Annotated in this window: 49 protein-coding genes and 1 riboswitch (1 of these 50 cut by a window edge); of the genes, 21 read left to right on the top strand and 28 right to left on the bottom strand. The window is 66.9% G+C overall.

All coding sequences use genetic code 11. The features are described 5' to 3' along the window. Positions 1-5 precede the first annotated feature (5 nt). The gene (gene azu, locus AC5P6X_RS05525) at positions 6-455 is read right to left on the bottom strand and encodes an azurin (protein WP_088436996.1); all 450 of its coding nucleotides are present in this window, start codon (positions 453-455) and stop codon (positions 6-8) included. Positions 456-578: 123 nt separating this feature from the next. On the opposite strand from azu, the gene AC5P6X_RS05520 reads away from it, so the two are divergent. Continuing rightward, a complete protein-coding gene (locus AC5P6X_RS05520; protein WP_005410909.1) occupies positions 579-1,181 on the top strand; it encodes an HAD-IA family hydrolase in 603 nt (200 codons plus the stop codon). Between the two features lie 53 nt (positions 1,182-1,234). Here the strand turns inward: AC5P6X_RS05520 and AC5P6X_RS05515 are convergent, their stop codons facing one another. Beyond that, the gene (locus AC5P6X_RS05515) at positions 1,235-2,461 is read right to left on the bottom strand and encodes an acetylornithine transaminase (protein WP_005414378.1); all 1,227 of its coding nucleotides are present in this window, start codon (positions 2,459-2,461) and stop codon (positions 1,235-1,237) included. A 63-nt stretch (positions 2,462-2,524) separates the two neighbouring features. Here AC5P6X_RS05515 and AC5P6X_RS05510 point away from each other — a divergent pair, with 63 nt between their 5' ends. Next, a complete protein-coding gene (locus AC5P6X_RS05510; RefSeq protein WP_005410911.1) occupies positions 2,525-3,397 on the top strand; it encodes an ion transporter in 873 nt (290 codons plus the stop codon). A gap of 55 nt (positions 3,398-3,452) precedes the next feature. Here AC5P6X_RS05510 and AC5P6X_RS05505 read toward each other — a convergent pair whose 3' ends face one another. Together AC5P6X_RS05505 and AC5P6X_RS05500 are read right to left on the bottom strand one after the other, a co-directional pair. Next, entirely contained in the window at positions 3,453-4,445 is a 993-nt protein-coding gene (locus tag AC5P6X_RS05505) for a YiiG family protein (RefSeq protein ID WP_049450508.1), read from the bottom strand. Positions 4,446-4,538: 93 nt separating this feature from the next. After that, the gene (locus AC5P6X_RS05500; RefSeq protein ID WP_049450509.1) at positions 4,539-5,357 is read right to left on the bottom strand and encodes an SDR family oxidoreductase; all 819 of its coding nucleotides are present in this window, start codon (positions 5,355-5,357) and stop codon (positions 4,539-4,541) included. A gap of 108 nt (positions 5,358-5,465) precedes the next feature. Here AC5P6X_RS05500 and AC5P6X_RS05495 point away from each other — a divergent pair, with 108 nt between their 5' ends. Continuing rightward, positions 5,466-6,149, top strand: a complete 684-nt coding sequence (locus AC5P6X_RS05495) for a hypothetical protein (RefSeq protein ID WP_005414380.1) — start codon at positions 5,466-5,468, stop codon at positions 6,147-6,149. Between the two features lie 51 nt (positions 6,150-6,200). Here AC5P6X_RS05495 and AC5P6X_RS05490 read toward each other — a convergent pair whose 3' ends face one another. Together AC5P6X_RS05490 and AC5P6X_RS05485 are read right to left on the bottom strand one after the other, a co-directional pair. Next, positions 6,201-6,689 carry a DUF2867 domain-containing protein gene (locus AC5P6X_RS05490; protein ID WP_217279012.1) on the bottom strand — a complete coding sequence of 163 codons (489 nt, stop codon included), beginning with the start codon at positions 6,687-6,689 and terminating at the stop codon, positions 6,201-6,203. A 14-nt stretch (positions 6,690-6,703) separates the two neighbouring features. Next, positions 6,704-7,366 carry a serine/threonine-protein kinase gene (locus AC5P6X_RS05485; RefSeq protein ID WP_088436997.1) on the bottom strand — a complete coding sequence of 221 codons (663 nt, stop codon included), beginning with the start codon at positions 7,364-7,366 and terminating at the stop codon, positions 6,704-6,706. Positions 7,367-7,451: 85 nt separating this feature from the next. Here AC5P6X_RS05485 and AC5P6X_RS05480 point away from each other — a divergent pair, with 85 nt between their 5' ends. Then, positions 7,452-9,449, top strand: coding sequence for a bifunctional DedA family/phosphatase PAP2 family protein (locus AC5P6X_RS05480; RefSeq protein ID WP_012481181.1), 1,998 nt, complete (start codon positions 7,452-7,454; stop codon positions 9,447-9,449). Between the two features lie 122 nt (positions 9,450-9,571). Here AC5P6X_RS05480 and AC5P6X_RS05475 read toward each other — a convergent pair whose 3' ends face one another. From AC5P6X_RS05475 to AC5P6X_RS05465, 3 genes are all read right to left on the bottom strand, one after another. Next, the gene (locus AC5P6X_RS05475; RefSeq protein ID WP_049450514.1) at positions 9,572-10,150 is read right to left on the bottom strand and encodes an LON peptidase substrate-binding domain-containing protein; all 579 of its coding nucleotides are present in this window, start codon (positions 10,148-10,150) and stop codon (positions 9,572-9,574) included. Then, on the bottom strand, positions 10,147-11,511 hold the full coding sequence (mpl, locus tag AC5P6X_RS05470; protein ID WP_088436998.1) for a UDP-N-acetylmuramate:L-alanyl-gamma-D-glutamyl-meso-diaminopimelate ligase: 1,365 nt from the start codon (positions 11,509-11,511) through the stop codon (positions 10,147-10,149). Before mpl ends, AC5P6X_RS05475 begins: the two co-directional genes overlap by 4 nt. A gap of 329 nt (positions 11,512-11,840) precedes the next feature. Further along, a complete protein-coding gene (locus tag AC5P6X_RS05465) occupies positions 11,841-12,404 on the bottom strand; it encodes an adenylate kinase (protein ID WP_005410920.1) in 564 nt (187 codons plus the stop codon). Between the two features lie 136 nt (positions 12,405-12,540). Between AC5P6X_RS05465 and AC5P6X_RS05460 the strand changes: the two genes are divergently transcribed. Together AC5P6X_RS05460 and AC5P6X_RS05455 are read left to right on the top strand one after the other, a co-directional pair. Continuing rightward, positions 12,541-13,797, top strand: coding sequence for a 6-phosphofructokinase (locus AC5P6X_RS05460; RefSeq protein WP_005410921.1), 1,257 nt, complete (start codon positions 12,541-12,543; stop codon positions 13,795-13,797). A gap of 118 nt (positions 13,798-13,915) precedes the next feature. Further along, positions 13,916-14,305 (top strand): DUF488 domain-containing protein, encoded by a 390-nt coding sequence (locus AC5P6X_RS05455; protein ID WP_060380348.1) that lies wholly within the window; start codon positions 13,916-13,918, stop codon positions 14,303-14,305. 72 nt (positions 14,306-14,377) lie between these two features. Here the strand turns inward: AC5P6X_RS05455 and AC5P6X_RS05450 are convergent, their stop codons facing one another. After that, complete coding sequence (locus AC5P6X_RS05450) at positions 14,378-14,881, bottom strand: hypothetical protein (protein WP_049450520.1); 504 nt, start codon at positions 14,879-14,881, stop codon at positions 14,378-14,380. A 308-nt stretch (positions 14,882-15,189) separates the two neighbouring features. Here AC5P6X_RS05450 and AC5P6X_RS05445 point away from each other — a divergent pair, with 308 nt between their 5' ends. After that, entirely contained in the window at positions 15,190-17,217 is a 2,028-nt protein-coding gene (locus tag AC5P6X_RS05445) for a sodium-translocating pyrophosphatase (RefSeq protein WP_005410924.1), read from the top strand. Positions 17,218-17,294: 77 nt separating this feature from the next. Here AC5P6X_RS05445 and AC5P6X_RS05440 read toward each other — a convergent pair whose 3' ends face one another. Genes AC5P6X_RS05440 through AC5P6X_RS05420 form a run of 5 tightly spaced genes read right to left on the bottom strand, consistent with a single transcriptional unit; the run spans position 17,295 to position 20,247 of the window. Then, on the bottom strand, positions 17,295-18,014 hold the full coding sequence (locus AC5P6X_RS05440; protein WP_060381082.1) for an energy transducer TonB: 720 nt from the start codon (positions 18,012-18,014) through the stop codon (positions 17,295-17,297). Beyond that, positions 18,011-18,436, bottom strand: coding sequence for a TonB system transport protein ExbD (gene exbD / locus AC5P6X_RS05435; RefSeq protein ID WP_005410926.1), 426 nt, complete (start codon positions 18,434-18,436; stop codon positions 18,011-18,013). The genes AC5P6X_RS05440 and exbD overlap by 4 nt, the downstream gene beginning before the upstream one ends. 9 nt (positions 18,437-18,445) lie before the next feature. Beyond that, positions 18,446-19,174, bottom strand: a complete 729-nt coding sequence (exbB, locus tag AC5P6X_RS05430; RefSeq protein ID WP_088436999.1) for a tonB-system energizer ExbB — start codon at positions 19,172-19,174, stop codon at positions 18,446-18,448. Beyond that, the gene (locus AC5P6X_RS05425) at positions 19,161-19,628 is read right to left on the bottom strand and encodes a YbaN family protein (RefSeq protein ID WP_005410928.1); all 468 of its coding nucleotides are present in this window, start codon (positions 19,626-19,628) and stop codon (positions 19,161-19,163) included. Before AC5P6X_RS05425 ends, exbB begins: the two co-directional genes overlap by 14 nt. Positions 19,629-19,659: 31 nt before the next feature. Beyond that, complete coding sequence (locus tag AC5P6X_RS05420) at positions 19,660-20,247, bottom strand: biliverdin-producing heme oxygenase (protein ID WP_049450524.1); 588 nt, start codon at positions 20,245-20,247, stop codon at positions 19,660-19,662. 107 nt (positions 20,248-20,354) lie between these two features. On the opposite strand from AC5P6X_RS05420, the gene AC5P6X_RS05415 reads away from it, so the two are divergent. Continuing rightward, on the top strand, positions 20,355-20,612 hold the full coding sequence (locus AC5P6X_RS05415) for a DUF2789 domain-containing protein (RefSeq protein ID WP_005410930.1): 258 nt from the start codon (positions 20,355-20,357) through the stop codon (positions 20,610-20,612). 150 nt (positions 20,613-20,762) lie between these two features. Here AC5P6X_RS05415 and AC5P6X_RS05410 read toward each other — a convergent pair whose 3' ends face one another. The 4 genes from AC5P6X_RS05410 to AC5P6X_RS05395 form a co-directional block, all read right to left on the bottom strand. Next, positions 20,763-23,681: a TonB-dependent receptor domain-containing protein gene (locus AC5P6X_RS05410; RefSeq protein ID WP_099605446.1), complete on the bottom strand. Its 2,919-nt coding sequence runs from the start codon at positions 23,679-23,681 to the stop codon at positions 20,763-20,765. A 201-nt stretch (positions 23,682-23,882) separates the two neighbouring features. Continuing rightward, positions 23,883-24,818: a FecR family protein gene (locus tag AC5P6X_RS05405; RefSeq protein WP_049450526.1), complete on the bottom strand. Its 936-nt coding sequence runs from the start codon at positions 24,816-24,818 to the stop codon at positions 23,883-23,885. Positions 24,819-24,922: 104 nt separating this feature from the next. Next, positions 24,923-25,423, bottom strand: a complete 501-nt coding sequence (locus AC5P6X_RS05400; RefSeq protein ID WP_014038389.1) for an RNA polymerase sigma factor — start codon at positions 25,421-25,423, stop codon at positions 24,923-24,925. 72 nt (positions 25,424-25,495) lie between these two features. Next, on the bottom strand, positions 25,496-25,969 hold the full coding sequence (locus AC5P6X_RS05395) for a hypothetical protein (RefSeq protein ID WP_005410934.1): 474 nt from the start codon (positions 25,967-25,969) through the stop codon (positions 25,496-25,498). A gap of 184 nt (positions 25,970-26,153) precedes the next feature. Here AC5P6X_RS05395 and ppa point away from each other — a divergent pair, with 184 nt between their 5' ends. Further along, positions 26,154-26,690, top strand: a complete 537-nt coding sequence (gene ppa, locus AC5P6X_RS05390) for an inorganic diphosphatase (protein WP_005410935.1) — start codon at positions 26,154-26,156, stop codon at positions 26,688-26,690. 152 nt (positions 26,691-26,842) lie between these two features. Then, the gene (locus AC5P6X_RS05385) at positions 26,843-27,964 is read left to right on the top strand and encodes an HDOD domain-containing protein (protein ID WP_005410936.1); all 1,122 of its coding nucleotides are present in this window, start codon (positions 26,843-26,845) and stop codon (positions 27,962-27,964) included. A 57-nt stretch (positions 27,965-28,021) separates the two neighbouring features. On the opposite strand, the gene AC5P6X_RS05380 is transcribed toward AC5P6X_RS05385, so the two are convergent. From AC5P6X_RS05380 to thiC, 6 genes are all read right to left on the bottom strand, one after another. Then, positions 28,022-28,228, bottom strand: coding sequence for a hypothetical protein (locus AC5P6X_RS05380; RefSeq protein WP_005410937.1), 207 nt, complete (start codon positions 28,226-28,228; stop codon positions 28,022-28,024). 179 nt (positions 28,229-28,407) lie between these two features. Next, a complete protein-coding gene (locus AC5P6X_RS05375) occupies positions 28,408-31,371 on the bottom strand; it encodes a TonB-dependent receptor plug domain-containing protein (protein ID WP_005410938.1) in 2,964 nt (987 codons plus the stop codon). Positions 31,372-31,420: 49 nt separating this feature from the next. Then, entirely contained in the window at positions 31,421-32,320 is a 900-nt protein-coding gene (locus AC5P6X_RS05370) for a helix-turn-helix transcriptional regulator (protein WP_005414398.1), read from the bottom strand. Between the two features lie 114 nt (positions 32,321-32,434). After that, a complete protein-coding gene (locus AC5P6X_RS05365; RefSeq protein ID WP_329757242.1) occupies positions 32,435-34,765 on the bottom strand; it encodes a winged helix-turn-helix domain-containing protein in 2,331 nt (776 codons plus the stop codon). 269 nt (positions 34,766-35,034) lie between these two features. Then, entirely contained in the window at positions 35,035-35,706 is a 672-nt protein-coding gene (locus tag AC5P6X_RS05360) for an ion channel (RefSeq protein WP_005410941.1), read from the bottom strand. 138 nt (positions 35,707-35,844) lie between these two features. Beyond that, complete coding sequence (gene thiC, locus AC5P6X_RS05355; RefSeq protein WP_495215343.1) at positions 35,845-37,689, bottom strand: phosphomethylpyrimidine synthase ThiC; 1,845 nt, start codon at positions 37,687-37,689, stop codon at positions 35,845-35,847. An 82-nt stretch (positions 37,690-37,771) separates the two neighbouring features. Then, a riboswitch (TPP riboswitch) is annotated at positions 37,772-37,872 on the bottom strand. A 220-nt stretch (positions 37,873-38,092) separates the two neighbouring features. Between thiC and AC5P6X_RS05350 the strand changes: the two genes are divergently transcribed. Then, positions 38,093-39,670, top strand: coding sequence for a BCCT family transporter (locus AC5P6X_RS05350; RefSeq protein ID WP_049450532.1), 1,578 nt, complete (start codon positions 38,093-38,095; stop codon positions 39,668-39,670). Positions 39,671-40,229: 559 nt separating this feature from the next. On the opposite strand, the gene ggt is transcribed toward AC5P6X_RS05350, so the two are convergent. Further along, positions 40,230-41,948, bottom strand: coding sequence for a gamma-glutamyltransferase (gene ggt / locus AC5P6X_RS05345; protein ID WP_495215342.1), 1,719 nt, complete (start codon positions 41,946-41,948; stop codon positions 40,230-40,232). Between the two features lie 657 nt (positions 41,949-42,605). On the opposite strand from ggt, the gene ilvC reads away from it, so the two are divergent. From ilvC to leuB, 9 genes are all read left to right on the top strand, one after another. Then, positions 42,606-43,580: a ketol-acid reductoisomerase gene (gene ilvC / locus AC5P6X_RS05340; protein WP_049450533.1), complete on the top strand. Its 975-nt coding sequence runs from the start codon at positions 42,606-42,608 to the stop codon at positions 43,578-43,580. Positions 43,581-43,618: 38 nt separating this feature from the next. After that, positions 43,619-45,355 carry an acetolactate synthase 2 catalytic subunit gene (ilvG, locus tag AC5P6X_RS05335; RefSeq protein ID WP_005414404.1) on the top strand — a complete coding sequence of 579 codons (1,737 nt, stop codon included), beginning with the start codon at positions 43,619-43,621 and terminating at the stop codon, positions 45,353-45,355. Then, positions 45,339-45,590 (top strand): ACT domain-containing protein, encoded by a 252-nt coding sequence (locus AC5P6X_RS05330; protein WP_005410947.1) that lies wholly within the window; start codon positions 45,339-45,341, stop codon positions 45,588-45,590. Before ilvG ends, AC5P6X_RS05330 begins: the two co-directional genes overlap by 17 nt. A gap of 96 nt (positions 45,591-45,686) precedes the next feature. Next, positions 45,687-46,778: a threonine dehydratase gene (locus AC5P6X_RS05325; RefSeq protein WP_049450535.1), complete on the top strand. Its 1,092-nt coding sequence runs from the start codon at positions 45,687-45,689 to the stop codon at positions 46,776-46,778. After that, positions 46,775-48,361 carry a 2-isopropylmalate synthase gene (locus tag AC5P6X_RS05320; protein ID WP_049450537.1) on the top strand — a complete coding sequence of 529 codons (1,587 nt, stop codon included), beginning with the start codon at positions 46,775-46,777 and terminating at the stop codon, positions 48,359-48,361. Before AC5P6X_RS05325 ends, AC5P6X_RS05320 begins: the two co-directional genes overlap by 4 nt. A 10-nt stretch (positions 48,362-48,371) precedes the next feature. Then, positions 48,372-49,151, top strand: a complete 780-nt coding sequence (locus AC5P6X_RS05315) for a class I SAM-dependent methyltransferase (protein WP_049450538.1) — start codon at positions 48,372-48,374, stop codon at positions 49,149-49,151. A 60-nt stretch (positions 49,152-49,211) separates the two neighbouring features. Next, positions 49,212-50,630, top strand: a complete 1,419-nt coding sequence (leuC, locus tag AC5P6X_RS05310) for a 3-isopropylmalate dehydratase large subunit (RefSeq protein ID WP_005414408.1) — start codon at positions 49,212-49,214, stop codon at positions 50,628-50,630. Continuing rightward, complete coding sequence (gene leuD / locus AC5P6X_RS05305; protein ID WP_088436239.1) at positions 50,630-51,208, top strand: 3-isopropylmalate dehydratase small subunit; 579 nt, start codon at positions 50,630-50,632, stop codon at positions 51,206-51,208. Before leuC ends, leuD begins: the two co-directional genes overlap by 1 nt. Continuing rightward, positions 51,198-52,259, top strand: coding sequence for a 3-isopropylmalate dehydrogenase (leuB, locus tag AC5P6X_RS05300; RefSeq protein WP_088436240.1), 1,062 nt, complete (start codon positions 51,198-51,200; stop codon positions 52,257-52,259). The genes leuD and leuB overlap by 11 nt, the downstream gene beginning before the upstream one ends. A 101-nt stretch (positions 52,260-52,360) precedes the next feature. Here leuB and AC5P6X_RS05295 read toward each other — a convergent pair whose 3' ends face one another. Beyond that, entirely contained in the window at positions 52,361-53,134 is a 774-nt protein-coding gene (locus AC5P6X_RS05295; protein WP_099605463.1) for an SDR family oxidoreductase, read from the bottom strand. A 117-nt stretch (positions 53,135-53,251) separates the two neighbouring features. Between AC5P6X_RS05295 and AC5P6X_RS05290 the strand changes: the two genes are divergently transcribed. Then, entirely contained in the window at positions 53,252-54,157 is a 906-nt protein-coding gene (locus AC5P6X_RS05290; RefSeq protein WP_049450543.1) for a LysR family transcriptional regulator, read from the top strand. Between the two features lie 94 nt (positions 54,158-54,251). On the opposite strand, the gene AC5P6X_RS05285 is transcribed toward AC5P6X_RS05290, so the two are convergent. After that, positions 54,252-57,219 carry the 3' portion of an efflux RND transporter permease subunit gene (locus AC5P6X_RS05285; protein WP_005410957.1) on the bottom strand. Its footprint extends 194 nt past the window's final position, so only the last 2,968 of its 3,162 coding nucleotides appear in the window; its start codon lies beyond the right edge, outside the window — the gene reads right to left on this strand; the stop codon is at positions 54,252-54,254.

The following is a 57,219-nucleotide window of genomic DNA, read 5'->3' as shown; positions in this document are numbered from 1 at the left end:
TTTTTTCAACCAAAGACGAACTTGCCCTTCATCATCGCGAAGTGGCCGGGGAACGAGCAGAAGAAGGTGTAGTCACCGCCCTTCTGCAGGCCCTGGGTGGAGAAGCGCACGCGCGTGGTCTCGCCACCGCCGATCACCTTGGTGTGCGCCAGCACGCGCTTGTCGGCCTTCGGCAGGTAGCTGTCGGCCAGGGTCATGCGCATGCCCGCCATCGCCACCGGCTGGTAATCGGCACTGCGGGTCAACACCCAGTTGTGGCCCATCGCGGTAGCGGCCAGCTTGCCGGTGTGGCGCAGGGTCAGGTCCACGGCGGTGCAATCGGCGGCGACCTTGATCTCGCGGCTGCTGAAGCTCATCTGGTCGGTGCTGTCGATGCTCACCGCACACACCCGCGCCATCGCCGACGGCGCCAGCATCAGCGCGCCCAATCCCACTGTCACCCTCCAAGCCTTCATCGTTGCATCTCCTGCGGATTCAAACGCCATTCTAGGCAGCCCCCCCATGGCCGCGTCTGCGACCGTCTGTCGCACGCGCACTCCAGGGTTTCCGCGCATCCACCGCGATGGCATGCTCGGCCGATGCGGATCGATCTGTTGCTGCTGGATGTGGACGGCGTGCTGGTGCAGTACCAGCGCGCGCAGCGCGTGCTGCACCTGGCACAGGCGCTGGATGTCGCGCCGGAAACCGTGCAGGCCGCGCTGTACGACAGCGGGCTGGAAGCGGCACATGACAATGGCACGCTGGATGGCCCGGCCTATCTGGCGCAGCTGAGCAAACAGCTGGGCCGCACCGTTGATGTACACACGTGGATCGCGGCGCGACAGGCCGCCAGCCATCCACAGCCGGCCGTGCTGCAGCGGCTGCAGGCCCTGCAGCTGCCGATGGCGGTGCTGACCAACAATGGCGCACTGATGCAGCAGGCCTTGCCGACTCTGCTACCGGAACTGTTCCCGGCCCTGCATGAGCGCGTGTTCTGCAGCGCGGAGTTCGGCCTGCGCAAACCGGCGCCCGCGGTGTTCCTGCGCACGCTGGAAGCACTGGACGTGGCACCTGCCCGCACGCTGTTCGTCGATGACCTGTTCGCCAACGTGCGCGGCGCACGCGCCGCCGGCCTGCACGCGGAAACCGTGCGCGATGGCCGTGGGCTGGGCAAGGTGTTGAAGCGTTACGCGGTGGGCTGATCGGGGTCAGAGCCCTCTGCGCAGGAGAGGGATCCGACCCCGACGCCAGGGCGTCAGCGCGCGGCGATGAACGCGGCAATTGCCGCGCGCAGGCGCTTGAGGCCTTCAGCCACTTCTTCGTCGGTGATGTTCAGCGACGGCACGAAGCGCAGCACGTCCGGGCCGGCCTGCAGGGTCAGCAGCCCCTGCCCGGCAGCGTGGTCGAGGATCGCACCAGCCTGGCCGGCGAAGTCCTTGCTCAGCACCGCACCCAGCATCAGGCCGCGACCACGCACCTCGCTGAACACGCCGAACTCTTCGTTGATGCGCGCGAAGCCATCGCGCAGCGCCTTCGACTGGCGGCTGACGTTGGCGGCGATCTCCGACGAGGCCAGCTTGCGCAGCGCCACGCGGGCCACCGCAGCGGCCAGCGGGTTGCCACCGAAGGTGGTGCCGTGCGCGCCAAACTGCATGGTCTCGGCCACCTTCGGGCCGGCCAGCATCGCACCGATCGGGAAGCCGCCACCCAGTGCCTTGGCCAGGGTGACCATGTCCGGCACCACGTCGTCCTGCCAGTGCGCGAACAGCGTGCCGGTGCGGCCCATGCCGGCCTGGATCTCGTCCAGCACCAGCAGCGCGTCGTGCTGGTCGCACAGTTCGCGCACGCGCTTGAGGAAGCCGGACTTGGCCGGCATCACGCCGCCCTCGCCCTGGATCGGCTCCAGCATCACCGCCGCCACGTCACCGGCGGCCATCGCGGTTTCCAGCTGCACTTCGTCGTTGAAATCGATGTAGCGGAAGCCACCCGGCAGCGGCTCGTAGCCTTCCTGGTACTTCGGCTGCGCGGTAGCGGTCACCGCGCCCATGGTGCGGCCGTGGAAGCTGCCACGGAAGGTGATGATGACGCGCTTGTCGGCCGGGCGGCCCTGGCTGGAGGCCCACTTGCGGACCATCTTGATCGCCACTTCGTTGGCTTCGGCGCCGGAGTTGCACAGGAACACCCGCTCGGCGAAACGACTGGCCTTCACCAGTTCCTCGGCCAGGTGCAGCGGCGGTGCGCTGTAGAACACGTTGCTGGTGTGCCAGAGCTTGCCGGCCTGCTCGACCAGCGCGGCCACCAGGTCCGGATCGTTGTGGCCCAGGCCGCACACGGCGATGCCGGCAGCCAGGTCGATGAACTCACGGCCCTGGCTGTCCCATACGCGGGCGCCCTGGCCTCGCTCCAGTACCACCTGGCGGGGCTTGTAGACCGGCAGGTAATAGTGCGAAAGGGAGATCAGCGGATCGGTCGCGGCGGTCATGGCAGTCGGCAGGGTTCAGGAACGCCCATTCTCGCGCCGGAACCCCTGCGGCACAATGCGCCCATGCGACCGTTTTCCGCCCCCCAGCTCAACCCCGCCACCGAGACCGGCTGGCGCCGTCGGTGGTTCGACATCATCTACCGCCATGACACCCGCCCTTCGCGCAATTTCGACCTGATCCTGGTGGTGGCGATCGTCGCCAGCATCCTGGTGGTGATGATCGACAGCGTGCAGCACCTGCATGCCGAATGGTCCACCGGCCTGTACATCCTGGAATGGGGCTTCACGATCATCTTCACCGCCGAGTACCTGCTGCGGCTGGCGGTGGTCAAGCGCCCGCTGCGGTATGCAGTGAGCATCTGGGGCATCATCGACCTGCTGTCGATCCTGCCCGCCTACCTGTCGATGTTCATCCCCGGCGCGCAGAGCCTGCTGGTGGTGCGCGCGCTGCGCATCCTGCGGGTGTTCCGCATCCTGAAGCTGACCCGCTACATCGAGGAAAGCGGCGTCCTGATGACGTCGCTGTGGCGCAGCCGGCGCAAGGTGCTGGTATTCCTGTTCACGGTGATCACCATCACCATCATCGCCGGTGCGCTGATGTACGTGATCGAGGGCCCCGAACACGGTTTCACCAACATCCCGGCCAGCATGTACTGGGCGGTGGTGACCATGGCCACGGTCGGCTTCGGCGATATCGTGCCGCAGACCGTGCTCGGCCGCTTCGTCACCTCGGTGCTGATCCTGATCGGCTACAGCATCATCGCCGTGCCCACCGGCATCTACACCGCCGAACTGGCCAGCACCATGCGTGAAGCCGAGCAGGCCGCACGCCGCGATGCGCGTGGCTGCCCGGACTGTGGGCTGGAAGGCCATGAACCAGATGCACTGCACTGCCGCAAGTGCGGCGGCAAGCTGCCGGATGCGTTCAGTCATTGATGCGAGCGCCGGCGATGTACACCGGCGCACGCTGATCACGCCATGAGCGGGAGCACTACTGGCGGTTGCTCTGGAAAACGAGCGTGTTGTATTCCTGCATCAGCTTGCTGGCCGATCCACGCGGCGCCATCGACGGCGAATCAAGCATGCGTCGTTCGAAATCGGTGTAAGGCTCTTTCTCGCTGACGCGCTGCAGCCGCGCCTTGCCTTCCCGACGGAAGTTCTCGGCCTCACGCTCGAAGCTGTTCCAGTCCAGCTTGCCCGGCTCCTGATCAGCCACCTTCGCATGCGCTTCGTCGGAAATGCGGTTGAACGCATCCAGACGCTCGCGGGCCTTGGCCTGATCGAAATCATCCTCGCTCATCAGATCCATGATGGCCTTGGCTTCCAGCATCATCGCCAGGCGGTAGTACTCGCGCGTGCGACCCTCGGCCTGCTCCAGTGCCTTGAGCTGCTCGCGCTGGGCGGCGTCGTTCTGGCGCTCCAGCTCGGCATTGAACGTTTCGCTGGCAGCCACGAAATCCTTGAAGGCGGCCATCAAGGGCGCGTGCAGCTGCTTGCCCTTGGCGAACTGGTCGTCTTCGTAGTCCTGGCGATCGTAGTAGTCGTGCGCGTCCTTGCTGATCGGCACCAGCGCCTTCAGCGCCTGCTGGTAGTGGCCGGCAGCAGCATCGAGTTCAGCCAGCACTGGCTTGGCAGCGATCGCCTCGGTCACGGGGGCATCGCACTGCTTCATGTCGTAATCGCTGATCTCGAACGGACCGTACACCTGTGTCTCGCGACCGGTCGGGCCGGCGGCGACATCCTTGATCCAGCGCGTATAGGACTCGATGCTGCCGTGGGTCTTCGAATCAAGCGCGTTGAAGCAGCCGATGTAGGCGTTGAGCTTGGCGGTCAACTGCTGCTGCGGGTCGGACGGCGCCGCGCTGGCGTCCGGCGTGCCGGAGGCAGCGGCGCCGCCCGCAGCGGCGGGTGCCTTGCCACCGCAGGCGGCCAGGATCAACGACAGCGAAGCGGCCAGCGCCGCGACGGAAAGAGTGCGTGACATGTGTTCACATCCCTGTTGAAAACGATTACAGCTGCGCATTCTAGCGCAGCAGGCCGAAGGTCGCAGCCCTCGGCCTCTTCCGGCGACGTACGATCAATCCAGGAACAGATCCGGCAGCAACGGACGCGATGGATCCACTGCGTAGCCCGAAAGATCGGTGATACCCGCCTGCGCCAGCACGTCATCGTCGATCAGGAACTGGCCATGGAAGCCCGCCGCTTCGCGCACCAGCACCGCATGCGCGGCATCAGCCATGATCTGCGGCGTGCGGCAGCCGGCCGCATCCACGCCCGGGATCATGTTGATCGCATCGGTGGCGATGACCGTGCGCGGCCACAGCGCATTCACCGCCACGCCCTGCGGGCCGAATTCCGCGGCCAGGCCCAGGGTAACGAAGCTCATGCCCATCTTCGCCAGCGTGTAGCCGGTATGCGGTGCCCACCACTTCGGCGCCAGGCTGGGCGGCGGTGCAAGGGTGAGGATGTGCGGATTCGGCGCCTGCAGCAGGTACGGCAGGCAGGCCTGCGCGCACAGGAAACTGCCGCGCGCATTGACCTGCTGCATCAGGTCGAAACGCTTCATCGGCGTATCCAGCGTACCGCGCAGCCAGATCGCGCTGGCGTTGTTGACCAGGATGTCGATGCCGCCGAAGGTATCGACCGTGGCCGCAACCGCCGCGTGCACCTGCTCTTCCTCGCGGATGTCGCACTTCAGGGCCAGGCCCTGCCCGCCTGCCGCCGTCACCGCTTCAGCCGCGGTATGGATGGTGCCCGGCAGCTTCGGATTCGGCACCGACGACTTGGCCGCAATGGCCACGTTGGCGCCGTCGCGCGCAGCGCGCAGTGCGATGGCCAGGCCGATCCCACGCGAGGCTCCGGTGATGAAAAGCGTTTTGCCCTGCAGACTGCCCACGTTCCACACTCCAGCGTATGCAATGAGCCGCTAGTATGCCGCGCCGACGCGGAGTTCACCCGGCCTTGACGATACTCGGGCCTCCAGCCAACGCACGAGGTCCACGCCATGCGCCGTTCCCGCCTGTTGCTGCCTGCCCTGGGGCTTGCCCTGCTGACTGCCTGCCAGGGCCGTTCGCCGGAACCCGGCAAGGAGCCACCCGCCGGTGACGCGCCCAGCGCGGAGAAGGCCGCCGCCGACGGCAAGATGCGCTGGAGCGAGGCCGTGGTCTGGGATGGCGATCTGAACGCATGCCGCCAGGGAGAGAATGCCGCCACCCGGGATTGCCTGCGCGATGCGATGCGAGCGGGGGGAGCAAGCGCCGAGGCGATCACCGCGGCCGAGCAACTGTCCAGCGCCGGGGAACTGGCGTATGTCACCGCCTGGCATGAGAACGAGGGGCTGGGCATTGCCACGGTCGAGTATCCCTTCCGGGCCAACACCAACGAAGGCACCCGCCTGGTCGACGCCAGCGGCAAGCGCATCGATGTGGATGCCGTACAGCTGGACGACACGCTGCGTGCCGACCCGGCCGTGCAGGAGCTGTTGAAGGCCAACCCGCAGGCCACGCCATTCGCGCCGGCGCAATCGGCCGGAGCGACACCGCTGGAGGGCGGCGGGATCCGCCTGCTGTACCGCACACCGCTGCGCGACTGCCACGCCTGCCCGGACGTGGGCCAGCTGCAGATCGCCTATGACTTCGATGCCAAGCGCAACTTCATCGGCCAGCAGGTGGTGCCGGCGACGCCGTAATCCGGAAATGCCGCGTGTCGCCGGGCATGGCCCGGCGAGCGCAGTGTCGAATCATCGGTACGCCTGCACCTGCTTCTGCAGCAGATGCGGCACGATCAACCTGTGCACGGGCGCGACCGGCAGCATGTAGAGCCGCCCGAATGCGTTATGCGTATGCACCACCGTCACCACTTCCAGCACATCGCCCTGCCATTGCAGGGCCAGCTGTACGCGCAGGTGGCGATCATCGTCTTCCAGCACGATGGCATCGTCATCCAGCGACTGCAGGGTGAAGATGCCCAGCCGCTGGCCGGCCGCCGGATCGTCGGTGTCCTGAACCGCACGCAATGAGCCAAGGTGCTTCATCCCAAGCAGGCGCATGCCGTGGTTGCGCAGCGCCATCAGACCATCGAACCAACCGGGAATGCTCGCGGCCATGTCGCGATAGGCCTGCAAGGCCGAGCGCCCATCACGACGGGTGGTCGCATGGCACGCATGCACGAAATCCGCACCGGGCAGCTGAGTTCGCAGCACGCTGCCCGCGCTCGGCGGCGCGCTCATCACCTGCGATGCACTCACGGCTTCGGTCCCTGCCCCTCGTTGTCTTCCCAGTGCAGGATGCGGCGGGTGACGAAGCGGTAGACCGGCTTGCCGGTGGCGAACCACAGCTCGCGCACCCACGACGTACGCTTGAGCACGCGCTTCTCCACCGGGGTGAGTGATTCGCGGCAGTACATGCGCTTGTGCTTGAGCAGGTGGCGCAGGTCCTCGCGGGCCAGCAGCCGCATCCAGCGCGAGCGCGGGTTGCCGATCACCGCCAGCTGGAAGTCGATCAGCGCCGGTCGTCCATCTTCAGTGACCAGCCAGTTGGCTTCCTTGGCCAGGTCGTTGTGGGCCACGCCATTGCGATGCAGCTGCCGCAGCAGGCGACGCGCGGCGCGGAACCAGGCCAGATCGCCGCGCGGCGGACGCTGGTACATGGCATCGCCGGCCATGAAGCTGCGGTCGAGGTGGCGGCCATCCCAGGCCAGCAGCTGCGGCACATCGGCCATGCCATGGATATGGCGCAGCGCGCGTGCTTCGCGACGTGCAAGCCACCACGCGGGCAACCGCAGCCACAGCGGCGTGGCCCCCAGATCGCGGCGTACGAACGGGCCATCGGGCCCTTTCACAAGAAGGATCCGGCCGAAGCTGTCGGCCTTCAGAGCATGGTGGGGAGCGTCTGGCGTATGCGGCATGACTCCATTCTAGGCGATGGCGCCGGTTGCAAACGGTCACGAAGCGGCTGGGAACCAGTCACCTTCACGCCCCTATAATCGGGCAATGGACTCTTCATGGATCGACGCCACGCTCGCGTGGATTGCCGCTCACCCCGTGCTGGCGGGCGCCGTTATCTTCCTCATCGCCTTCTGCGATGCGGTCATCATTCTTGGCGCCATCGTGCCGGCGCTGCCACTGCTGTTCGCGGTGGGCGTGTTCATTGGCCTGGGCCAGATCTCCGGGCCGTACGCGGTGGCGGCTGCGGCATTGGGTGCGTTTGCCGGCGATGGCATCAGTTACTGGATCGGCCGCCGCTGGGGCGACCGCCTGCGCGGCGTGTGGCCGTTCAGCCGTTACCCGCAGCTGCTCGACCGCGGCGAAAACCTGTTCCGCCGCAATGCCTTCAAGAGCATCCTGGTGGCACGCTACGTCGGCGCGATCCGCCCGTTCGTGCCGGCCATCGCCGGCATGATGAAGATGCCCGCCAGCCGCTACGTGCAGGCCAGCGGCATCGCCAGCATTTCCTGGGCGGTGCTGTTCCTGGCGCCGGGCTGGATCCTCGGCGAAGCGTACGACGCGGTGGCTGCTGTAGCCGGGCGGCTGGTGGTGGTGGTCGGCCTGCTGGCGGTGATCCTTGGCCTGGTCTGGGCCATCGTGCTGTACGGCTACCGCTGGTCGGCCGCACGCATGGACAACTGGCTGGCACGCCTGCTGGACTGGTCCAACCGCCACCCGACGCTGGGCCGCTACACCGTTGGCGTGCTGGACCCGAAGCGGCGCGAATCGGTGCCGCTGGCGATGCTGGCGCTGATGCTGCTCCTGCTGGGCTGGGGCTGGTTCGCGCTGTTGACCGTGGTGGTCGCACATGGCGAGCCGCTGGCGATCGACCTGCTGGTGCACCAGGCCATGCTGGCGCTGCGCAATCCGCTGGCCGACTACCCGATGGCTGCGCTGGCGTCGCTCGGGGCCTGGCAGGTCCTGCTGCCGGCCACCGCCGCGGCGATGGGCTATCTGATCTGGCGCCGACGCTGGATGGCCGCTGCTCACTGGCTGGCGGCACTGGCCTTCGGCCTGGCGCTGACCATGCTGCTGGGCGCCACCGTGGATGTGGTGCGCCCGATCGACGCCAGCAGCGGCTTCGGCTTCCCGTCGGTGTCGGTGACCATGGCCACCATCACCTTCGGCTTCTTCGCGGTGCTGATCGCACGCGAGATGCCCGGCCGCACCCGCGTCTGGCCGTACCTGGTTTCGGGCATCGTGGTCAGCCTGATCGGCTTCTCGCGCCTGTACCTGGGCGCGCATTGGCTGAGCGACGTGATCGGCGGCATGCTGTTCGGCACGTTCTGGCTGCTGGTGCTGGGCATCGCCTATCGCCGCCGCTTCAACCGCTCGTTCTGGGTGAAGCCGGTGGCCTGGCTGTTCTACGGCGTCTTCGCCGTGGCGGCGATGTGGTACGCACCGCGCAACATCCCGGTGAAGCTGGAACGCTTCGAACCGACCCTGCCGGCCCCGCAGGCGATGGACATGCAGGCGTGGTGGCAGCACGACTGGGCCACGCTGCCGGCGCGCCGCAACGAGTTCGACGACGACCAGCGCTGGCCGCTGGACGTGCAGGTGGCCGGGCCATTGGCACCGCTGCAGGCGCAGCTGGAAGCGCGTGGCTGGAAGCGGCAGGAACAGGCCGGCTGGCAGCAGGCGCTGCTGATGCTGGACAAGAACACCGGCGCCGATGAACTGCCGGTGCTGCCGGCCACGCTGGACACCCGCGTGGAAGCACTGCTGATGGTGCGCCAGGGTGCGAAGCCGGACGAACGCTATGTGCTGCGCCTGTGGCCTGCACCCGCGCAGCTGCAGGCGGGCAACACGCCGCTGTGGCTGGGCAGTGCACAGACCCTGCGTTACGAACGCCACTTCGAGTGGATCGGCATGTGGCACCCGCTGCGTGGCGTCGACCCGGCGTTGAACGCGGTGAAGGACGCCGTGCAGGACCTGCCGCAGCGCGAGGACGTGCACAGCGAAACCGGGTTGCCGGTGCTGCGGTTGAAGACCACCACGCCCTGACCGGTACCGGTCGCGATCACCCAGTGTAGAGCCGAGCCCATGCTCGGCTGCGCTTCGCGGGATCCATCAAGCCGAGCATGGGCTCGGCTCTACAGCAGATCCACGCCATGCGTGGATGGCTTCTACGGCATCCAGCCCAGCAATTGCTGCAATCGCTGGTGCGGGTCGTCCACCTGCAGCAGCTGCAGGCGCTGCTGCTCGCTCAGCGGCAACAGTTCGGCCAACCGCCAGCCGACCCAGCTGGCCTGGTCCAGCAGCGCCGGGTTGGCCGGCGCATAGGCCTCGCCAGCCTGTTCGATGATGTGCCCCAGCAGCGTGGCCAGCAGCGCATGCTGTGGCCGCAGTTCATCGTCCGGGTCTTCCTCGCACCAGCGCACGTCGGCCACCACCAGGCCGTTGTCGCGCACGCGGGTACGCTCGACGTGGAAACGGCGGGTTCCGCGCAGGCGCAGTTGCAGCACGCCGTCGGCGCCGACATCGAAGTCTTCGATGCGCACCTGCACGCCATAGGCGGCCGGCGTCGCTGGTGCGCCGACTTCCTCGCCATCGAGGATCAGACAGACACCAAACCCCTCACCACTGCGGCCGCTGTCGCGGATCAGGTCCAGATAGCGGCGCTCGAATACGCGCAGGCCCACCGCCGCACCCGGTACCAGCGTGGTGTGCAGCGGGAACAGCGGCAGCGAGCCGTCGCCGCTCATCGGGCCTGCAGGGCGGCGAGGAAGCGACGCGGCGCGCCGTCGAAGCCACCGTTGGACATGAACACCACGTGGTCGCCGCTGCGCGCGCTGGCCTGCAGCTGCGCCAGCAATGCGTCGGTATCGGGCACGGCATGGGCTTCGCCACGCACCGCGGCGATCACCGCCGCAGCATCCCAGGCCAGTTCCGGGCGATGCAGGAACACCACTTCATCGGCCAGCGCCAGCGAGGGAGCCAGCGCCTGCGCATGTGCGCCGAGCCGCATCGAGTTGCTGCGCGGTTCCATCGCGACCACGATGCGCGCATCGCCGACCTTGGCACGCAGGCCTTCCAGCGTGGTGGCGATTGCGGTCGGGTGATGGGCGAAGTCGTCGTAGACGGTGATGCCGTCATGGCTGCCGATCACTTCCATGCGGCGCTTGACGCTGCGGAAGCGCGTCAGCGCCGGAATCACCTCTGCCGGTGCCACGCCCACCGCATTCGCCGCGGCCAGCGCGGCCAGGCCGTTGAGCACGTTGTGGCGGCCCAGCAGCGACCACTGCACATCGCCCAGTGCCTGCCCGCGGTGGTGCACGCGGAAGGCGCTGCCATCGGCGGCCAGCAGCTCGGCATGCCATTCCAGCGACGGGTCGAAGCCGAAGCGCTCGACCGGGGTCCAGCAGCCCATCGCCAGCACTTCGGCCAGATGCGCGTCCTCGCCGTTGACGATCAGTCGGCCACGCGCCGGCACCGTGCGCACCAGGTGGTGGAACTGGCGCTGGATCGCGGCTACGTCCGGGAAGATGTCGGCGTGGTCGTATTCAAGGTTGTTGAGGATGGCCACCAGCGGCCGGTAGTGCACGAACTTGCTGCGCTTGTCGAAGAACGCGGTGTCGTACTCGTCGGCCTCGACCACGAACTCACGGCCCTGGCCCAGCCGGGCGGAGACGCCGAAATCCTCGGCGACGCCGCCGATCAGGAAACCGGGCGAACGACCGGCGCTTTCCAGCAGCCAGGTGAGGATGGTGGTGGTGGTGGTCTTGCCATGGGTACCTGCCACGGCCAGGGTGTCGCGACCCGGCAGTACCTGTTCGGACAGCCATTGCGCTCCCGAAATGTAGCGCTGGCCGGCGTCGAGCACGGCCTCAACGGCGGCATTGCCGCGCGAGAGGGCGTTGCCGATCACCACGTCATCGGTGCCTGCCGGCACGCTGTCGGCGCGGTAGCCCTGGTCCAGGGCGATGCCCAGCTGCTCGAGCTGGGTCGACATTGGCGGATAGATGGCCTGGTCGCTGCCGCTGACCGTATGGCCCAGTTCCCGCGCCAAGGCGGCCACGCCGCCCATGAAGGTGCCGGCGATTGCAAGGATATGTACGCTGCTCATGACCGAGGATTGTGACCGATGACGGCTGTATAGGGCCAATGTCCGCCCCCGGGTAAGACAAGTCCTACACGGGATGTGAGAAAACTCCAATCACCTGTCAGGGAATTCCCGATAGCGATGTTCTGTGAACCCGGACACAATTCGAACTGCCAGCCGCAGTACCCGAACCGGTCCTACTCCCCAAGAGGCCATCCCCAAGGGAGCTCATGCTGCGGGGCCCTGAGCAAGCCCTTCGCTGGCGCCTGTCAAACGACACAGGCCTGATCCTCACGGACCAGGCCTGTGTTTTTTTGCGCCCGAAGGGCCGGCAACAGACCGGCCCCGCCGGATCAGGCCTTGATCGCCGCCAGGATGCGGGCTTCGATCTCGTCCAGCTCACCGACGCCATCGACGCGGGCCAGGGTGCCACGGCCGGCGTAGAAGTCGACCACCGGGGCGGTCTGGTCGTTGTAGACCTGCAGGCGCTGGCGCACCGCTTCCGGCGTGTCGTCGGCGCGGCCCTGTTCCTTGGCACGACCGGCGATGCGCTCGACCAGCAGCTCGGTGGCCACGTCCAGCTGCACCACGGCATCCAGCGGCTGGCCGATCTTGGCCAGCAGGCCGTCCATCGCATTGGCCTGGGCCACATTGCGCGGGTAGCCATCAAGAATGAAGCCCTTGGCGACATCGGGCTGGGTCAGGCGCGACTCCAGCATGCCCAGCAGGATGTCGTCCGACACCAGGTTGCCGGCATCCATCACCGTCTTGGCCTGCTTGCCCAGCTCCGTGCCCGCGGCGATTTCCGCGCGCAGCATGTCACCGGTCGAAATGTGGGCGATCCCCAGCTTTTCCTTCAGGCGCGTCGCCTGTGTCCCCTTGCCCGAACCGGGCGGTCCCAACAGAACCAATCGCATTGACCTGACTCCAACGTGTTGAAAACAAAGAAGGTTCGCGTCCCGGACGGACCGGTATCGCTGCACCGCAATAGCGCCACTTTACCGCATCCGGGTAATGTCCCTGCAATGTCCTTTCCCCCGAGCAGGTAGACGCATGCGCAACGGTACTCTCCTCTACGCCCAATCCGGTGGTGTCACCGCGGTCATCAACGCCACGGCGGCGGCGGTGATCGAGCAGGCCCGGGCCAAGGGCATCAAGGTCCTGGCCGCGCGCAACGGCATCCTCGGCGCGCTGCGCGAGGAACTGATCGACACCAGCAAGGAGAGCGCTGCGGCCATCCGCGCCCTCGCCCATACCCCGGGCGGCGCGTTCGGCTCCTGCCGGGTCAAGCTGAAATCGCTGGACGCCGACCGCGCCCGCTACGACCGCCTGCTGGAGGTGCTGCGCGCCCATGACGTGCGCTGGTTCCTCTACAACGGCGGCAACGACTCGGCCGATACCGCGCTGAAGGTCTCGCAGCTGGCCAAGGCCTCCGGCTACGACCTGACCTGCATCGGCGTGCCCAAGACCATCGACAACGACCTGGCAGTGACCGACACCTGCCCCGGCTTCGGCTCGGCGGCCAAGTACACCGCGGTGTCGGTACGCGAGGCGGCGCTGGACGTGGCGGCGATGGCCGAGACCTCCACCCGCGTCTTCATCTACGAAGCGATGGGCCGCCACGCCGGCTGGCTGGCCGCGGCCGCTGGCCTTGCCGGCAACGGCGATGACGAAGCGCCGCACATCATCCTGCTGCCCGAACGCGCCTATGACGAGGCGGCGTTCCTGGCCAAGGTGAAAGCGGTGGTCGAGCGCGTCGGCTACTGCGTGGTGGTGGCGTCGGAGGGCATCGCCACCGCCGATGGCCGCTTCGTCGCTGACGCTGGCGGCGGCAAGGACTCGTTCGGCCACTCGCAGCTGGGCGGCGTGGCCGCGCACCTGGCCGGCCGGGTCAAGGACCAGCTGGGCCTGAAGGTGCACTGGGCGCTGCCCGACTACCTGCAGCGCTCGGCCCGGCACCTGGCCAGCAGGACCGACTGGGAGCAGGCGCAGGCGGTCGGCAAGGCCGCCGTGCAGCTGGCGCTGAAGGGCCAGAACGGCGTGATGCCGGTGATCGTGCGCAGCAGCGATGCGCCCTATCGCTGGAAGATCGAGGCGGCGCCACTGTCGAAGATCGCCAACCATGAAAAGAAGATGCCCGCCGGCTTCATCCGCCGCGACGGCTTCGGCATCACCGCCAGGGCGCGGGCCTACCTGTCGCCGCTGATCAAGGGCGAAGCGCCGCTGCCGTATGGCGCCGACGGCCTGCCGAAATACGTCACCCTGAAGAACGTGGCGGTGAAGCAGAAGCTGCCGCCGTTCGAGGGCTGACCCGAAAAAGGGGACGGAGGGGATTAAGTCGCATACGCCCCTCTGTCATCTCCAACAGCGTCAGCAGTGGGCCGGATACGACTTAATCCCCTCCGTCCCCTTTTAATGGAGGCACACCATGGCATTGCGTGTTGTTCGACTCGGTACGCCGCGCGTGCCTGGCGAGGGCCTGCGCATCGGCACCGTGCGGCGGCCGCCGCGCGGCGTTCCGCGCAGCGAGTTCGCCCGACAGGACTGGTACGACGTCTGGTTCCCGACCCTGTCACCCAGCGCGGAACTGGTGAAGCGGGCGCATGAGGCGAAGACGGCCGCCGACTGGACCGCGTTCTTCCGCCACTACAAGGCCGAGATGAAAGCGCCGGATGCCGCCCATGCACTGGACCTGCTTGCCGCACTGTCGCAGCACAGCGACATCAGCGTGGGGTGCTACTGCGAGGATGAGGCGCACTGCCATCGCAGGGCTTTGCGCGAGCTGCTGGTGGCGCGCGGGGCGACGCTGGCGGAGTGATGATTGCAGGGTTGCCGGCCAGCGGCCGGCACTACCCGTGGATGACCGCTTGGGTACACCGCCCAGGCAATTTCAGTTGCAGGCCTTGCCTTCCATCTGCAGCTGCGCGGCGAACATCGTCACCTGCGGAATCTGGCCGGCAGCGGCCTGCTTCCTGGCCTCTTCCAGATAGATGCGTGACTGCCCCTGACCGTCCAGCTCGACCTTGTTGGTCGACGGCAGCCGCCACACTCGCACCACCGCCTGCTGTGCGGGGCACGCGGCGCTGGGCACGCGGATCACATCATTGAGCTTCCAACCCTTGTCGGCACTCGGTTGGGCCTTGGCGTAGTCGACGAAGCGCGCGCGCGGCTGGCACTGCTCACTGGTACGCACCGCAGAGAAGCGGTACGGCTCGGCCGCCTGCCCGGTGAAGGCGCCTTCCAGGCGCGCACAGGCCTCGGGAATCTGGCGCAGCGTATGCACCGCGCCCACCGCCTGGGGTGCGCCCACGGCACGCTGTAGCTCCGGGGTTTCCGCAGCCAATGCCGGTACAGCCGGGACCAGGGCGGCAAGCATCAACAGGGACAGGCGCATGGGAGATCTCCTTCAGGACTCCACGCAGGCTTGCAGAGGCTGGCTTAACGGGGTGCAAAGGCCGGTGGCTCTCGAATCAAGCCCATTGACTGGCGGCATGCGCTGCGGCTCGCAGAAGCCAGTCGAGCACGGCTCGACTCTACAGTGCGCGGCACGCATACTGCGGGCACCAGGGAATGCTGAACACCGCCATACGTCGGACGACCGCCAAGGTCGGTACGGGTTGGTTCCAGGCTGCAGCCCGTCGTCCCCCTCGTGGTGCCGTTCATCGCCACTGGATGCCTACATCCATTCTGCGGAGGGGTCTAATGCTGGAACGTCACGGGCTGTCACTGGCGCTGGGCTGCGCCATTCTCGCGATCCTGTTCGGAATCGTCTCGGCGCGCTGGATCCTGCGCCAACCCACCGGCAATGAACGCATGATCGCGATCGCCACGGCGATCCAGGAAGGTGCGCGTGCCTATCTCAACCGCCAGTACCTGACCATTGGCGTGGCCGGTGTGGTGCTGTTCGTGCTGGTCGGTGTGTTCCTCAGCTGGTACACCGCGATCGGCTTCGCGGTCGGCGCGGTACTGTCCGGCGCGGCCGGCTACATCGGCATGAACGTGTCGGTACGCGCCAACGTGCGCACTGCCGAAGCTGCACGCCACGGCATCAGCGCCGCAATGGACGTCGCCTTCCGCGGTGGCGCGATCACCGGCATGCTGGTGGTCGGGCTGGGCCTGCTGGGCGTGGCCGGCTACTACGCGTTGCTGCTGCGCATGGGCCTGCCGATGGAACAGGCGCTGCATGCGCTGGTCGGCCTGGCCTTCGGCTCGTCGCTGATCTCGATCTTCGCGCGGCTGGGCGGTGGCATCTTCACCAAGGGCGCCGACGTCGGCGCCGATCTGGTCGGCAAGGTGGAAGCCGGCATTCCCGAGGACGACCCGCGCAACCCGGCGGTGATCGCCGACAACGTGGGTGACAACGTGGGCGACTGCGCCGGCATGGCCGCCGATCTGTTCGAAACCTACGCGGTGACCGTGATCGCAACAATGCTGCTGGGCAGCCTGATGCTGGCCGAGGCAGGCGCCAATGCGGTGCTGTATCCGCTGGTGCTGGGCGGCGTATCGATCATCGCCTCGATCATCGGCGCGCTGTTCGTGAAAGTGAAGCCTGGCGGCTCGATCATGGGCGCGCTGTACAAGGGCGTGATCGTCTCCGGCGTGCTGGCCGCCATCGCCTTCTACCCGATCACTACCGGCCTGATGGGTGACAACGTACATGGGCCGATGGCCCTGTACGGCTGCGCGTTGATCGGCCTGGTCCTGACCGGGCTGATCGTGTGGATCACCGAGTACTACACCGGCACCCAGTACAAGCCGGTGCAGCACGTGGCGCAGGCCTCGACCACCGGCCACGGCACCAACATCATCGCCGGCCTCGGCATCTCGATGAAGTCCACCGCGCTGCCGGTGGTAGCCGTGTGTGCGGCGATCTGGGGCGCGTTCGCGCTGGGTGGGCTGTACGGCATCGCCATCGCCGCCACCGCGATGCTGTCGATGGCCGGCATGATCGTCGCTCTCGATGCCTACGGGCCGATCACCGACAACGCCGGTGGGATTGCCGAGATGGCCGAGCTGCCCTCGGAGATCCGCGACATCACCGATCCACTGGATGCGGTTGGCAACACCACCAAGGCGGTGACCAAGGGCTATGCGATCGGTTCGGCCGCACTGGCCGCATTGGTGCTGTTCGCGGACTACACGCACAACCTGCAGGCTGCACATCCCGGGCAGGAATTCCGCTTCGACCTCAGCGACCACACGGTGATCATCGGCCTGCTGATCGGCGGCCTGATTCCCTACCTGTTCGGTGCGATGGCGATGGAAGCGGTCGGCCGCGCGGCGGGTGCGGTGGTAGAGGAAGTACGCCGCCAGTTCCGCGAGATCCCCGGCATCATGCAGGGCACCGGCAAGCCGCAGTACGACAAGGCGGTGGACATGCTGACCCGCTCGGCGATCCGCGAAATGATCGTGCCCTCGCTGCTGCCGGTGGCGGTGCCGGTGGTGGTCGGCCTGCTGCTGGGGCCACGCGCACTGGGTGGCCTGCTGATCGGCACGATCGTGACCGGCCTGTTCGTGGCCATTTCGATGACCACCGGCGGTGGCGCCTGGGACAACGCCAAGAAGTACATCGAAGATGGCCACTTCGGCGGCAAGGGCAGCGAGGCGCACAAGGCTGCGGTGACCGGCGATACCGTCGGTGACCCGTACAAGGACACGGCCGGCCCGGCGATCAATCCGCTGATCAAGATCATCAACATCGTCGCGCTGCTGCTGGTGCCGTTGCTGTAGATCCACGCCATGCGTGGATGACGGCCTCGATGGGGTCAGAGCCCTTTCCCAGGAAAGGGATCCGACCCCATCGTCAATCACCGCCCGCGCAGGAAGAACGACACCGGCACCATCACGTCCACCGGGTCGCCGGCCACTTCGGCCGGCGGCGCCGGTACCGGGCTGGCGCGCTGCACGGTGTCCAGCGTCTCCTGGTCAAGCAGCGCGAAGCCACTGCTGCGGCCCAGCTTCAATCCCGAGACCGCTCCATCGCGGGCCACGGCAAAGCGCACGTAGACCACGCCCTGCTGGCGCAGCCGCTCGGCCTGGCGCGGATAGCGGCGATGCTTCTGCAGGTGCCCCAGCAGGCGACCTTCCCAGCTTGCCTCGGCGCGACTGCGCTCACCCGCCGTGGTCTGCGGTGCGGTGTAGCGCGCGGCGGCGTCAGCGGCCACCTGTGGCGGTGCGCTGGTCTGCGCGACATTGGCGTCGGCGACATCCGGCGAGGGCGTCGGCTCTGGTGTACGCGGCGGTGGCAGGTCACCCTGCGGCTGCACCGGCGCCTTCGGTTGCTCGCGCAGCGCCGGCTTCGGCGCCCGCCGCTGCTGTTGCTGCTGCAGTGGACCGGTGGCGACCTCGCGCGGCGGCACCGGCGGTGCCTGCGCCATCGGTGCCAGTTCCAGCATCAGCGCGGCGGGCGGCGCCGTCGCAGCCAGTACCGGTGCGCGCGTCGCCCACCAGCAGGCCACGCCGATCAGCAGCGCATGCACCAGCAGCACGATCGCCAGGCTGGTCGCCCAGCGCCGCAATCCGCTCATCGCGCGCCCTGCTCCAGTCCAACCAGTGCCACCTTCAAGTAGCCTGCGCCACGCAGCGCGTCCAGCGTCGCCATCAGTTCACCGTAAGGCACGCGGGTATCGGCACGCAGGAAGATGCGCTGCGCGGTGTCGCCGTGGGTGGCCGCCTGCAATGCAGCGGCCAGCCCGTCACGCGCCACCGCCTGCTCGCCCACGCGCAGCGACAGATCGGCCTGCACGGTCACATACACCGGCGCCTGTTCGGGCGGCGTGGCACTGGCGCTGCTGGCCGGCAGCTGCACGGGCACTGATACGGTGGCCAGCGGTGCGGCTACCATGAAGATGATCAGCAGCACCAGCATCACGTCGATGAAGGGCGTGACGTTGATCTCGTGTGCTTCTTCCGGTGCGTCGTCGCGGTCGGACGCGGTCCTGATCGCCATCGTCGCGCCTCAGTGCACCGCGCGCAGCGGTGCCGCTGCGGTACGCGGCACGGCACGATCAAGATCGCGCGAGACCAGCTGCTGCACGGCCGCCGACAGATCGCCGAGCAGGCCCCGCAGGCCGGCCAGCACGCGGCTGAAATGGTTGTAGACCAGTACCGCGGGAATCGCCGCGACCAGGCCGAGTGCGGTCGCCAGCAGGGCCTCGGCGATGCCGGGCGCAACCACCGCCAGGTTGGTGGTGTTGCTGTGTGCGATGCCGATGAAACTGTTCATGATGCCCCACACCGTGCCGAACAGGCCGACGAAGGGCGCCACCGCGCCGATGCTGGCGAGCACACCGATGCCGCGCCGCTGCACGCGCGCGGTCTCCAGTTCGATGCGGTCCAGGCGCGAGGCGATGCGTTCCTTGATGCCGTCGCGACTATCCAGATCCTGCGACAGGCGCAGTTCGGTGCGTGCTGCGTCCAGCATCGCCAGCGCGGTGCCCTGCTGCAGACTTGCCTCTTCGCTCTGCGGCGGCAGCTGCGCGGACTGCAGCAACAGCGCGCGCGCCGCACGCAGCTGCCGGGCCTGGCGCGTCAGTTCCCAACCCTTGGCCAGCAGTATGGTCCAGGTGGCCAGCGACGCCAGTGCCAGCGCGATCATCACGGCCTTCACCACCACGTCGGCGGCCAGGTACATGCCCCACGGGGTCAATGCGGGGGCGGCCACGGGGGCCAGGTCAGCAGGCAGCATCGTCTCGGTTTCCATCAGCATCAGGGGTCGCTGCGCGACGACGGGCCGCGCGCGGATCATTGGCGTCGTCCACTTCCACGACAGGATGGGGCTCCAGCCGCGGTGCCGGTCGGCTCAGTACGTAGCCGGCGCTGACCGCAAAGAACAGGCCCACGCCCAACAGCAGGCGCCAGGACGGGTGCGCGCCCCAGCAGAACAGGGCAAAGCCCAGCGCCATGCCGGCACTGGCAAACGCCTTGCCCTTGCGCGATACCGCGCCCTGCTCGCGCCACAACCGCAGCGACGGGCCGTAGCGCGGATGCGCCAACAGGCGCTGCTCGAACTTCGGCGAGCTGCGCGCGAAGCAGCCCACGGCCAGGATCAGGAAGATGGTGGTCGGCATCACCGGCAGCAACGCGCCGATCACCCCGAGCCCGACCATCAGCCAGCCCAGCGCGAACCAGAGCCAGCGCATCAGCGCTGCACCTGTGGGCGTGCGCCGTGCATCAGGCGAATTCCACTTCGACGTGGCCGTGCACGCTGCGGAACGCGGCGTCGGCCGCATCGATCACCTGCTGCTCCTGCTCGGCACTCAGCGGTACCGTGTCCAGCGCCGCGGTGAACTCGCGCCAGTGGCGCGCCGCGCCATCCGGATGCGCGGCCAGGTGGCGGGCGCCAAAATCACGATCCAGGCCTAGCTTGGCAGCCATCTTGTACAGAATGGTGCCGCCCAGGTTGGAGCCTTCGGCCACGTACAGCCACCCCAACGCGGCGGGCAGTTCCAGATCGGACGGCAACGCCGCGATGTCAGCCCCCGGCAGGGTCTGCTCCAGGTCCTGCAGGTCGCGCGCGACCTGGGTCAGGCGGCGGCGCTCGCCCAGGTCCGGCAGCAGTGCGTCCAGCGCAGGGTTGGCATACAGCGCATCGATGCTGCGGTGGAAGCGATACTGCACGCGCAGGAAACGGGCGAAATTGCTGCGGTCGGCGAAGATGTCGCCGGCCATGATGCGCTTGTCCAGGGCACCGTGGCTGTCGCGGGTGGCGGCCTTGAGCCGCAGGCTGCGGCTTTCTTCAGGGGCGATGTGTGCGTTCATGGGGGAATGCCAAGGGGGTCGTCGTGCTGTAGACGTCTGCCACGGGGCTTTCCCCAAGGCCGTCTACACCGATAATGGGCCATCCCCTTGTCCATCCGGAACCGACGATGATCACCACCGAACCGCGCATGACCAACCTGTTCCTGCAGCTGGGCCTGGATGCAAGCGCCGAGGGCATCGCCCGCTTCATCCGCGAGCACCAGCTGGCCACCGATGTCGAAGTGGTCGAAGCACCGTACTGGAACGATGCCCAGCGCCAGTTCCTGTCCGAATCACTGCAGGCCGATGCGGCATGGACCACGGTGGTGGATGAGCTGAACGAGTCGCTGCACGAAGATGCGGTGAAGGCTTCGAGCGGGCTGTAAATAGACGCCGGGCATGGCCCGGCGCTGTCGATTGCTCGGCAGAAGCGGTGCGGACCAAGGTCCGCACCCACCGAGGGCGGTTGGGGCTCGCTGGAGTCGGAGCCCTTTCCGCAGGAAAGGGATCCGGCCCCACCGCTCATCCGCGACCGATCAGTACTTCCAGGTCAACGCCAGTCGCGCGGTGCGGCCCGGGGCCGGCATCACGCCCAGGGCCAGCGGGTCCAGGTAGTAGCGGTCGGTCAGGTTGTCCACGCCGGCTTCCACCGACAGCTGGTCGTTGAAGCTCCAGCTGGCGAACAGGTCCACCAGCGTGGTTGGCCGGTACAGCTGCTGGATCGCCGACAGGCCCACGTTCCAGTCCTTGTCCAGCTTGCTGATCGGGCCGGCGTTGTGGACCACGCGGGTGCCGAAGGTCAGGCGCTCGTCGAACAGGCGCGAGCCCAGGGTCAGGTTGACCATGTAGCGCGGTGGGTTCTGGGTATTGGTGTACGAGCCCTCGAAGCCGCCGTCCACGCAGTCGGGCGTGTTGGCCAGCTCGCCGTTCCTGCGCTGCGCCCCATAGGCACGGCGCTCGGCGGCGATGTCCGGCGCGCAGGTCTTGGCCTTGAAGTAGTAGTGCGCGGACAGATCGGCAAATACCTTGCCGCTGTCATAGCTGGACTGGAACTCCATGCCCGAGACCTTGAACTGGTCGACGTTGCGGATCAGGCCCGCCGACAGCGTGCGGTAGTCACGGGTGATCAGGTCGTCGATGCGGGTATCGAAGTACGCCAGCTTCAGCGCCAGGCGATCGCCGGCAGTGAACAGGTCATAGCGGAGGGTGCTGGCACCGATTTCCCAACTGCGCGCACGCTCCGGCTTCAACTCGCCCACCGGCTTGGCAGCGGTGAACAGGCCCAGCGTGGTCTCGAACAGGCTCGGCAGCTTGGTGCCTTCGGCGTACTTCACGTAGACCATGGTGTCTTCGCTGAAGCGGTAGGCCACGCTGGCGGTCGGCGAGAACGCGGTATCGCGACGGCGGATCGGCTGCGACCAGGTCCAGCTGACCGGCACTTCCAGGTCCTGCGCCTTGCCGGCGTCGTAGAAGTTCCAGCCACCGATGTCGCCCACCGTGCCCTTCTTGTACGGTGAGGCCAGCAGCGATTCCTGGGTGAAGTTGCCGTTGGCATCCGGATACCAGTTCAGCAGCGCGATGCGCTTGGCCCGCCACGACGGCAGCGCCGGGTTGCCATTGAGCAGTTCGGTGTAGCGGTACTGGCCCTGCACCTCATAGGCATCGGGCGAGGCCAGGCGGTTGCGGTCGTGCACATCCACGCGGTTCCAGCGGCCGCCGGCCAGCAGTTCCCAGTGTTCATCGGGCTGCCACTTCAGCGAGGCCACGGCGCTGTATTCCTTGCGCTCGGCGTTGCGCAGGAAACGGTTGTTGACCAGATCGTCGTGCATGACCGGCCCCGAGCTGCCCGGTGCGATGTCCTCATCGCTGTAGGACAGGCCGTAGTCGAGGGTGAACGCACCGGCGCGGGTATCGAACTTCGAGGTGTTGCTGGCATCCAGGCCGAAGCGCTTCTGCCGCAGCGGATTGCGGTAGGCATCCTTGTAGCCGGGGTCGCCACTGAAGCTGGGCGCGTCGTACCACTCGGTACGACGATCGAAATACCACGGGGTGATGCCGGTCAGGCTGTTGTACATCACGCTGTCGGTGTCGGTGTACGCGGCGTTGACGCGCAGGTCGACCAGCTCGCTGTCCGGGTTGAAGCGATAGCGCAGGGTGTAGCTGTCCATGTCGACATGGCCCGGGTCCCACTGCGGAATTCGATCGCGGTCGACGCGGATGATCTGCGAGGCCATGATCTCGCCGGCGGTGCCTTCGTAGCGGCGGTAGCCCGCTTCCAGCGTCTGCGCATCGTCGATGCGCCAGGTGCCCTTGAGCAGCGCCGACTTCGAACGCGACGAGGTGTTGAACACTTCGGTACGCGGCGGATTCAGCGGTGCCAGCGTGCGACGGGTCTGTGGGAAATCATCGTAACCGTGCTTGCCGGAGAAATAGTTGCCGTTGTCGCGGTAAGCATAGGCGGCGACCAGATCGAAGCGATCCCAGTGTCCCGCAGCGGCCACGTTGAAGAACTGACTGCCGGTGGCGCTGCGATCGGAACGCGGCGCGGCGCTATAGGACGGCAGGCTGTTGGCGCTGGCATTGGCCAGGCCGCCACGCACGCGCATGCCGAAGTCGCGCCCTTCGCGCAGCACGTCGCCGATCTTCAGCGTCTCCATCTCGACCACGCCGCCGATGCCGCCAGAGGCGTTGGCCTGCAGGCTCGGGCCCTTGGTGATGGTCAGGCTGGAGATCAGGTCCGGGTCGAGGTAGGTACGCTGCGATTGACCGGCGTAGCCGCGGTAGGTATCGATGCTGGACTGGCCACCGTCGATGATCACCGGCACGCGGCCCTGGCCCTGGATGCCGCGGATGTTGACGTCGAAGCCATTGCCGACGCGTGGGTCACCGGCAGTGACGCCGGCCACGCCCTTGACGATGTCGCCGTTGGAGGTACCGCGGAAACGCTCCAGCTGCGTGCGGTTGAGCGTGGTGGTGGAACCGACGCTGCGATAGCTGTCGAGCAGGCGCGCCTCGTCGCTGGTCGCGCCACTGTCGACGCGGTCGCCGGCCACGCTGAGCGTGTCGGTGACGATCACGCCGCTGTCGGCCTGCGCCGGCGTCGCCGCTTCCAGCGCGACTGCATCTGCGCTGACCCGGCGCACCGCCAGGCCACTGCCCTGCAGCAGCAGCTGCAGCGCCTCGTTGGCCGGCAGGCTGCCATTGACCGCACGCGAACTCACCCCATGGGCCAGGATGGCCGGATACACGACCTGCACGCCGGACTGGCGCATGTAGCTGCGCAGCGCCTCGTCCAGGGGCTGCGCCGGAATGTCGAAGCGCTGTACGGCGGCGTGATCGCCACGGGCGTTCTGTGCCAGCACGGATGGCGTGGCACTGGCCAGGCCGGCAGCCAGCAATGCAATGCACAGGCGGGACGGGCGCGGCGCGCGGCCCGGACGGTGGGAGTCGAACATGGGGAACCTGTCAGGTAATCGGTGCCGCAGGCGCGGCGTCATCCGCAACACAGGCGGACACGGCGACGTACGTGGCGGCGGCGGGTACGTTCGCGGGGTAAGACGGTTGGGCGCGCGGCAACCCCAAGGGCGATTTGCGGTCGCGGTGGGTGCCGACCGTTGGCCGGCACATCGGGAACATCATCCACGCATGGCGTGGATCTACTGATGGATGATGGCGACGCCGAGCGGCAGGCGGGTGACCTGCAGACCTGCCGTCGCCGCCAACGCGTCCAGCGCCTGTTCCGGGCGATCGATGCGCAGCGCCGCACTGATCGCCGGCAGTCGCGACAGATCACCGCGCACGAACGTCGGGCCGGCACGATAGCGCCCCACCCATTGCACGGCGTCGGCGACGCTGGCCTGCTCCAGCAGCAGCTCGCCCTGGCGCCATGCACCCACGCTGTCGGCCGCCACATCCTGCAGGCGCGTCACGCCGCTGCGCTCGCCATAGACGGCGCGCTGGCCCACCTGCAGGTAGGTCCAGCCACCGTCGGCCGGGCTGGCCACACGCACCCTGCCTTGCCCGACCTGGGTTTCCACCCGGTCATCGCCACGCGCGACGGTGAACGCGGTCGAGATGTCCTCAACCACGCCATTGCCGGCACGCACGCTGAAACGCCGCTGCGCATCCGGGCTGACCTCGAACCAGACGCGCCCGCGCAGCAGCTCGACCTCGCGTGCGTGCGCATCGAAGCGCACGGCGATCGCGCTGTCCGCATCCAGCACTGCGCGGCTGCCATCGGGCAGCGTTACGTTCTGCACGACGTGCGAGCTGCGATGGTCGGCCTGCAGCCGCAACCAGGCCTCCGGCCATGCCACCAGCATCGCCAGCACAGCTGCAGCGGCCATCGCCCAGCGCATTCGATGCGGGCGGCGGCGTTCGGCACACCGGGCCAGCGGGCGTGGCCCGACACTGCGCCACAGCGTGCGCTCGTGCTCGAAGGCCCGGCGGTGCCCCGGCTCTGCCAGCCAGCGCTCGAACTCGTGCATGCGTCCCTCGCCGATGTCACCCGAGGCCAGCCACGCAATCCAGCCCCGGGCCTGTTCGGCCAGGGCATCGTCATTGGCGGCGGGCAGCGTGTTCGGCGGGCTCATCGGCTGGCGGACAGGCGCATTCAAGCGCGGGCGGGGGAACTAGACCGCATCCACGGTCCAGTGATCAAGACGTTTCAGCGAGGGCCAGGCCCAAGCCGGAGCGATCATCGGCCGCTGCGCGCCCAGGCCAGGCGTTGCAACGCGGTGCGCACATGGTTCTCGACGGTGGTCACCGACACCCCGAGGCGGCGGGCGATCTCGGCCTGGGTCAGGCCCTGCAGGCGGTTGAGCCGGAAGATGGTGCGGGTCGGCTCCGGCAGGTGTCCGGCCGCATCCAGCACACGCTGCAGCTCGTCCTGGGCCATGGCCTGTTCCTCGGTCGAGATGACCTCGTCCGGCCCCCACAGATAGTGGTCGGCCAGCAGGCGGTTGCGCCGGGTCGATTCGCGGCCGTGGTCGGTGGCCAGGTTGGCGGCCAGCCGGTACAGATAGGCACGCGGATTGTCGATGGCCTGGCTGTCATCGACGCCACGCGCCTTGAACCACACCGCCTGGATCACGTCCTCGGCGCCGTTGTCGCCCCCCAGGATGCGTTGCACCCGGCGCAGCAGCGCAGGCCGCTCGCGGATCAGCAGTTCGGTGAGGGAGGCGGCATTGGAGGACATGCGCGGAACCGGGACGACAGGCGGAAGGCGCCGCGCATGCTACTCCGTTAATGAGAATCAGTCACGTTCGCATCAATGGATGCACCCGGTCAGCCCGTCATAGACGCTCTGCGAGGTCCCCGGCAACGGGTCATGCAGTGGATTGCGGGCGGCGAGCGCGGCATGGAAGGCCTCCACCGGTGTGCCAGGCACCAGCGGCAGGCGGCACAGCCAGGTCGGTTGCCGGGCGACGATCGCACCGTCATGCCGCGACACAGCCAGGTCACTGGCGGCAAATGCCCACAGGCACTCATGCACCGTGCCGCGTACCGCGTCCACCGAGCAGCGCAGGCGCAGGGCGCGGATATCGCTGTACTCGCCTTCGCAGAAGGTATCGCCGCAGATCGCGTCGAACCCGTACTGCAGACGTCCCTCCAGGGCAAAGAAGCGGTCCCAGTTGGCTTCCTGCCGCGGGTAGTCGATCAGGTCGACGTAAGGAGAGGCCTGGGCCAACGGCGCAACCAGCAGCATGCAGAACAGGGCGAACGGCAGGGCAGACACTTTCATCGGCGGACTCCTTGGCAAGGTCGATCCAGCCTGCGCCCCCGCACCGGCCGGCCCTATCAGCCAACCCCGGCCTGCCGCGTGGGTCCCTGCCCCACGCAGCGGTCAGCCCCTCCCTCTGCACAGCGCCCGGCAAAGGCATAAAATGGGGGGCTATCCGTCTATATCCCCCACCTGGAGCACGACCATGGGTCTGGAACTCGTCTCGCCCGGCAAGAACCCGCCGGAAGAAATCAACGTCATCATCGAGATCCCGAAGGACTCGGAGCCGGTGAAGTACGAAGTGGACAAGGAAACCGGCGCGATCTTTGTCGACCGCATCCTGTCCACCCCGATGCGTTACCCCTGCAACTACGGCTACGTGCCGAGCACCCTGTGCGGCGACGGCGATCCGGCCGACGTGCTGGTGGTGCTGCCGCTGCCGCTGGTGCCGGGCTCGGTCGTGCGCTGCCGTCCGGTCGGCGTGCTGAAGATGAGCGATGAGGCGGGCAGCGACGAGAAGATCCTGGCCGTGCCGGTCTCGAAGATCTTCAGTGGCTACGCCCACGTTGAAGACATCGCCCAGGTCTCGAGCCACTGGCTGGAGCGCATCGGCCACTTCTTCGAGCACTATAAGGACCTGGAGAAGGGCAAGTGGGTCAAGCTGGACGGTTGGGGCGGCGCCGCTGAGGCCAAGCAGATCCTGATCGAGGCGCACCAGCGCCACCTCGACAGCAAGGCCTGAGCCTGAACCGGATCGCTCCGGCGGTACCCTGCCGGAGCGATGCGGGTCACGTTTCATGATGACGGCACATCACTCTTGCTGCCGTATTAGGTAAATTGCGTCACTTCACACGTCATCGACATCCATCGTCGAGACAGCCAGGGGAATGTGTCGTGCGTATTCTGCTTGTTGGGGATGCAGCCAGCCTGCCGGCTGAGCTGACCGAATTCATTGCCGATCTTGGGGAAGACTGGCAGCCGCTGACCGCCACCGATGGCCAGACCGCGATGACCGCGGTTGCCACCCAGGGCGTGGACGCGGTGATTGTCTGCCCGCAGCTGCCGGACCTCAATGCCACCACGCTGCTCGGCCAGATCAGGACCCTGCGTCCGGAAACCATCCGCATCGCGCTGGTGGACGCACAGCATGGCAACCGGCCGCCGCCGGCACGCCTGATCGGTGTCGCTCACCGTTTCCTGCCGTTGCCACTGGCACCGGAAGTACTGCTGGAAGCGCTGACCAGCCTGGAAGAGCTGCGCGAAGTGCTGGACAGCCCGCGCCTGCGCGATGCCATCGGCCGCATCGAGAAACTGCCGTCGCCGCCGCACCTGTACCTGAGCCTGACCCAGGCGCTGGAGCATGATGACGACGCCGACAGCGCCGACGTGGCCAAGCTGGTGGCCGCCGATCCGGCCATCGCCGCCAAGGTGCTGCAGTTGTCGAACTCGGCGTTCTTCAGCCAGGGCCGCACCATTGCCGACCTGCGTACTGCAGTCACCCGGCTGGGCCTGGCCACGCTGCGTGACCTGGTGCTGGCCAGTGAAGTGTTCTCGGCACCGACGCTGTCGACTGCCGAACGCAACTCGCTGCAGCAGCGCGCCCTGCTCGCCTCGCGCCTGGCCGCACGCCTGCTGCCCGAATCCAGTGCCGAACTGGGCGCAACTGCGGCACTGCTGGCCGACATCGGCCTGCTGCTGCCCGGCGTACGCAACGAGCGCACCGAGCCGTCGCTGGCCGGTGATACCCGCCCGGGCCATGCCGAAGCCGGTGCCTACCTGCTGGGGCTGTGGGGCCTGCCGATGCCGATCATCGAAGCGGTGGCATTCCACCTGCAGCCGCAGCGCGCCAACACCCGCAGCTTCTGGGTGACCGGTGCGGTGCACGTGGCCCTGGCGCTGGTCAACGGCGACCCGGTGGATGAGGACTATCTGCAGCGCGCGGGCGTGCTCAACAAACTGCCGCAGTGGCGCGAACATGCCAACAGCCTGATGGGGCTTACGCCGAGCGAAGCCTGAGTTCCGCCGGCAATCCACACGATGAAGGCGCGTCCGCAGGGACGCGCCTTCGTTGCATCAGGGCTGCGCGCAGTGGTCGTACACGCAGCGCTCGAACAGGAACTGGCAGTACGCCGCATCCTCACCGGCCTTGATGCAGTTGCTGCGCACCTCCGCGCAATAACGGCCATTGGCACACACCAGCGGACCGGCCGACACACTGCCGGCCAGGCTCAGGACGGCGAGAACTGCAGCAGCAAACATACGTGGCATCGCGTTGTTCATTTCGCGCTCTCCTCGGTCCGGAATGGACCTCTGCGAACCTACCAGCGGTCCAGTTGCGACAAGCGTGACCTTTGTCGCTGAACTGCCCTATTCAGAATTTCCCGACCCGGCTCTGCCAAACGCAAAGAGGGCGGGCCTTGCGGCCCGCCCTCCTCGTCTTGCCTTCAGGCTTCGATGGATCAGAAGCGCTGGTTGTACTGGATGAACAGGAAGCGGTCGTAATCCAGCATCGGGTCCAGCTGCACGGCACTGGCGTTGGTCACCGCGTAGGTGATCGGCGGGGTCTTGCCGAACACGTTGCGGGCACCGACGGTCACGCTGCCGTTCCACGGGGCCTGCCAGGTGGCCGAGATGTCGTGATAGACGATCGCGCCCTTCTTGTTGGCACCCAGGCCACCGCTCCAGCCACCGTTCTCGGTGTAGTAATCGGGCTGGTTGCACTCCAGGCCATTTTCCTGGTCGTAGCAGAAGTCGCGGAAGCCGCCGTAGTAACGCATGGTCCAGGTGGCCGACAGGTCGCCCTTGGTCCAGGTGCTGGCCAGGGTGCCGCGGACACGCGGGTAGTTCCAGTAGCCTGCGTAGTCATCCCATGCAGCACCCTTGGTGGCCTGCTGACGGAAGCTGGTCAGGTAGTTGGTGTCCAGGTTGAACGACAGGGTACCGAAGCTGTATTCCGGCATGCGGTAGCGGACGCCGAAGTTGTAGCCTTCGGTTTCCAGCGAGCCCAGGTTCGCGTTGCCGCGGCTCAGGCCGGTGACCTGCTGGCCGTTGGCGACGTCGCCACGGCTGTACTGGTCACAGAAGGCCTGCACACCGTTCTGGTAGCACTGGTTCAGCACGTAGTTCGCCGACAGCGCGGTGATCACGTTGTCGACAGTGATCTTGTACCAGTCCAGCGAGACGTTCAGGCCGCTGACGAAGCTCGGGCTCCAGACCAGGCCCGCGGTGCGGGTCTTGCTGGTTTCCGGCTGCAGCTTGTCGTTGCCCACACCCGAGTTGAACGGGTTGTTACCCTGGGTGTCACGGGCACTGATCGGACGACCGGCAGCGTCGGTCTGACGGAAGTCGGACGCCAGGCCTTCAGCACCGCAACGGGCTGCAACGGCCGGGTTGCTGCGCTGGCCGAACACGGCATCACACGGATCGGTGAACTTGTCGAAGGTCTGCGAACCACCACCGAACGTGTCGTCCAGGGTCGGGGCACGGAAGCCCTCGCCGTAGGTCGCACGCACCAGCAGGTCGTCGATCGGCTTCCAGGTCACGCTGAACTTGCTGTTGACCGTGTTGCCGAACTTGTCGTAGTCCGAGTAGCGGCTGGCGATATCCAGCGACAGCTCCTTGGCACCCGGCAGGTCACGCAGCAGCGGCACCATCAGTTCCAGGTAGAACTCGTTGGTCTTGTACTTGCCTTCGGTCGGCTGCGCGGCCAGCTCGGTGGTGTAACCCGAGGAGGACAGTGCGTCCGGGTGATCGTAGCCCGACACTTCGCGATGCTCGTAACCGGCAGCGAAGGCGAACTCGCCCGCATCGCCCGGCATGTCGAACAGCGAACCGGTGATGTTGGCGAAGTACTGCTTGCTCTTGCTCTGGCCGGTCGAGTTCAGCAGGGTGTTGATGTACTTCAGCGCATCCGGGGTCGCGGCGCTGGCGCCGCCCAGCAGGTCGAACGGAACGCAGCTGCCCGGGCTGGTGCCCAGCGCGATCGGGTTGGCAGCGGTGCCGCACTGGGCGACGCCGTTGGCGTTGATGAACGACGGGCCGAGGGCGTTCTTCAGGGCCAGCAGGTTGATGTTGCCCGAGCTGGTCTGGGTCACGTCGAACTGGTTGTAGTTGATGCCCACATCCCAGTCGAACGGACGGTTGTTGAAGTCGAAGTTGCCTTCCAGGGCCGCGTCGAAGTGCAGCGACTTGACGTTGTTCTGGGTGATGCGCGGCAGTTCGAAGATACGACGGCCCCAGCCACCGATGTCAACGCCGGCGCCCGGGTTGGCCCAGTTGCCCAGCGGGTTGTAGATGCTGTCCTTGCTGATCGCCACCGGGAACTGCGGCTGCGAGGTACCGGTCAGCGGGTAGCCGGCGATCTGGCGCTTGGAATCGCGCTCGGAGTACATCGCCGTCGACTTCAGACGCAGGTTGTCGTTGATGTCGTAGCTGGCCGAGGTGAACATGGTCTTCGACTCAGCGCCCTGGTTCAGCATCATCTGCTGCGAGGCGTTGTAGTAGTCGTCCAGACCAATCAGGTGGTAGTTGTTGAAGTTGTTCGACGGCTGGCCAACGCCGACCGGGGTGTCCCAGGAACCGGTGTGGTTGACCACCCAGGTGTTCGGGACCCACTTGCCAGCCTTGTTGTATTCGCCAGCACCGGCGGTGCCTTCGGCACGCGGATCGGTGAAACGACCCCACGGGCCGGCCGGGCTCAGACCGTCTTCCTTGTGGCCCTGGCCATAGGAGTACTTGGTCAGGCCACGATCCTTGGCCCACACCGGATCTTCCTTGATGTAGTTCGCACCGAACACGATCGAGGAGCGCTCGCCGCTGGCACCCAGGGTCAGGCTGTACTGGGTCTTGGAACCGTCGCCGTGGCTGTTCTGGCCATAGTAGGCACTGGCCTCGGCGCCGTCGAAGTTCTTGCGCAGGATGATGTTGACCACGCCGGAGATGGCGTCGGAACCGTAGATCGCCGAGGCGCCGTCCTTCAGGACTTCAATGCGCTCGATCAGCGAGGTCGGGATGGTCGACATGTCGGTGAAGCCGGCCAGGCTGGTGCTCCAGCGCTTGCCGTTGACCAGCACCAGCGTGCGCTGCTCACCCAGGTTGTACAGGCTGACGTACTGGCCGCCCTGTTCCGGGTTGGACGCCAGCACGGCCGCCTTGCTGAAGGTCTGGGTGCCCGCCACGGACAGGTTCTGCAGCAGGTCGCCGACGCTGACCAGGCCCGAACGCTGGATGTCCTCATGGCTTACGGTGAGGACCGGCTGGGAGGTTTCCACATCCACCGAGCGGATGCGGGAGCCGGTGACTTCCAAGCGATCAAGGGTGGTCGGGGCACTGGCTTCCTGTGCGGAAGCAAATGCCGGTGCCAGCGCCAGCGCGATGCCGGCGGGCAGCAGGCCCAGCCGCACGGCAGGGGTGCGAACGTTCATCAATCTCTCCAAGGTACGTGTTAGTAGCGTGTTAAAACGCTCCAGCACGTTACGATTGCGTTGCGATGCTGTATTTGCGCGACCCAACCGTAGACTTTGCAGAGTGTGGCGGGAGCAAGCCGCCGTTTTCCCTGAACCGGGAAGCAGACTGCCCGTAACGGGCGCGGAAGGCCCGCGCGAAGCTGCAGCAGTTGTCGAATCCGCTGGCCGCGGCGACCTCGCCCACCATCATGTCGGTGTCGCGCAGCAGATCGGCGGCCCGCTCCAGGCGCAACCGTGCCGAAAGCGACTGGGGGCTCTCTTCATACAGGCTCTGGAAGGTCTTGGAGAGGTACCAGCTGGAGAAGTTGGTCAGCTCGGCCAGTTCGCCGATCCGCACCACGCGGTGGCTGTTGCCCTCCAGATAGAGACGGGCGCGCTGCATGCGGCCGAACACCTGGCGCTTGCGGCTGCGTGAGCGACCGGGGCAGCGCTGTACGTTGTCGGCCAGGTCACGCTGCAGGCCGGCCAGATGCAACAACAGCGGGCGCAGCGCCTGCGCTGGCAGGCCGCTGTCGAGCGCATCGCGCCACAGGCGCAGGGCAACGCGGGCGTCGCCGCGGCTCATGCGACCACGACCGGCATACAGGCCGCAGTCGGCCATCTCGGACAGCACCCGCATCGCCTCCGCAGTCAGGCTGAGGCCCACGCACAGTCCGTTACGGCCGGCCTGCACCAACGGGCGCGACTCCTTCTCGAAGGCAATCCACTCACCATGGCGCAGGCGGAAACGCCCTTCCTTGGCTTCCACCCAGGAACTGCCCCGCACCTGCAGCCAGACAGTGAAGCTTGACCCTGCGGTCTGCAGGCTGCCGAGCCGGGCCACGCCCATGCAGGTCGGCGCGAGATCGTCCAGCGCCTTGTCGAGGGAGACGGTTTGGCCACGATCGGCCAGCGAGAGTTGACGCATGGGGCACCACGGGTTTGCCTGATACAGGCTTCCGTTTTGCCTAATCAGGCGTCAGCCCGTCAGGAAAATCCGCCGAGATCGCCACGAATTCGCGGCGAGAACTCCACGAAAAAATCACGAAGAGATATTTTTCTTCAGGATCAACGACTTGAGAAAGGCCGGGAACAGTGCCGGCGTCAACCGGGGCAGCTGCATGACGCCGATGTCGGCACCATCGCTGACCGCCAGGGCGACGTACAGGTCCCGGCCATCGGCGCTGGCACTGATGCCGTTGCCCGCACTGAGCCGCTGCCGGTCCAGGCAGCGCTCGGGGGCTTCGGTGCCGGCCTGGATATGGATCAAGGTCGTACCGCATTCGGTCGAGTTGCCGAGATACCCGATGCCACCGGTGCCCGCCACCGTCCAGGTGCGATAGCGCCATCGGCTTGGTCGGTCTTCACTGACCTGCTGCACGCTGGCCGGGGACAGTGCCGCATCCACCGACCACAAGCCGCCGGATGCCAGGCGTGTGAACAGCACGCGGCCATCGCCGCGATCGAAACGCGCCTGGGAGACGCCGTCGATACTGGCCAGGCGGCGCCAGGGGGTCACGCTGCGATCGAACAGGCTCAACCGGGTGCGTTGCTCTGCATCGCGCTCGACTACCAGCAGCTGCTCCGGGGTTGCCCCGTACAGGGCCTGCAGCGGCTGATCCACCGGAACCGGCAGCGGTTGCAGGTGCTCGTCGCGCGGGGCGATCTCGTAGACAACGGTACGCCCATGCTCGTCACGCCCGACCACCAGCAGCTGGCGGCTGTCGGCCGACCAGTCCGGCGCCTGCCGCCCCTCCGGACGCAGGCCCTCGATCGGCCGCAGTGAGTCGGGCCGCTGCATGTCCGCCCACCACAGCGCGAAACTGCCGGAACGATCGGAGGTGAAGACCAGCTGGCGACCGTCGGGCGCCGCCATCGGCTGCCCGTCGCGCCCACTGGACGCGAACAGCCGCTCGGCGCTGCCGCCGGCCATCGGCACCTTGAACACGCCGAACTGGGCACGGCGGTGAACGAAGGCCAGCACGTCGCCGTGGCGCGACACCGCAGGCCACTGTGCGTCGTCGAGGCCGGCATCACGCAAGGTGCGGCGCTCCACGTCCAGGTAGTACAACCGCACCTCGCTGTCCACGCGCCGGCCGAACACGATGCTGCGCCCATCGCCCAGCCAGGCCCAGCCACGCTGTTCGGCGGATTCGTTGGTCAACTGCTCCAGCTCACCGCCTCCGGCCGGCATCCGCCACAGGTCGCCCATCTGTGGATTGCGCACGAACACCAGCCACTTGCCGTCGGGCGAGTAGCGTGGCGCGTAGTCAAAATCATCCTGATCGACGGCGTAGTCCAACGCCCGCCACTGGCCGCTGGCCAGGTCGAGCACACGGATGCCGCGATGGGCATAGCGGCCCACCATGCTGCCAAAGACCAGGCCGCGGCCATCCGGTGTCCAGTCGAAGCTGAGCAGCTCGGTTCCATCGCAACGGGTCGCCTGGCGCACGCCGCCGCCAGTGGCACTGGCGATCAGCACCTGGCAACCGCCGTCGGCTCCAAAGCGGGCAAAAGCGATCTCGCGCCCGTCCGGTGACCAGCTCGGGAAACGGTCACTGGCCCCCTTCGGCGGCAGCGCCAGCTGCCGGGCCGGCGCATTGCCCGAGGTCTGCACCTTGATCACACCACCTCCGGCGCCATCCTCGTTGGCGCCTTCGTAGGCAACCTGGGAGCCGTCCGGCGAAAGTGTGGGATAGGTTTCAAAACCACTGGTGGCGGTGATCAGGCGATAGGGACGCTGCGGGCTGCCGATCACCCGCACGCCGTTCTCGACCGCTGCATCCACCGGTGAACTCGGCTCCGGCCCGCGCCGCAGCAACAATGTGGCCATGACCAGCAGCGCGGCCAGCATCATCACGCCCAGCACCCACAACAGCTGGCGGCGCAGCTGGCGCCAGCCACGCCGGCGTGAAGGCGCTGCCGGCACGGCCAGCGCCGGAATCGTGCCGGCACCGTCCGGCGACGGCATCACATCCGCAACGGCCACCGCATCCACTTCCGCTACCGGCTCGAAGTCGTCCAGCGCCTGCACCGGTACCAGCAGCCGATAGCCGCTCTTGGCGATGGTCTCGATGTAGGCCTGGCCATTGTCGTCGTCGTTGGCGAACGCCTTGCGCAGCTGGGTGACGGCCTGGGTCAGCACGTCATTGGTCGGCAACGTATCGGGCCAGACCTCGGCAAACAGCTCTTCACGGGTGACCACGCGCCCAGGCTGCCGCATCAACACGCGAAGTACGCCCAGCGCTTTCGGCGTCAGCCGCCGCGGACGGCGCGCGCCTTCAACCTCGACCTCACGCGAGGACAAGGTAATGACACAGTCGCCGACCTGCACGCGGTCGGCGTCAATGGGCGTGAGTTCGCTGCTGTTCATTTTCCGCTATACAGTAGGGACGGGACCTGGGCAGGGCTCACCAGCAATACCGTCCCCACCGTCCCTGGACAGGGCCATCGAAAAGCCAGATTCCGCACAAAGCATCGGCGCATACCGCAAAAACAATAACGCCCCCGGATATTAGCCTAAGCCGGTTACCCCGCCTATGACGGGGTCGACACTCAGGCTCTCTCTCGCCGACGCATTCACATAATCTGCATCACCATTCGCGCCCTTATGGGCGCGAAATTTTTATCTGGCGTTCATTTTCACATGCGCCGAAGCATGGTCAATCCGACCAGACGCGACACCACAAGGCCGATATACATGACGCCTGCGAACTGTTCGAGCATCACCAGGGCCCGTGCCTGCGGGTGCAACGGCACGACGTCACTCAATCCAACTCCGGACAACAAGCTGAAGCTCAGATAAAGCAGCTCCATCCAACTGCGCTCGGGGCCGGCCGTCGCACCCTGGAAACTGCCTGGATACCACTGTTGGCACACCGCGAATGCAAAGGCGAACCCCCAGGCCAGCAGGGTGAAGGTTGCCCCGGCCGCGAACAGTTCGTCGCGTGTTACTCGATGGTCCTGCAGCATGTAGGCGATCAATGCCCCGGCCGTATAGAAGTACAGCAGGCTTTCCAGCAGCTGCGCGGTGGTCAGCAGCGCGCTGCGGTCCAGCAGCGCGCCAGCCAGCGAGAACACCACCGATGGAATGGCCAGCAGCAATGCCAGCCAGGTTCCCAATGGACTGCGCTGGACCACCCACAGCGCCAGGCCGAGTACCGCCATGCCGAACATGCCCAGCGCCGCCCGGCCAGCGGCGGTGTCATCGAGGGCGGGATACAGCAGTACCGCGATCAACTGGGCGGCCAGGAGCCAGGCCGAAGGATGGCGGCGGGCGATGGCCAGCCAGCGGGTGGTCGTGGCAACGGGCATGGCGTCCTTTCCCCTGGGCGATGCGCGGAGGATAGCCGGGCGCGGCGTGATGAACGGTAGTGCCGGCCATTGACCAGCACTCTCCCCGGTCCGTGCACGACGGAATGCTGGCCAGCGGCCGGCACTACCCGTTACCCGTCACCCCTGGCGGTAGACCTCGGCCCCGCCAGCACGGAACTCCTGCGACTTCTCCTTCATGCCGGCCTCGGCGTAGTCGCGCACGTCCTGGGTGATCTTCATCGAACAGAAGTGCGGTCCGCACATCGAGCAGAAGTGGGCCAGCTTGTGCGCGTCCTTCGGCAGTGTCTCGTCGTGGAATTCCTTGGCCTTTTCCGGATCCAGGCCCAGGTGGAACTGGTCCTGCCAGCGGAACTCGAAGCGCGCCTTGCTCAGCGCGTTGTCGCGTACCTGTGCGCCCGGATGCCCCTTGGCCAGGTCGGCCGCGTGCGCGGCAATGCGATAAGCCATGATGCCGTCGCGCACGTCCTGGCGGTTGGGCAGGCCCAGGTGCTCCTTCGGCGTCACGTAGCAGAGCATGGCCGTGCCAAACCAGCCGATCATCGCCGCGCCGATCGCACTGGTGATGTGGTCGTAGCCCGGCGCGATGTCGGTCGTCAGCGGGCCCAGCGTGTAGAACGGCGCTTCGCCGCATTCGCGCAGCTGCTTGTCCATGTTTTCCTTGATCAGCTGCATCGGCACGTGGCCGGGGCCTTCGATCATGGTCTGCACATCGTGTTTCCAGGCGATCTTCGTCAGTTCACCCAGCGTTTCCAGTTCGCCGAACTGCGCCGCGTCGTTGGCATCAGCGATGCAACCCGGGCGCAGGCCGTCGCCCAGCGAGAAGGTCACGTCGTAGGCCTTCATGATTTCGCAGATGTCTTCGAAATGCGTGTAGACGAAGTTCTCCTTGTGGTGCGCCAGGCACCACTTGGCCATGATCGAGCCGCCGCGGCTGACGATGCCGGTAACACGCTTGGCGGTAAGCGGCACGTAGCGCAGCAGCACGCCGGCGTGGATGGTGAAGTAGTCCACGCCCTGCTCGGCCTGCTCGATCAGAGTGTCGCGGAAGATCTCCCAGGTCAGTGCCTCGGCGCGGCCGTCAACCTTCTCCAGGGCCTGGTAGATCGGCACGGTACCGATCGCCACCGGCGAGTTGCGGATGATCCATTCGCGCGTCTCGTGGATGTGCTTGCCGGTGGACAGGTCCATCACCGTGTCACCGCCCCAGCGGATCGCCCACACCAGCTTCTCCACTTCCTCGGCGATGCCGGAAGACACCGCGCTGTTGCCGATGTTGGCGTTGATCTTGGTCAGGAAATTGCGGCCGATGATCATCGGCTCGCTTTCCGGGTGGTTGATGTTGTTGGGCAGCACCGCACGGCCACGGGCGATTTCGTCGCGCACGAACTCCGGGGTGATGACTCTCTGGATCGACGCACCGAAGGCCTCGCCCGGGTGCTGCTGCAGCAGGCCGGCATCGCGGATCGCGTCCAGGCGCTGGTTCTCGCGGATGGCGACGAATTCCATTTCCGGCGTGATGATGCCGCGGCGCGCGTAATGCATCTGGGTGACGTTGGCACCGGCACGTGCACGGCGTGGCAGGCTGCGCGCGGGGAAACGCACCGCGTCAAGCTTCGGGTCATGCTCGCGATCGCGACCGAACGAAGAACTCAGTCCTTCAAGCTGCTCGGTATCACCGCGCTCTTCCACCCAGCCGCGACGCAGTGCCGGCAAACCGGCGGACAGATCGATGCGCACCTCCGGGTCGGTGTACGGGCCCGACGTGTCGTAAACGGTCACCGGCGCATTCTCTTCGCCACCGAACAGCGTCGGCGTACGGGTCAGCGCGATCTCGCGCATCGGCACCTGCAGATCCGGGCGTGAACCGGGCACGTGGATCTTGCGCGAGCCGGGAATGGGCCGGGTCACGGATGCGGAGAGTTGCTGGGCCTGTTGCTGCAGGGCTGAGAGCTGTGCGTTCATCGGGCATCGTCCAGGAAGGTCAGGGACGAAGCGGCGGCGCACGGCACCCGCACACGAACGGTCCTTGGGCGGAGTCCGGGCACGGCTGCATTGCAAAGCTTCCCTACGCCGGTATGAGCCGGATCAGGTTCCAAGGGACTGTCTCAACCGTGGCCACATGGCCCGGTACCCCCGCTTCTTGGTGCGCATTAGAGCATAGACCGCCCGCCTCCGGGATCAGATCGCCATTCGTTAACGGAACCATGACGTCGCGTTCAGTAACGTGCACGCCATCGCGTTGCTGAGATCGATGCGTTCCCCGCCGCCTTCGCGGCCCCTGCCCGGTCCGTGCTGCATGCCGCCGGCCCTTCGCCGCAAGCTCTGCTCGCTCCCCTCAATCGCCCTTGATCGGAGAAGCTCCTTCATGGTGTTTCGCGTTTCCATCGCACTGGTTCTGCTGCTGGTGCTGCTCGCCGGTATCGCCCCCGGCCCCTTCAACACCGTGGTCCAGTCGATGCTGGCAGAAGTCATCCGCAGTGTCGGCTGGCTGTACCTGCTGGTGGTGTTCCTGGCGCTGGTGTTCCTGATGTACCTGGCGTTCGGCCGCTTCGGCAACCTGCGCATCGGCGGCGAGGACGCCGAACCCGAGTTCTCGCGTGCCAGCTGGATGTCGATGCTGTTCGCCGCCGGCATGGGCATCGGCCTGGTGTTCTGGGGTGCGGCCGAGCCCATCTCGCATTTCAGCAAGCCGCCGGAAGGCCTGGCGCCGCAAAGCCTGGATGCAGCGCGCGCATCGATGCGCTATGCGTTCTTCCACTGGGGCCTGCACCCGTGGGCGATCTACGCACTGATCGGCCTGGCGATGGCCTGGTTCCAGTTCAACCGCAATGGACGCGGCCTGGTCAGCGACATGCTGCAGCCGATCATCGGCCGCCACCATCGCGGCTGGATCGGTCGGGTGGTCAACATCGCCGCCGTAGTTGCCACTGCGATCGGTGTCGCCACCACGCTCGGCTTCGGCACCATCCAGATTGCTGCCGGTATCGAACGCGTCTTCAGCGTGCAGGCTACCGTCGCCGTGCAGATGACCATCATTGCCGTCGCCTTCGTGCTGTACATGGCCTCCACCGCCAGTGGCGTAGAGCGAGGTGTGAAGTGGCTGTCCAACTTCAACCTGGCGTTGGCTGCCCTGCTGGCGGCCATCCTGCTGGTGCTGGGGCCGACCGGCTTCATCTTCGATACGTTCACCACCACGCTGGGCTCCTACCTCAACCAGCTGGTGACGATGAGCCTGCGCATGTCACCGTTCTCCGGCAGCACCTGGGTGGCGGACTGGACGATCTTCTACTGGGCCTGGTGGATCTCGTGGGCGCCGTTCGTGGGATCGTTCATTGCGCGCATCTCGCGCGGCCGCAGCGTGCGCGAGTTCGTGATCGGTGTCGTGCTCGCACCGACGCTGCTGGGCTTCTTCTGGTTCGCGGTGTTCGGCGGCACTGCGTTGTGGGCACAGATCTTCGGCCACGCCGATCTGGTGCAGGCGCTTGGCAATGGCTACGAGACGGTGTTGTTCACACTGTTCAACAGCATGCCGCTACCGCTGTTGCTGTCGTGCATCGCGCTGGTGCTGCTGATGATCTTCTTCGTGACCTCGGCCGATTCGGCGGTCCTGGTGCTGGCCAGCATGTCCACCGACGAGGCTGGCGACCCACCGTTGAAGCGCAAGCTGGCCTGGGGCATTGCGGTGGCACTGATCGCAGCGGCGTTGCTGCTGGCCGGAGGCCTGGACGCGCTGCAGGGCATGATCACGATCGCGGCATTGCCATTCGCGCTGCTGATGGTGCTGGTGATGGTGTCGCTGTACCGGGTGCTGGACCAGGAGTACACGCGCGAGCGGCGGCAGGCGCAGCGCCAGCGGCACATGATCGATGCGTGGATCGCACGCGAGATGGCGGCGCAGGAGGAGACGCAGGCCGAGGCAGCGCGCGCGCACGATCAGGATTGAGGGTTGTTTTGCAGCCTGCGGCTGCACCGCTTTTTTCAAGCAACGGCAACAACAACTTCAAAAGCGGCTCTGGATTTCTGCTGGTTTGGCGGGGAGGGGGCCGATGGCGGGACACGCCGCAAGTACGTCCCTGTAGGCTCGGCCACGGCATCCATGCCGTGGACGGTCCCGCCATCGGCCCCCTCCCCGCTTCCGACAATTTCCCGGTGACGGTTGGTTTTCCACGCTATGCGTGGATGAGGTGTATCGGAAAACAAGAAGGGGTCGGATCCGTTTTCCTTCGGAAAACGGATCCGACCCCAACCCACAGCGCGCGGCTGTTGCTGTTGCCTTTGCTTTTGATCTTCTTCTTTTTCTTCCTGCGGTGGCGGCCACGGAAACTGTCAGGGGCCGGGCGGGTGGGCTGGGCGGGGGTGTCAGCCGCATGGATGCGGCTGCCAAGCTTCCAGGGACGGATTCACGCCGTCCCCCGAACAGCCCACCCGCCCGGCCCAATCACATGATCCCGCTTCCACGAACCACCACCGCAGAGGGGGCTCAGCCCGGTGGCCGGGAAACCTCAATACCCCGCCGCCTGCCCGTCCTTGGGGCTCTCCGACGCACCGTAATACATCCCGCTCTCGGGATCGCGCATGATCGCCTGGTACCCGCCATAAGGCCCATCGGCGAACACGATGCGATGCCCCTTGCGCATCAGCGCACGCACCGTCTCGTACGGGAAGCCGGTTTCCAGATTCACTTCACCACCGTCGGTCATCGCCGTGGCCTGACCCGTCGGTTCAGTCGAGCCTTCGTGCTGGATGCGCGGCGCATCACCGGCTTCCTGCAGGTTCATCCCGAAATCCACCAGGTTCATCACGATCTGCGCATGGCCCTGCGGCTGCATCGCGCCGCCCATCACGCCGAAGCTGGCATACGGCTTGCCGCCCTTGGTGATGAACCCCGGAATGATGGTCTGGAATGGACGCTTGCCCGGCGCGTAGCCGTTGGGATGGTTCTTCTGCAGCACGAACATCTCGCCACGGTCCTGCAGGATGAAACCCAGACCGGGCGGTGCCATGCCGCTGCCCATGCCACGGTAGTTGGACTGGATCAGCGAAACCATCATGCCGTCGGCGTCGGCCACGGTCATGTAGATCGTGTCGCCCTCCTCCAGCTGCTTCGGCGTGCCCGGCTGCACTTCCTTCAACGCCTTGTCCATCGAGATCAGCGCACGACGCTGCGCGGCGTACTCCTTGGAGATGAGCTTCTGCACCGGTGCCGGCTGGAACGCCATGTCGGCGTAGAAACGCGCACGGTCGGCAAAGGCCAGCTTCTTCGCTTCGACAAACAGGTGCACGTGTTCCGGTGAACCGAACGGGATCTTCGAGAAGTCGTAGCCTTCCAGCACATTGAGGATCTGCAGTGCGGCGATGCCCTGGCTGTTCGGCGGCAGTTCCCAGACGTCGTAGCCACGGTAGTTGCTGCTGACCGGTTCGACCCACTCGCCATGATGGTCAGCCATGTCCTGGTAGCTCAGGTAGCCACCGTTGGCCTTGAAGTAGTCGCCGATGGTGTGGGCGATCTCGCCCTTGTAGAAGGCGTCGCGGCCACCGTCGGCGATCTTCTGCAGGGTGCTGGCCAGGTTCGCGTTCTTCCACATCTCGCCCTTGCGCGGGGCGTGGCCGTTGATCGTGAACTGCTCCTTGAAGCCCGGGTACTGCGACAACTTGGGCACCGAGCGGTCCCAGTAGTAGGCGATCACCTCGGCCACCGGGTGACCCTCGCGGGCGTAGCGGATGGCCGGCGCCAGGTTGCCGGCCATCGGCTTGCGACCGAAGCGGTCGTGCAGCGCGAACCAGCCGTCGACGGCACCCGGCACCGACACCGGCAGTGGACCGGTGGCCGGGATGTCCTTCAGGCCACGGCGCTGGAACTCGGCCAGGGTGAGCGACTTCGGCGAGCGGCCCGAGCCGTTGTAGCCGTAGAGCTTCTGCGTCTTCGGGTCCCACACGATGGCGAAAAGGTCGCCGCCGATGCCGTTGCCGGTCGGCTCCATCAGGCCGAGCGCGGCGTTGGCGGCAATCGCCGCGTCCACTGCCGAACCGCCGCCCTTCATCACGTCCAGCGCGATCTGGGTGGCCAGTGGTTGCGAGGTCGCGGCCATCGCATGCGGGGCGATCACCTCTGAACGGGTGGCGAAGGTGTGGCCGGTGATGCGGTCGGCGGCGAAGGACAGCGCGGGTACGGCAGCCAGTACGGCGGCGGCGAGCAGGGAACGGGCAAGGCGTCGGGACACGGTCGGGTTCCGATGGACGGGTGGTTCCCCGATCTTCGCCGCTGCGGCCTTCACGCGGTATCGGACAGACGTCATGGACGTTGATCCTTGGGCGGAAAAATCCACCGGATTCCGCGCAAAAACCGCCCCGAAAGGAGTGAATTCGGGTTCACCGAAACACTTTCAGCAGCAACCATCCTTGTGCCGCAAGCGATTGCGCTGGATGCAGCGGAAACCGATAGAAAATCCGTCGCGAGGGTTGACACCGCCGAAATGGCTGTGTTTCTCTCGATCACATGTTGCACCACAACACGCCACCGCGAACCCACATCGAAGCCGCCGACACCGGCGCCGCCTCGCTGCGTTCGATTCTTGTGCTCGTACTTATTACCCAACCAACAGGTGCGGGACGAGCCAGCGTGTAAGCAACACACACACCGGAACTCTTCAAAAACCCGCACCCGCCCCGGTGCGGGTTTTTTCATTTCAGAACCTGGTTTCAGACGCAACCACCATGACCAACGCTCATCGCACAACCCGGACCTGCACCACCACGCCTCGTGGTGGCTGTGCCTGTGCGATGCGCGGCGCCTCCTCCACCGCTTTCCCCTGACCGGCCGGCACGTCACCTCGACGACCGGCCGTTCTTTTTTCTTCCCACCGCAAGGAACCTCCCCCATGAGCACCAACGACCTGCCCCAGACCAAGATCGCCGTCATCGGCTACGGCAGCCAGGGCCGCGCCCACGCACTGAACCTGCGCGAATCCGGCTTCGACGTGGTGGTAGGCCTGCGTCCGGGCGGGCCGACCGAAGCCAAGGCGCAGGCCGATGGCTTCACCGTGATCGCGCCCGCCGAGGCCGTGAAGGACGCCGACCTGGTTGCCGTGCTGACCCCGGACATGGTGCAGAAGAAGCTCTACAACGACGTGCTGGCGCCGAACATGAAACAGGGTGCATGCCTGCTGTTCGCGCACGGCCTGAACGTGCATTACGGGATGATCGAGCCGCGTGCCGACCTGGACGTGGTGCTGGTCGCGCCGAAGGGCCCCGGCGCGCTGGTGCGCCGTGAGTACGAGATCGGCCGTGGCGTGCCGTGCATCTGGGCGGTCTACCAGGATGTCAGCGGCAAGGCAGCGCAGCATGCGCAGGCCTATGCGGCCGGCCTCGGCGGTGCGCGCGCCAACCTGATCCAGACCACCTTCAAGGAAGAGACCGAAACCGATCTGTTCGGTGAGCAGGCGGTGCTGTGCGGCGGTGCCTCGGCGCTGGTGCAGGCCGGTTTCGAGACCCTGGTCGAAGCCGGCTACCAGCCGGAGATCGCCTATTACGAAGTGCTGCACGAACTGAAGCTGATCGTGGACCTGTTCTATGAAGGCGGTATCTCGCGCATGTTGGAGTTCATCTCGGAGACCGCGCAGTACGGCGACTACGTCAGCGGCCCGCGCGTGATCGATGCCGGCACCAAGGAGCGCATGAAGGAAGTGCTGAAGGACATCCAGGACGGCACCTTCACCAAGAACTGGGTGGCCGAGTATGAAGCGGGCCTGCCGAACTACAACAGGTTCAAGCAGGCCGACCTGGAGCACCCGATCGAAAAGGTGGGCAAGGAACTGCGCGCCAAGATGGTCTGGTTGCAAGGACAGGCCGCGTAACCACGCGGCCTCCCCCACCCGCTTTGCAAGGTTCCCCCATGAACTCTTCGACACATCGCAGCGCGCCGCCCAACGGCGCGCGCTGGCTGACCCAGGCGCTGGAGGCCGAAGGCGTCCGCACGCTGTTCGGCTATCCCGGTGGCACCATCATGCCGTTCTACGACGCGCTGGTGGATTCGTCGCTGAAGCACATCCTGGTACGCCATGAGCAGGGCGCGGCGCTGGCCGCCAACGGCTTCGCCCGCGCCAGCAACCAGGTGGGCGTCTGCGTGGCCACCTCCGGCCCGGGCGCCTCGAACCTGGTGACCGGCATTGCCGATGCGATGCTGGATTCGGTACCGATGGTCTGCATCACCGGCCAGGTCGGCACGCCGCTGCTGGGCACCGACGCCTTCCAGGAACTGGATGTGTTCGGCCTGACGATGCCGATCGTCAAGCACAGCTGGCTGGTGCGCAGCGTCGATGACCTGCCGCGCGTGGTGGCCGATGCGTTCCGCATTGCCCGTGAGGGTCGCCCCGGCCCGGTGCTGATCGACCTGCCCAAGGATGTGCAGCTGGCCGATGCCAGCCATCTGCCGGCGCATGTGCCCAGCAGCGTCGAACCGCCGCCGGCCCCGGCCGAGGCCGCCATCGCCGAGGCCATCGCCGCGCTGGCGGCGGCCGAGAAGCCGGTGGTCTACGCAGGTGGCGGCATCGCCCTGGGTGATGCCGTGCAGGACCTGCGCGACTTCGTCGAGGCCAGTGCCATCCCCACCGTGATGACCCTGCGCGGCCTGGGTGCACTGCCGGCCCACCATCCGCAGTCGCTGGGCATGCTGGGCATGCACGGCACCCGCGCGGCCAACATGGCGGTGCAGGAAAGCGACCTGCTACTGGTGCTGGGCGCGCGTTTCGATGACCGCGCGACCGGCAAGCTGGCCGAGTTCGCGCCATTCGCCCGCGTCGTCCACATCGATGCTGACGCCTACGAGATCTCGAAGCTGCGCACTGCCGACATCGCCGTGCCTGGCAACGTCGGTCACGCCATCCGTGCCCTGCGTGCGGCCTTCCCCTCCCCCAGGGCCCACCAGGACGCCTGGCGCAAGCGCTGTGCGCAGCACCGCGACCGCTTCGCTGCCCGCTACGACGCACCGGGCCAGCACATCTACGCCCCGGCGCTGCTGAAGCGCCTGAGCGAGCTGGCACCGACCGATGCGGTGATCGCCTGCGATGTCGGTCAGCACCAGATGTGGGTGGCCCAGCACTGCCGCTTCAACCACCCCCGCAATCACCTGACCAGTGGCGCACTGGGCACGATGGGCTTCGGCCTGCCAGCGGCGATGGGTGCGCAGTTCGCCTGCCCGGAGCGCACCGTGGTACTGGTGTCCGGCGATGGCAGCTTCATGATGAACGTGCAGGAGCTGGCGACCATCGCCCGCTGCCGCCTGCCGGTGAAGATCGTGTTGCTGGACAACAGTTCGCTGGGCATGGTGCGGCAGTGGCAGGAACTGTTCTTCGCCGAGCGTTACAGCGAGATCGACCTGTCCGACAACCCGGACTTCGTAGCCCTGGCGCAGGTGTTCGGCATTGCCGCCACCCGCATCGACAACCGCGACGACGTGGAAGGCGGCCTGGCCGCGCTGCTGGCCGAGCCCGGCCCCGCGCTGCTGCACGTGGCCATCGATGCACGCGCCAACGTGTGGCCGCTGGTGCCGCCGAACACCGCCAACAGCACGATGCTGGAAAGCAATCCCGCCCACGCCCGCCAGGAGACCCCCAATGCAATACCGGCTTGACCTGGTGCTGCACCCGGCCGAAGGCGCGCTGCTGCGCGTGATCGGCATGGCCGAACGCCGCGGCTTTGCGCCGCGTGCGATCAGCGGTGCGCCGGTGGCCGCCGACGATGGCCGCTGGCACCTGCAGCTGGTCGTCGATGGCCAGCGCCCGGCGGAAACGCTGTGCCGGCAGATCGAGAAGATCTACGACTGCGTGTCCGTGCAGGTCACCGCCGTGGAAGGAGTATCACCATGAACACCCGTACCGTAGCGACCACGGTGCCGGTACGGAGGCGTCTTCTTCGCCGCCCGTGCCCGCATGCGGCGGTCTTCCGCACCGCGCTGGTGGCCCATGCCGGCCGCTGACACCAGCCAGGAAAGCGATGTCGGCGACGTAAGCGTCGCCGACGTCCTGGCAGCGCAGGCCCGCCTGCGCCGCTTCCTGCCGCCCACCCCGCTGCACCACGCCGAACGCTTCGGTACCTGGCTGAAGCTGGAGAACCTGCAGCGCACCGGTTCCTACAAGGTGCGCGGCGCATTGAATGCACTGCTGGCCGGCCGCGAACGCGGCGACACCCGGCCGGTGATCTGCGCCTCGGCCGGCAACCACGCCCAGGGCGTGGCCTGGGCCGCCTATCGCCTGGATGTGCCGGCCATCACTGTGATGCCGCATGGTGCACCCGCCACCAAGATCGCCGGCGTCGCCCACTGGGGCGCGACCGTGCGCCAGCACGGCAACAGCTATGACGAAGCCTACGCCTTCGCGGTCGAACTGGCACAACGCCACGGCTACCGCTTCCTGTCCGCGTTCGACGATGCCGACGTGATCGCCGGCCAGGGCACGGTCGGCATCGAGCTGGCCGCGCATGCCCCGGACGTGGTGATCGTGCCGATCGGTGGCGGTGGCCTGGCTTCCGGCGTGGCCCTGGCGCTGAAATCACAGGGCGTGCGCGTGGTCGGCGCGCAGGTGGAAGGCGTTGATTCGATGGCACGCGCGATCCGCGGCGACGTGCGCGAGATCGCACCCGTCGCCTCGCTGGCCGACGGCGTGCGGGTGAAGATTCCCGGCTTCCTGACCCGCCGCCTGTGCACCTCGCTGCTGGACGACGTGGTGATCGTGCGCGAAGCCGAGCTGCGCGAAACCTTGGTGCGGCTGGCGCTGGAAGAACACATCATCGCCGAGGGCGCCGGCGCGCTGGCGCTGGCTGCCGGCCGCCGCGTCGCCGGCCGCCGCAAGTGCGCGGTGGTGTCCGGCGGCAACATCGATGCCGGCGTGCTGGCCGGCCTGCTCACCGACATCCGGCCGCGCCCGCCGCGCAAACCGCGGCGACGGCGCAGCGAAACACCCCGCTCGCCCGCCAGGGCCAGCGCGCCGTCCTCCCCCACCTCTTCCCCTTCCCACCTGCAAGCCGCAACGCCCGCTGTCGAGGAGATTTCCCTGTGACCACCATCGAACGAATTACCACCCCGCGCATCCGCATCTTCGACACCACCCTGCGTGACGGCGAGCAGTCCCCCGGCTGCAGCATGAGCCCGCCGCAGAAGCTGGTGATGGCGCGTGCGCTGGACGAACTGGGTGTGGACATCATCGAAACCGGCTTTCCGGCCAGCTCGCAGTCCGACCGCGAGGCGATGGCCCTGATCGGCCGTGAGCTGCGCCGCCCGAGCCTGAGCCTGGCGGTGCTGTCGCGCTGCCTGCAGGCCGATATCGAAACCTCGGCGCGTGCCCTGGAAGCTGCGGCCAACCCGCGCCTGCACGTGTTCCTGTCGACCAGCCCGTTGCACCGCGAGCACAAGCTGCGCATGACCCGCGAGCAGGTGCTGGAATCGGTACGCAAGCATGTATCGCTGGCCCGCTCCTACATCGACGATGTCGAGTTCTCGGCCGAGGATGCCACCCGTACCGAGCTGGATTACCTGATCGAAGTCGCGCGCGTGGCGATCGCCGCCGGTGCCACCACCATCAACCTGCCCGACACCGTCGGCTTCACCACGCCGGAAGAAATCCGCGCGATGTTCCAGCAGGTCATCGCCGGCGTCGCCGACGTGCCGAACGCGGCCAACGTGATCTTCAGCGCGCACTGCCACAATGATCTGGGCCTGGCCGTGGCCAACTCGCTGGCCGCCATCGAAGGCGGCGCGCGCCAGGTCGAGTGCACCGTCAACGGCATCGGCGAGCGCGCCGGCAACTGTTCGCTGGAAGAGATCGCGATGGTGCTGAAGGTGCGCCAGGCCTTCTACGAGCAGGACAGTTCGATCAACACCCCGCGCATCGTCGGCACCTCGCAGTTGCTGCAGCGCCTTGTCGGCATGCCGGTGCAGCGCAACAAGGCCATCGTCGGCGCCAATGCGTTCGCCCACGAATCGGGCATCCACCAGCACGGCATGCTGCGCCATCGCGGTACCTACGAAATCATGCGCCCGGAAGACGTGGGCTGGGAGGACTCGCAGATGGTGCTGGGCCGCCACAGTGGCCGTGCCGCCGTTGAAGCTCGCCTGCGTGCGCTGGGCTTCTGGCTGGACGAAGACGAACTGAAGCTGGTGTTCGAGCAGTTCAAGGGTCTGTGCGAACAGCAGCGCGTGGTCACCGATGCCGACCTGCAGACGCTGATGCAGGGCGGCTCCAACGCACAGGGCTACCGCTTGGCCTCGATGACCATCAGCGATGTCGGCAGCCGCGCCAACGCACTGGTCGAACTGTCCGATCCGGATGGCAACCGCGTGGCCGAGACCGCGCAGGGCGACGGCCCGGTCGATGCGCTGTTCGGCGCACTGTCGGCCGCCACCGGTGTGCAGCTGATGCTGGACAGCTACCACGTGCACAGCGTCGGCATCGGCGCCGATGCGCGCGGTGAGGCCAACCTGAGCGTGCGCCACGAGGGCGTGGAGTACGACGGCACCGGCACCAGCAAGGACATCATCGAAGCCTCCGCGCTGGCCTGGCTGGATGTGGCCAACCGCCTGCTGCGCCAGCGCCAGGCTACCGCCCACAGCAACACCGACGTTCCCACCCCTGCCACCGCCTGAGGAACCCGCCATGAGCGCCTTCGACACCTTCACCCCGGCCAGCGCCGCTGGCCAGCAGTGGAACGCCCAGGACTATGCGATCGACGCCGGCTTCGTCCCGCTGCTCGGCGGCGCGGTCTCGCGCCTGCTCGACCCGCGCGCCGGTGAGCGCATCCTCGACCTGGGCTGTGGCGATGGCGTACTCAGTACCGAACTGGCGCTGGGCGGCGCACGCATCCACGGCGTGGATGCTTCGCCGGAACTGGTGGTCGCCGCCCGAGCACGCGGTGTCGACGCGCAGGTGATGGACGGCCACGCGCTGTCGTTCGACAGCGAGTTCGATGCAGTGTTCAGCAATGCCGCACTGCATTGGATGACGATTCCGGACCGCGTGCTGGAAGGCGTGCGCCGCGCCCTGCGCCCCGGCGGCCGCTTTGTCGCCGAATTCGGTGGCCACGGCAACGTGGCCACGATCATCGCGGCGGTACAGGCCGCGCGCGTGGCCCACGGCCATGGCGCCAGCACCTTCCAGTGGTATTTCCCGACGGCCGATGCCTACGCCGACCGCCTGCGCCAGCATGGCTTCCAGGTGCAACTGATCGAGTGCACGCCGCGCCCGACCGCACTGCCGACCGGCGTGGCCGGCTGGCTGCGGGTCTTCGCCGCACCACTGCTGGACGACCTGCCGGCCGAGGCCCGCGCTACCGTGCGCGAGGCCGCCACCGCGTTGCTGGCCGAGCTGCCGCGCAATGCCGCGGGCGAGCCGCTGGCCGACTACGTGCGCCTGCGCGTGCTCGCCCGCCGTCGCTGACTTGACCGTTCCGTTTTCTTTACTGATGTTCGCTATTTCGTACTTCTGCCAGGCATACGCATGACTTCCGCACCCCGCACCCTGTACGACAAACTGTGGGACGCCCACGTGGTGGTTCCCGAAACCGACAGCGCCCCCGCCGTGCTGTACATCGACCTGCACCTGATCCACGAGGTGACCTCGCCGCAGGCGTTCACCGAACTGCGCGAGCGCGGCCTGTCGCCGCGCCGCCCGGACCGCACCAAGGCGACGATGGACCACTCCACGCCAACCCTGCCGCCTGCCGCCGACGGTACGCTGCCTTACGCCAGCGCCGCCTCCGAAGCGCAGGTCGCCACCCTGGCACGCAACTGCGCCGAACACGGCATCGAACTGTTCGACATGGCCTCGGACAATCGCGGCATCGTCCACGTGATCGCGCCGGAACAAGGCTTCACCCAGCCCGGCATGACCATCGTCTGCGGCGACAGCCACACCTCCACCCACGGTGCGTTCGGTTCACTGGCCTTCGGCATCGGCACCAGTGAAGTCGGCCACGTGCTGGCCACGCAGTGCCTGCTGCAGCGCAAGGCGAAGACCTTCGCGATCACCGTCGATGGCCCGCTGGCGCCCGGCGTCGGCGCCAAGGACGTGGTCCTGCACATCATCGGCGTGATCGGCGTCAACGGCGGCACCGGCCACGTCATCGAGTTCCGTGGCAGCACCATCGAAGCGATGGACATGGAACAGCGCATGACCCTGTGCAACATGTCGATCGAGGCGGGTGCGCGTGCCGGCATGGTGGCGCCGGATCAGGTCACCTTCGACTTCGTCGCTGCTACCCCGCGCGGGCCGAAGGGCGCCGATTTCGACGCTGCCGTGGCGCGCTGGCAGCAGCTGCGCAGCGATGACGGCGCGCGCTTTGACAGCGAAGTGCACATCGACGCCGCCGACATCCGCCCGACCCTGACGTGGGGCACGCATCCGGGCACCGCCATCGCGGTGGATGCACCGATTCCCGCCGCCAACGATGCCGCCGCACAGAAGGGCCTGGACTACATGCATTTCCAGGCTGGCAAGGCGCTGGCGGGCACGCCGGTGGACGTGGTGTTCGTCGGTTCGTGCACCAATGGCCGCCTGAGCGACATGCGCGAAGTGGCGCAGGTGCTGCGCGGCCGTCGCGTCGCTGACCGGGTGCGCATGCTGGTGGTGCCGGGCTCGGAGATCGTCAAGCGCGAAGCCGAGGCCGAAGGCATCCACGAGATCGTGCGCGCGGCCGGTGCCGAGTGGCGCGAGCCGGGCTGCTCGATGTGCATCGCCATGAACGGCGATCTGGTCGCGCCCGGGCAGCTGGCCGTGAGCACCAGCAACCGCAACTTCGAAGGCCGCCAAGGACCCGGTTCGCGCACGCTGCTGGCCTCACCGATGAGCGCGGCGTGGGCCGCGGTGAACGGGCACGTCGCCGATACCCGCGAACTGTTCGCACAGGAGGTGGCGTGATGGCCGGTTTCCATACCCTGACCTCGGCCAGCGTGGTGCTGCGCCAGACCAACATCGACACCGACCAGATCATTCCGGCGCGGTTCCTGTCCACCACCGAACGCGCCGGCCTGGGCCGCAACGCGTTCAATGACTGGCGCTGGCAGGCCGACGGTTCGCCGGTGGCCGACTTCGCCTTCAACCAGCCGCACAACGCCGGCCGCAGCGTCCTGCTGGCGGGCCGCAACTTCGGCTGCGGCTCGTCGCGCGAGCATGCACCATGGGCGCTGACCGATCTGGGCCTGCGTGCCATCGTCAGCAGCGAGATCGCCGACATCTTCCGCGGCAACTCGCTGAAGAACGGCCTGCTGCCGATCGTGCTGGACGAAGCCGACGTGCAGGCGCTGATGCAGCGCCCGGACGACGAGCTGACCATCGACGTGGCCGCACGTGAGCTGCGCACGCCCGATGGGCGCGTCTATTCCTTCCCGCTGGATGGCTTCTCGCAGACCTGCCTGCTGGAAGGCGTCGACCAGTTGGGGTATCTGTTGGGCCGTGTCTCTGAAATCGAACGCTACGAGAGTGAGCATGCACGCTGAAATTGTTGTCCTGCCCGGTGATGGCATCGGCCCGGAAGTGGCCGCCGCGGCAGTCGCCGTCCTGAAGTCTGTCGCCACGCGCTTCAACCACACCTTCACCTTCAGCGAGCACGACATCGGTGGCATCGCCATCGACCGCCACGGCGAGCCGCTGCCGGCCTCGACGTTGACTGCCTGCCAGGCCGCCAACGCGGTGCTGCTGGGTGCGGTCGGCGGCCCGAAGTGGTCCGATCCCAACGCCAAGGTGCGCCCGGAACAGGGCCTGCTGGCGATCCGCAAGGCGCTGGGCCTGTATGCCAACCTGCGCCCGGTGCGTACCCACGAAGCCGCACTGCACGCCTCGCCGATCAAGGCCGAGCTGCTGCAGGGCGTGGACTTCGTGGTGGTACGCGAGCTGACCGGCGGCATCTACTTCGGCGACAAGACCCGCGACGCCGACAGCGCCAGCGACCTGTGCCGCTACACCGTGGCCGAGATCGAACGCGTGCTGCGCAGTGCCTTCCGCCTGGCCCGGCAGCGCCGCGGCAAGGTCACCTCGGTGGACAAGGCCAACGTGCTGGAGACCTCGCGCCTGTGGCGTGACGTGGCCGCGCGCATCGGCCGCGAGGAATTCCCGGACGTTGCGCTGGAGCACCAGCTGGTCGATTCCATGGCCATGCACCTGCTGGCCAAGCCGCGCGAGTACGACGTGATCGTCACCGAGAACATGTTCGGCGACATCCTCACCGACGAAGCCTCGATGCTGGCCGGCTCGCTGGGCCTGCTGCCGTCGGCCTCGCTGGGTGAGCCGGGCGCGGTCGGCATCTACGAACCGATCCATGGTTCGGCCCCGGACATCGCTGGCAAGGGCGTCGCCAATCCGTACGCGACGATCTTCAGCGCCGCGATGCTGCTGCGCCATTCGCTGGGGTTGGAAACGGAAGCCGCTGCGGTGGAAGCCGCCGTGCACGCCGTGCTGGACGATGGCGTGTTCACCGCCGATCTGGCCGCCAAGGGCCAGGCGGTGAGCACGGCAGCCGCCACCGACGCGGTGCTGGCCAAACTCAATTGATCCGATAGCGCCACGCCACGCGTGGCGCCTCTCCCTTCGCACATTGCGGGCCGCCACCCATGGGGTGGCTCTACTGTAGAGCCACGCCATGCGTGGCTGCATTATTTGGTGGTGTACCCACCATTGACCAGGATGGTCTGCCCGGTCATCCACCAGCCGTCGGTGACCAGGAAGCGGATCCACGGCACGATGTCGGCGATGTCGGTCAGGCCGGTGCGGGTGAACGCCGAGAGCGCGGCCGCGGTCTTGTGGTACGCCTGCGCATCGGCACTCTCGGCCGGGTAGAAGAACGGCGTGTCCATCGGGCCCGGCCCGATCGCAGTCACCGAGATGCCGCGCTCACCGAACTCCTTCGATGCGGCGCGGGTGAAATGCTCGACCGGCGCCTTGGTGCCGGCATAGCTGGAATAGAACGGCGTGAACGCACCCAGCAGTGAGGTGACCAGAGTGCAGATGCGGCCACCGTCGTTGACGTGGCGTCCAGCCTCCTTGAGGAAGAAGAACGCGGCCTTGGCGTTGACCGCACTCATCTCGTCGTACTCGGCTTCGCCGATCTCCAGCAGCGGCTTCTTCAGCACCTTGCCGACCGTATTGATGGCGATGTCGGGACGGCCGACTGCGGCCACGGCATCGGCGAACAAGCGCTCCATCGCTGCCGCCGACGTCAGGTCGCCCTGCAGGGCAACCGCCTTGCTGCCAGCGGCCTGCACGGCGGCGACGGTCGCCTCTGCATCGGCCTGGGTGGCGGCGCTGTTGTAGTGGATGACGATGGCTTTGGCGCCCTGGCTGGCGAAGTCGCGGGCGATCAGTCCGCCCAGGTTCTTGGCGCCACCGGCGATCAGCACGGTCTTGCCCTTGAGGGAATGGTCGGTCATGGCGTCGGTCTCGGGAGGGGGCTGCCCGGGGTGGCAGCCCTGCCCTGACGACGATATCGTGCAGAAAATGCGGATAAAGCCCGCCGCATTGACTTAACCTTCCAGAGCCAGCGAACAATGGACCGGATCGATCGCTTCCGCATCTTCACCCGGGTGGTGGAGTGCGCCAGCTTCACCCGCGCCGCCGACCAGCTCGGCCTGCCCCGCTCCACCGTCTCGGCAGCCATTGCGGAGCTGGAGCAGCGGCTCGGCACCCGCCTGCTGCAGCGCTCGACCCGACGGGTGTCCACCACCCACGACGGCGACGTGTTCCATGCCCGCTGCCTGCGCCTGATCGCCGAGGTTGAAGACGCCGAATCGCTGTTCCGGCAGGACGATGCGCAGCCGGTGGGTCTGCTGAAGATCGACGTGCCAAGTCGCATCGGCCGCCGCATCATCGCCCCGGCGCTGCCCGACTTCTTCGCGCGCCATCCGCAGGTGGAAGTCGACCTGGGCATGACCGACCGCGCGGTGAACCTGATCGAAGACGGCTGCGATGCGGTGCTGCGGGTCGGCCAGCTGGGCGATTCCAGCCTGGTCGCGCGCACGCTGGGCCAGCTCGACTTCGTCAACGTTGCCGCGCCGGCCTACCTGCGCGAGTACGGTGTGCCGCAGCAACCTGCCGACCTGCAGCAGCACCGGGCGGTGAACTACGCGTCGCCGACCACGGCGCGGGTGGAACCGTGGGAGTGGCAGGAGGGTACGCAGCTACGCACATTGCCGATGCCCGGCTGGGTGCGGGTGAACAGTGCCGAGGCGTCGATCGCGTGCTGCGTGGCGGGGCTGGGGCTGTTGCAGATTCCGCGCTACGACGTGCAGGCCGAGCTGCAATCCGGTGCGCTGGTGGAAGTGATGCCGCAGCATGTGGCGCAACCATTGCCGGTGACCCTGCTGCAGCCGCATCGGCAGCACCGCGCACAACGCGTGCAGGTATTCATCGAATGGCTGCTGCCAGTGCTAATGACCGGGCTGCAACTGCAGTAGATCCACGCCATGCGTGGATGTGCACAACGTGGATGGGGTCAGAGCCCATTCCCAGCGGGAAAGGGATCCGAGCCCGGCCGCAGAATCCGGGGCATTACGCCCCGGATTCGTCCGGCTTCACCCGGAACCATGCCGCGTACAACGCCGGCAGGAACACCAGGGTCAGCACCGTGCCCACGATCAGGCCGCCCATGATCGAGATCGCCATCGAGCCATAGAACGCGCTGCGCGACAGCGGAATCATCGCCAGCACGGCCGCCAGCGCGGTCAGTACGATCGGGCGGAAGCGGCGCACCGTCGCATCGATGATCGAATGCCAGCGGTCATGCCCGGCATCGATGTCCTGCTGGATCTGGTCGATCAGGATCACCGAGTTGCGCATGATCATGCCGGCCAGCGCGATCGTGCCCAGCAATGCCACGAAGCCGAACGGCGCGCGGAACAGCAGCAGGAACAACGTCGCGCCGATGATGCCCAGCGGCGCGGTCACCAGCACCATCGCCGCACGCGAGAAGCTGCGCAGCTGCAGCATCAGCAGCGTGGCCACCACCACCAGGAACAGCGGCATGCCGGCCTTGATCGAGTTCTGGCCACGTGCCGAATCCTCCACGGTACCGCCGGTTTCCAGCAGGTAACCGTTCGGCAGCTCGGCACGGATGCCATCCAGCGTCGGCAGGATCTGATGCACCACGTCCAGCGGCTGCATGCCATCGCTGATGTCGGCACGCACGGTCACCGTCGGCAGGCGGTTGCGGTGCCAGATGATGCCGTCCTCGAAGCCGTACTCCATCGTCGCCACCTGCGACAGCGTGATGCTGCCGCCGTTGGCGGTCGGCATCGACAGGCTGGACAGCAGCTCCAGCTGGTTGCGCTCATCGGCCGGGCCACGCAGCAGCATCTCGATCTGGCGGTTGCCCTCGCGGTACACGCTCACCGACTGCCCGGCCAGCGAACTGGACAGGAACTGGCTGACCTGGGCACTGCTCACGCCCAGCGCCCGCGCACGCTCCTGGTCGATCACCAGCCGCACCACCTTGCTCGGCTCGCTCCAGTCCAGGTTGACGTTCATCACGTGCGGGTTCTCACGCACCTTGGCTTCGACCTGGCGCGCGATCGCCTGCACCTTCTCGATGTGCTCGCCGGAAATGCGCATCTGCACCGGATAGCCGACCGGCGGGCCGTTCTCCAGGCGGGTCACGCGCATCTGCACGTCCGGGAACTTCGGAATCACCTCGTGCAGCAGCCAGTCACGGGTGCTTTCGCGCGCCTTGATGTCCTTGGCCAGTACCACGAACTGGGCGAAGTTGGTGGCCGGCAGCTGCTGGTCCAGCGGCAGGTAGAAGCGCGGCGAACCGGTGCCCACGTAGGACACGTAGTTGGCGATGCCCTCGCGGCTGGACAGCAGCTTCTCCAGCTTCTCGGCCTGGGCCTGGGTCGAGCGCAGCGATGCGCCCTCGGCCAGCTCGATGTCCACCATCAGTTCCGGCCGGGTCGAATCCGGGAAGAACTGCTGCGGCACGAAGCGGAACATCATCAGCGAGAACACGAACAGGGCAATGGTCGCGGCAATCACCCACCAGCGGTGGCGCAGGCAGCCATCGAGGAAGCGACGGAAGCTGCGGTAGAACGGGCGCTGGTACGGATCGTGGTCGTGCCCGTGCTGCGGCGGCGCGATCAGGTTGGCCAGCGCCGGATAGCGGTCGGCCCACTGCTGGCGCTTGGCATGCCAGCGCGCGGACACGCTGCCCGGCTTCGGCGGCTGCGGATTGAACAGGTCCGGCAGCATCTTGTCGCCCAGGTACGGGATGAACAGCACCGCCGCGATCCACGACACCACCAGCGCGATGGTCACCACCTGGAACAGCGAACGCGTGTACTCACCGGTGCTCGAGGCCGCCGTAGCGATGGGCAGGAAGCCGGCCGCCGTGATCAGCGTGCCGGTCAGCATCGGGAACGCGGTCGACTCCCAGGCGAAACTGGCCGCGCGCAGGCGGTCGTAACCCTGCTCCATCTTGGTGGCCATCATCTCCACCGCGATGATCGCATCGTCCACCAGCAGGCCCAGCGCCAGCACCAGTGCACCCAGCGAAATCTTGTGCAGGCCGATGTCGAAGTAGTGCATGACGAAGAAGGTCATCGCCAGCACCAGTGGAATGGTCACGCCCACCACCAGGCCGGTGCGCAGGCCCAGCGAGAAGAAACTGACCAGCAGCACGATCACCACCGCTTCGGTCAGCACCTGCACGAACTCGCCGACCGACTCTTCCACCGACTGCGGCTGGTCGGACACCTTGCGCAGCTGCATGCCCGCCGGCAGGGTCTTCTGCAGGCGCTCGAACTCGGCATCGAGATTGGCGCCGAGCTTGAGGATGTCACCGCCATCCTTCATCGCCACTGCCAGGCCGATGGCCTCTTCACCCATGAAGCGCATCTTCGGCGACGCCGGATCGGCGAAGCCACGCTTGACCTCGGCGATGTCGCCCAGGTGCACGGTGCGGTCACCGGCGCGGATCGGGAACTGGCGGATCGCTTCGATGTCGTTGAACTGGCCGGTCACGCGCAGCTGCACGCGGTCGGTGGCGGTCTCGAAGAAGCTGGTGCCGGTGACCGCATTCTGGTCGGCCAGCGCCTGCTGTACCTGCTGCATCGACACACCCAGCGTGGCCAGGCGGGTGTTGGACAGCTCGATCCACACCTTCTCGTCCTGCAGGCCGACCAGGTCGATCTTGCCGACATCGGGCACGCGCTGCAGTTCCAGCTGGATGCGGTCGGCGTAGTCGCGCATCACCGCGTAGTCGAAGCCCTTGCCGGTCAACGCATAGATGTTGCCGTAGGTGTCGCCGAACTCATCGTTGAAGAACGGACCGACGATCTCGCGCGGCAGCGTCGCACGGATGTCGCCCACGCGCTTGCGCACCTGGTACCACAGGTCCGGGATCTGCCTGGAACGCAGGCTGTCGCGGGCCATGAAGATGACCTGCGATTCGCCGGGGCGCGAATAGGAGCGGATGAACTCGTACTCGCCGGTGTTCATCAGCGCCTTCTCGATCGGCTCGGTCACC

This window comes from Stenotrophomonas sp. YJH_SMC_40, assembly GCF_059368615.1.
Note: the sequence above shows the minus strand (reverse complement) of the source record. Positions and strands in the feature narration are given on the sequence as shown.

Coding starts and splice junctions, on each gene's coding strand:
- AC5P6X_RS05375 (WP_005410938.1), bottom strand. CDS start 31,371: ATGAACGTTCGCACCCCTGCCGTGCGGCTGGGCCTGCTGCCCGCCGGC.
- AC5P6X_RS05350 (WP_049450532.1), top strand. CDS start 38,093: ATGGTGTTTCGCGTTTCCATCGCACTGGTTCTGCTGCTGGTGCTGCTC.
- AC5P6X_RS05445 (WP_005410924.1), top strand. CDS start 15,190: ATGCTGGAACGTCACGGGCTGTCACTGGCGCTGGGCTGCGCCATTCTC.
- AC5P6X_RS05400 (WP_014038389.1), bottom strand. CDS start 25,423: ATGTCCTCCAATGCCGCCTCCCTCACCGAACTGCTGATCCGCGAGCGG.
- AC5P6X_RS05295 (WP_099605463.1), bottom strand. CDS start 53,134: ATGACCGACCATTCCCTCAAGGGCAAGACCGTGCTGATCGCCGGTGGC.
- AC5P6X_RS05465 (WP_005410920.1), bottom strand. CDS start 12,404: ATGCGATTGGTTCTGTTGGGACCGCCCGGTTCGGGCAAGGGGACACAG.
- AC5P6X_RS05370 (WP_005414398.1), bottom strand. CDS start 32,320: ATGCGTCAACTCTCGCTGGCCGATCGTGGCCAAACCGTCTCCCTCGAC.
- AC5P6X_RS05330 (WP_005410947.1), top strand. CDS start 45,339: ATGCAATACCGGCTTGACCTGGTGCTGCACCCGGCCGAAGGCGCGCTG.
- AC5P6X_RS05495 (WP_005414380.1), top strand. CDS start 5,466: ATGCGCCGTTCCCGCCTGTTGCTGCCTGCCCTGGGGCTTGCCCTGCTG.
- AC5P6X_RS05365 (WP_329757242.1), bottom strand. CDS start 34,765: ATGAACAGCAGCGAACTCACGCCCATTGACGCCGACCGCGTGCAGGTC.
- AC5P6X_RS05410 (WP_099605446.1), bottom strand. CDS start 23,681: ATGTTCGACTCCCACCGTCCGGGCCGCGCGCCGCGCCCGTCCCGCCTG.
- AC5P6X_RS05440 (WP_060381082.1), bottom strand. CDS start 18,014: ATGAGCGGATTGCGGCGCTGGGCGACCAGCCTGGCGATCGTGCTGCTG.
- AC5P6X_RS05405 (WP_049450526.1), bottom strand. CDS start 24,818: ATGAGCCCGCCGAACACGCTGCCCGCCGCCAATGACGATGCCCTGGCC.
- thiC (WP_495215343.1), bottom strand. CDS start 37,689: ATGAACGCACAGCTCTCAGCCCTGCAGCAACAGGCCCAGCAACTCTCC.
- AC5P6X_RS05450 (WP_049450520.1), bottom strand. CDS start 14,881: ATGCGCCTGTCCCTGTTGATGCTTGCCGCCCTGGTCCCGGCTGTACCG.
- AC5P6X_RS05510 (WP_005410911.1), top strand. CDS start 2,525: ATGCGACCGTTTTCCGCCCCCCAGCTCAACCCCGCCACCGAGACCGGC.
- AC5P6X_RS05455 (WP_060380348.1), top strand. CDS start 13,916: ATGGCATTGCGTGTTGTTCGACTCGGTACGCCGCGCGTGCCTGGCGAG.
- azu (WP_088436996.1), bottom strand. CDS start 455: ATGAAGGCTTGGAGGGTGACAGTGGGATTGGGCGCGCTGATGCTGGCG.
- exbB (WP_088436999.1), bottom strand. CDS start 19,174: ATGCTGCCTGCTGACCTGGCCCCCGTGGCCGCCCCCGCATTGACCCCG.
- AC5P6X_RS05415 (WP_005410930.1), top strand. CDS start 20,355: ATGATCACCACCGAACCGCGCATGACCAACCTGTTCCTGCAGCTGGGC.
- AC5P6X_RS05360 (WP_005410941.1), bottom strand. CDS start 35,706: ATGCCCGTTGCCACGACCACCCGCTGGCTGGCCATCGCCCGCCGCCAT.
- ilvC (WP_049450533.1), top strand. CDS start 42,606: ATGAGCACCAACGACCTGCCCCAGACCAAGATCGCCGTCATCGGCTAC.
- AC5P6X_RS05315 (WP_049450538.1), top strand. CDS start 48,372: ATGAGCGCCTTCGACACCTTCACCCCGGCCAGCGCCGCTGGCCAGCAG.
- AC5P6X_RS05325 (WP_049450535.1), top strand. CDS start 45,687: ATGCCGGCCGCTGACACCAGCCAGGAAAGCGATGTCGGCGACGTAAGC.
- leuD (WP_088436239.1), top strand. CDS start 50,630: ATGGCCGGTTTCCATACCCTGACCTCGGCCAGCGTGGTGCTGCGCCAG.
- AC5P6X_RS05290 (WP_049450543.1), top strand. CDS start 53,252: ATGGACCGGATCGATCGCTTCCGCATCTTCACCCGGGTGGTGGAGTGC.
- exbD (WP_005410926.1), bottom strand. CDS start 18,436: ATGGCGATCAGGACCGCGTCCGACCGCGACGACGCACCGGAAGAAGCA.
- AC5P6X_RS05520 (WP_005410909.1), top strand. CDS start 579: ATGCGGATCGATCTGTTGCTGCTGGATGTGGACGGCGTGCTGGTGCAG.
- AC5P6X_RS05425 (WP_005410928.1), bottom strand. CDS start 19,628: ATGCGCTGGCTCTGGTTCGCGCTGGGCTGGCTGATGGTCGGGCTCGGG.
- AC5P6X_RS05480 (WP_012481181.1), top strand. CDS start 7,452: ATGGACTCTTCATGGATCGACGCCACGCTCGCGTGGATTGCCGCTCAC.
- AC5P6X_RS05395 (WP_005410934.1), bottom strand. CDS start 25,969: ATGAAAGTGTCTGCCCTGCCGTTCGCCCTGTTCTGCATGCTGCTGGTT.
- AC5P6X_RS05485 (WP_088436997.1), bottom strand. CDS start 7,366: ATGCCGCATACGCCAGACGCTCCCCACCATGCTCTGAAGGCCGACAGC.
- AC5P6X_RS05515 (WP_005414378.1), bottom strand. CDS start 2,461: ATGACCGCCGCGACCGATCCGCTGATCTCCCTTTCGCACTATTACCTG.
- AC5P6X_RS05490 (WP_217279012.1), bottom strand. CDS start 6,689: ATGAGCGCGCCGCCGAGCGCGGGCAGCGTGCTGCGAACTCAGCTGCCC.
- leuC (WP_005414408.1), top strand. CDS start 49,212: ATGACTTCCGCACCCCGCACCCTGTACGACAAACTGTGGGACGCCCAC.
- AC5P6X_RS05420 (WP_049450524.1), bottom strand. CDS start 20,247: ATGAACGCACACATCGCCCCTGAAGAAAGCCGCAGCCTGCGGCTCAAG.
- mpl (WP_088436998.1), bottom strand. CDS start 11,511: ATGAGCAGCGTACATATCCTTGCAATCGCCGGCACCTTCATGGGCGGC.
- AC5P6X_RS05380 (WP_005410937.1), bottom strand. CDS start 28,228: ATGAACAACGCGATGCCACGTATGTTTGCTGCTGCAGTTCTCGCCGTC.
- ppa (WP_005410935.1), top strand. CDS start 26,154: ATGGGTCTGGAACTCGTCTCGCCCGGCAAGAACCCGCCGGAAGAAATC.
- AC5P6X_RS05460 (WP_005410921.1), top strand. CDS start 12,541: ATGCGCAACGGTACTCTCCTCTACGCCCAATCCGGTGGTGTCACCGCG.
- ilvG (WP_005414404.1), top strand. CDS start 43,619: ATGAACTCTTCGACACATCGCAGCGCGCCGCCCAACGGCGCGCGCTGG.
- leuB (WP_088436240.1), top strand. CDS start 51,198: ATGCACGCTGAAATTGTTGTCCTGCCCGGTGATGGCATCGGCCCGGAA.
- AC5P6X_RS05475 (WP_049450514.1), bottom strand. CDS start 10,150: ATGAGCGGCGACGGCTCGCTGCCGCTGTTCCCGCTGCACACCACGCTG.
- AC5P6X_RS05505 (WP_049450508.1), bottom strand. CDS start 4,445: ATGTCACGCACTCTTTCCGTCGCGGCGCTGGCCGCTTCGCTGTCGTTG.